The sequence below is a fragment of the Sporosarcina sp. JAI121 genome (assembly GCF_013408665.1).
GTDB lineage: Bacteria > Bacillota > Bacilli > Bacillales_A > Planococcaceae > Sporosarcina.
Map to the genome: position 1 here is coordinate 1 of NZ_JACCCL010000005.1, position 57,671 is coordinate 57,671.

Annotated in this window: 49 protein-coding genes, 1 rRNA gene and 4 riboswitches (1 of these 54 running past the window's edge); of the genes, 22 read left to right on the forward strand and 28 right to left on the reverse strand. The window is 40.8% G+C overall.

Annotated elements, in window-relative coordinates:
• The 8 genes from HDC33_RS15590 to HDC33_RS15625 form a co-directional block, all read right to left on the reverse strand.
• A 16S ribosomal RNA gene (locus tag HDC33_RS15590) occupies positions 1-62 on the reverse strand; the annotation flags it as partial.
• 445 nt (positions 63-507) lie between these two features.
• Positions 508-1,842: an NCS2 family permease gene (locus tag HDC33_RS15595; protein WP_179393498.1), complete on the reverse strand. Its 1,335-nt coding sequence runs from the start codon at positions 1,840-1,842 to the stop codon at positions 508-510.
• Positions 1,843-1,934: 92 nt separating this feature from the next.
• A riboswitch (purine riboswitch) is annotated at positions 1,935-2,036 on the reverse strand.
• Positions 2,028-3,581 (reverse strand): glutamine-hydrolyzing GMP synthase, encoded by a 1,554-nt coding sequence (gene guaA, locus HDC33_RS15600; protein WP_179393499.1) that lies wholly within the window; start codon positions 3,579-3,581, stop codon positions 2,028-2,030. Its footprint overlaps the riboswitch before it by 9 nt.
• Positions 3,582-3,699: 118 nt before the next feature.
• Positions 3,700-3,801, reverse strand: a riboswitch (purine riboswitch).
• Between the two features lie 32 nt (positions 3,802-3,833).
• Positions 3,834-6,029, reverse strand: coding sequence for a transglutaminase-like domain-containing protein (locus tag HDC33_RS15605; RefSeq protein WP_179393500.1), 2,196 nt, complete (start codon positions 6,027-6,029; stop codon positions 3,834-3,836).
• Positions 6,026-7,234 (reverse strand): DUF58 domain-containing protein, encoded by a 1,209-nt coding sequence (locus HDC33_RS15610; RefSeq protein ID WP_179393501.1) that lies wholly within the window; start codon positions 7,232-7,234, stop codon positions 6,026-6,028. Before HDC33_RS15610 ends, HDC33_RS15605 begins: the two co-directional genes overlap by 4 nt.
• Positions 7,231-8,181 carry an AAA family ATPase gene (locus HDC33_RS15615; protein ID WP_179393502.1) on the reverse strand — a complete coding sequence of 317 codons (951 nt, stop codon included), beginning with the start codon at positions 8,179-8,181 and terminating at the stop codon, positions 7,231-7,233. Before HDC33_RS15615 ends, HDC33_RS15610 begins: the two co-directional genes overlap by 4 nt.
• Positions 8,182-8,323: 142 nt before the next feature.
• Entirely contained in the window at positions 8,324-9,148 is an 825-nt protein-coding gene (gene nadE, locus HDC33_RS15620) for an ammonia-dependent NAD(+) synthetase (protein WP_179393503.1), read from the reverse strand.
• Between the two features lie 15 nt (positions 9,149-9,163).
• On the reverse strand, positions 9,164-10,633 hold the full coding sequence (locus HDC33_RS15625) for a nicotinate phosphoribosyltransferase (protein ID WP_179393504.1): 1,470 nt from the start codon (positions 10,631-10,633) through the stop codon (positions 9,164-9,166).
• A gap of 185 nt (positions 10,634-10,818) precedes the next feature.
• Here HDC33_RS15625 and HDC33_RS15630 point away from each other — a divergent pair, with 185 nt between their 5' ends.
• Positions 10,819-11,016, forward strand: a complete 198-nt coding sequence (locus tag HDC33_RS15630) for a hypothetical protein (protein WP_179393505.1) — start codon at positions 10,819-10,821, stop codon at positions 11,014-11,016.
• 233 nt (positions 11,017-11,249) lie between these two features.
• Positions 11,250-12,287 (forward strand): AI-2E family transporter, encoded by a 1,038-nt coding sequence (locus HDC33_RS15635; protein ID WP_179393506.1) that lies wholly within the window; start codon positions 11,250-11,252, stop codon positions 12,285-12,287.
• 53 nt (positions 12,288-12,340) lie between these two features.
• Here the strand turns inward: HDC33_RS15635 and HDC33_RS15640 are convergent, their stop codons facing one another.
• Together HDC33_RS15640 and HDC33_RS15645 are read right to left on the reverse strand one after the other, a co-directional pair.
• Entirely contained in the window at positions 12,341-12,865 is a 525-nt protein-coding gene (locus tag HDC33_RS15640; RefSeq protein ID WP_179393507.1) for a methylated-DNA--[protein]-cysteine S-methyltransferase, read from the reverse strand.
• A gap of 125 nt (positions 12,866-12,990) precedes the next feature.
• Positions 12,991-13,290: a TIGR04104 family putative zinc finger protein gene (locus HDC33_RS15645; protein ID WP_179393508.1), complete on the reverse strand. Its 300-nt coding sequence runs from the start codon at positions 13,288-13,290 to the stop codon at positions 12,991-12,993.
• Positions 13,291-13,495: 205 nt separating this feature from the next.
• Between HDC33_RS15645 and HDC33_RS15650 the strand changes: the two genes are divergently transcribed.
• The 6 genes from HDC33_RS15650 to HDC33_RS15675 all read left to right on the forward strand — a co-directional run bounded on the left by HDC33_RS15650 (position 13,496) and on the right by HDC33_RS15675 (position 20,250).
• Entirely contained in the window at positions 13,496-14,227 is a 732-nt protein-coding gene (locus HDC33_RS15650; protein WP_179393509.1) for an ABC transporter ATP-binding protein, read from the forward strand.
• Positions 14,224-14,979 carry an ABC transporter permease gene (locus HDC33_RS15655; RefSeq protein ID WP_179393510.1) on the forward strand — a complete coding sequence of 252 codons (756 nt, stop codon included), beginning with the start codon at positions 14,224-14,226 and terminating at the stop codon, positions 14,977-14,979. The genes HDC33_RS15650 and HDC33_RS15655 overlap by 4 nt, the downstream gene beginning before the upstream one ends.
• 77 nt (positions 14,980-15,056) lie before the next feature.
• A riboswitch (SAM riboswitch) is annotated at positions 15,057-15,164 on the forward strand.
• A 76-nt stretch (positions 15,165-15,240) separates the two neighbouring features.
• Complete coding sequence (locus HDC33_RS15660; protein WP_179393511.1) at positions 15,241-16,362, forward strand: methionine biosynthesis PLP-dependent protein; 1,122 nt, start codon at positions 15,241-15,243, stop codon at positions 16,360-16,362.
• Entirely contained in the window at positions 16,359-17,543 is a 1,185-nt protein-coding gene (gene metC, locus HDC33_RS15665) for a cystathionine beta-lyase (protein ID WP_179393512.1), read from the forward strand. Before HDC33_RS15660 ends, metC begins: the two co-directional genes overlap by 4 nt.
• A 43-nt stretch (positions 17,544-17,586) precedes the next feature.
• Positions 17,587-18,705, forward strand: coding sequence for a 5-methyltetrahydropteroyltriglutamate--homocysteine S-methyltransferase (locus tag HDC33_RS15670; protein ID WP_179393513.1), 1,119 nt, complete (start codon positions 17,587-17,589; stop codon positions 18,703-18,705).
• An 87-nt stretch (positions 18,706-18,792) separates the two neighbouring features.
• Positions 18,793-20,250 carry an MFS transporter gene (locus tag HDC33_RS15675; RefSeq protein ID WP_179393514.1) on the forward strand — a complete coding sequence of 486 codons (1,458 nt, stop codon included), beginning with the start codon at positions 18,793-18,795 and terminating at the stop codon, positions 20,248-20,250.
• 74 nt (positions 20,251-20,324) lie between these two features.
• Here HDC33_RS15675 and HDC33_RS15680 read toward each other — a convergent pair whose 3' ends face one another.
• Both HDC33_RS15680 and HDC33_RS15685 read right to left on the reverse strand, forming a co-directional pair.
• The gene (locus tag HDC33_RS15680; protein WP_255457467.1) at positions 20,325-20,822 is read right to left on the reverse strand and encodes a flavin reductase family protein; all 498 of its coding nucleotides are present in this window, start codon (positions 20,820-20,822) and stop codon (positions 20,325-20,327) included.
• 83 nt (positions 20,823-20,905) lie between these two features.
• Positions 20,906-21,748: a pirin family protein gene (locus HDC33_RS15685; protein ID WP_179393515.1), complete on the reverse strand. Its 843-nt coding sequence runs from the start codon at positions 21,746-21,748 to the stop codon at positions 20,906-20,908.
• Between the two features lie 240 nt (positions 21,749-21,988).
• On the opposite strand from HDC33_RS15685, the gene HDC33_RS15690 reads away from it, so the two are divergent.
• A complete protein-coding gene (locus HDC33_RS15690; RefSeq protein WP_179393516.1) occupies positions 21,989-22,348 on the forward strand; it encodes a winged helix-turn-helix transcriptional regulator in 360 nt (119 codons plus the stop codon).
• Positions 22,349-22,402: 54 nt separating this feature from the next.
• Here the strand turns inward: HDC33_RS15690 and HDC33_RS15695 are convergent, their stop codons facing one another.
• From HDC33_RS15695 to HDC33_RS15705, 3 genes are all read right to left on the reverse strand, one after another.
• Positions 22,403-22,969 carry an NADPH-dependent FMN reductase gene (locus tag HDC33_RS15695; protein ID WP_179393517.1) on the reverse strand — a complete coding sequence of 189 codons (567 nt, stop codon included), beginning with the start codon at positions 22,967-22,969 and terminating at the stop codon, positions 22,403-22,405.
• Between the two features lie 928 nt (positions 22,970-23,897).
• Positions 23,898-26,192: a 5-methyltetrahydropteroyltriglutamate--homocysteine S-methyltransferase gene (gene metE / locus HDC33_RS15700; RefSeq protein WP_218843308.1), complete on the reverse strand. Its 2,295-nt coding sequence runs from the start codon at positions 26,190-26,192 to the stop codon at positions 23,898-23,900.
• 33 nt (positions 26,193-26,225) lie between these two features.
• A complete protein-coding gene (locus tag HDC33_RS15705) occupies positions 26,226-28,079 on the reverse strand; it encodes a bifunctional homocysteine S-methyltransferase/methylenetetrahydrofolate reductase (RefSeq protein ID WP_179393551.1) in 1,854 nt (617 codons plus the stop codon).
• 192 nt (positions 28,080-28,271) lie between these two features.
• A riboswitch (SAM riboswitch) is annotated at positions 28,272-28,379 on the reverse strand.
• Between the two features lie 290 nt (positions 28,380-28,669).
• Between HDC33_RS15705 and HDC33_RS15710 the strand changes: the two genes are divergently transcribed.
• Positions 28,670-28,867: a C4-dicarboxylate ABC transporter gene (locus HDC33_RS15710; RefSeq protein WP_179393518.1), complete on the forward strand. Its 198-nt coding sequence runs from the start codon at positions 28,670-28,672 to the stop codon at positions 28,865-28,867.
• A 164-nt stretch (positions 28,868-29,031) separates the two neighbouring features.
• Here the strand turns inward: HDC33_RS15710 and HDC33_RS15715 are convergent, their stop codons facing one another.
• Complete coding sequence (locus HDC33_RS15715) at positions 29,032-29,979, reverse strand: ABC transporter substrate-binding protein (RefSeq protein ID WP_179393519.1); 948 nt, start codon at positions 29,977-29,979, stop codon at positions 29,032-29,034.
• 114 nt (positions 29,980-30,093) lie between these two features.
• On the opposite strand from HDC33_RS15715, the gene HDC33_RS15720 reads away from it, so the two are divergent.
• The 4 genes from HDC33_RS15720 (at position 30,094) to HDC33_RS15735 (ending at position 34,008) form a co-directional block, all read left to right on the forward strand.
• Entirely contained in the window at positions 30,094-31,095 is a 1,002-nt protein-coding gene (locus HDC33_RS15720; protein ID WP_179393552.1) for a FecCD family ABC transporter permease, read from the forward strand.
• Positions 31,092-32,144, forward strand: a complete 1,053-nt coding sequence (locus HDC33_RS15725; protein ID WP_179393520.1) for a FecCD family ABC transporter permease — start codon at positions 31,092-31,094, stop codon at positions 32,142-32,144. The genes HDC33_RS15720 and HDC33_RS15725 overlap by 4 nt, the downstream gene beginning before the upstream one ends.
• A 17-nt stretch (positions 32,145-32,161) precedes the next feature.
• Positions 32,162-32,845: a (2Fe-2S)-binding protein gene (locus tag HDC33_RS15730; RefSeq protein ID WP_179393521.1), complete on the forward strand. Its 684-nt coding sequence runs from the start codon at positions 32,162-32,164 to the stop codon at positions 32,843-32,845.
• 596 nt (positions 32,846-33,441) lie between these two features.
• Positions 33,442-34,008 carry a hypothetical protein gene (locus HDC33_RS15735; RefSeq protein ID WP_179393522.1) on the forward strand — a complete coding sequence of 189 codons (567 nt, stop codon included), beginning with the start codon at positions 33,442-33,444 and terminating at the stop codon, positions 34,006-34,008.
• A 98-nt stretch (positions 34,009-34,106) separates the two neighbouring features.
• Here the strand turns inward: HDC33_RS15735 and HDC33_RS15740 are convergent, their stop codons facing one another.
• The 4 genes from HDC33_RS15740 to HDC33_RS15755 form a co-directional block, all read right to left on the reverse strand.
• Positions 34,107-35,585, reverse strand: a complete 1,479-nt coding sequence (locus tag HDC33_RS15740; RefSeq protein WP_179393523.1) for a coiled-coil domain-containing protein — start codon at positions 35,583-35,585, stop codon at positions 34,107-34,109.
• Between the two features lie 52 nt (positions 35,586-35,637).
• Positions 35,638-35,940, reverse strand: a complete 303-nt coding sequence (locus tag HDC33_RS15745; protein ID WP_179393524.1) for a hypothetical protein — start codon at positions 35,938-35,940, stop codon at positions 35,638-35,640.
• Positions 35,933-36,511 (reverse strand): hypothetical protein, encoded by a 579-nt coding sequence (locus tag HDC33_RS15750; RefSeq protein WP_179393525.1) that lies wholly within the window; start codon positions 36,509-36,511, stop codon positions 35,933-35,935. Before HDC33_RS15750 ends, HDC33_RS15745 begins: the two co-directional genes overlap by 8 nt.
• Positions 36,512-36,601: 90 nt before the next feature.
• The gene (locus tag HDC33_RS15755) at positions 36,602-37,318 is read right to left on the reverse strand and encodes a BMQ_0737 family morphogenetic spore coat protein (RefSeq protein WP_370457494.1); all 717 of its coding nucleotides are present in this window, start codon (positions 37,316-37,318) and stop codon (positions 36,602-36,604) included.
• Positions 37,319-37,507: 189 nt separating this feature from the next.
• Between HDC33_RS15755 and HDC33_RS15760 the strand changes: the two genes are divergently transcribed.
• Together HDC33_RS15760 and HDC33_RS15765 are read left to right on the forward strand one after the other, a co-directional pair.
• Positions 37,508-38,551 (forward strand): hypothetical protein, encoded by a 1,044-nt coding sequence (locus HDC33_RS15760; RefSeq protein WP_179393526.1) that lies wholly within the window; start codon positions 37,508-37,510, stop codon positions 38,549-38,551.
• Positions 38,552-38,816: 265 nt separating this feature from the next.
• Positions 38,817-39,476 carry an exosporium glycoprotein BclB-related protein gene (locus HDC33_RS15765; protein ID WP_179393527.1) on the forward strand — a complete coding sequence of 220 codons (660 nt, stop codon included), beginning with the start codon at positions 38,817-38,819 and terminating at the stop codon, positions 39,474-39,476.
• 586 nt (positions 39,477-40,062) lie between these two features.
• On the opposite strand, the gene HDC33_RS15770 is transcribed toward HDC33_RS15765, so the two are convergent.
• Entirely contained in the window at positions 40,063-42,294 is a 2,232-nt protein-coding gene (locus HDC33_RS15770) for a YcdB/YcdC domain-containing protein (protein ID WP_179393528.1), read from the reverse strand.
• Between the two features lie 284 nt (positions 42,295-42,578).
• Positions 42,579-43,202, reverse strand: coding sequence for a superoxide dismutase family protein (locus HDC33_RS15775; protein ID WP_179393529.1), 624 nt, complete (start codon positions 43,200-43,202; stop codon positions 42,579-42,581).
• Positions 43,203-43,515: 313 nt separating this feature from the next.
• Between HDC33_RS15775 and HDC33_RS15780 the strand changes: the two genes are divergently transcribed.
• On the forward strand, positions 43,516-43,986 hold the full coding sequence (locus HDC33_RS15780) for a hypothetical protein (RefSeq protein ID WP_179393530.1): 471 nt from the start codon (positions 43,516-43,518) through the stop codon (positions 43,984-43,986).
• 454 nt (positions 43,987-44,440) lie between these two features.
• Here the strand turns inward: HDC33_RS15780 and ahpF are convergent, their stop codons facing one another.
• Both ahpF and ahpC read right to left on the reverse strand, forming a co-directional pair.
• Entirely contained in the window at positions 44,441-45,970 is a 1,530-nt protein-coding gene (gene ahpF, locus HDC33_RS15785; RefSeq protein WP_179393531.1) for an alkyl hydroperoxide reductase subunit F, read from the reverse strand.
• A gap of 12 nt (positions 45,971-45,982) precedes the next feature.
• Complete coding sequence (gene ahpC, locus HDC33_RS15790) at positions 45,983-46,552, reverse strand: alkyl hydroperoxide reductase subunit C (protein ID WP_179393532.1); 570 nt, start codon at positions 46,550-46,552, stop codon at positions 45,983-45,985.
• Between the two features lie 1,046 nt (positions 46,553-47,598).
• Here ahpC and HDC33_RS15795 point away from each other — a divergent pair.
• Complete coding sequence (locus tag HDC33_RS15795) at positions 47,599-49,203, forward strand: midas domain-containing protein (RefSeq protein WP_179393533.1); 1,605 nt, start codon at positions 47,599-47,601, stop codon at positions 49,201-49,203.
• A gap of 628 nt (positions 49,204-49,831) precedes the next feature.
• Here the strand turns inward: HDC33_RS15795 and HDC33_RS15800 are convergent.
• The 3 genes from HDC33_RS15800 to HDC33_RS15810 form a co-directional block, all read right to left on the reverse strand.
• Positions 49,832-50,413, reverse strand: coding sequence for a hypothetical protein (locus HDC33_RS15800; protein WP_218843310.1), 582 nt, complete (start codon positions 50,411-50,413; stop codon positions 49,832-49,834).
• 77 nt (positions 50,414-50,490) lie between these two features.
• Positions 50,491-50,712 (reverse strand): helix-turn-helix domain-containing protein, encoded by a 222-nt coding sequence (locus tag HDC33_RS15805; RefSeq protein ID WP_179393534.1) that lies wholly within the window; start codon positions 50,710-50,712, stop codon positions 50,491-50,493.
• A 15-nt stretch (positions 50,713-50,727) separates the two neighbouring features.
• The gene (locus tag HDC33_RS15810; RefSeq protein ID WP_179393535.1) at positions 50,728-51,219 is read right to left on the reverse strand and encodes a DUF2975 domain-containing protein; all 492 of its coding nucleotides are present in this window, start codon (positions 51,217-51,219) and stop codon (positions 50,728-50,730) included.
• Positions 51,220-51,652: 433 nt separating this feature from the next.
• Between HDC33_RS15810 and HDC33_RS15815 the strand changes: the two genes are divergently transcribed.
• The 4 genes from HDC33_RS15815 (at position 51,653) to uvsE (HDC33_RS15830) (ending at position 56,131) form a co-directional block, all read left to right on the forward strand.
• Positions 51,653-53,068: a PQQ-dependent sugar dehydrogenase gene (locus HDC33_RS15815; protein ID WP_179393536.1), complete on the forward strand. Its 1,416-nt coding sequence runs from the start codon at positions 51,653-51,655 to the stop codon at positions 53,066-53,068.
• A gap of 464 nt (positions 53,069-53,532) precedes the next feature.
• On the forward strand, positions 53,533-53,913 hold the full coding sequence (locus HDC33_RS15820) for a YmaF family protein (protein WP_179393537.1): 381 nt from the start codon (positions 53,533-53,535) through the stop codon (positions 53,911-53,913).
• 257 nt (positions 53,914-54,170) lie between these two features.
• Complete coding sequence (uvsE, locus tag HDC33_RS15825; protein ID WP_179393538.1) at positions 54,171-55,124, forward strand: UV DNA damage repair endonuclease UvsE; 954 nt, start codon at positions 54,171-54,173, stop codon at positions 55,122-55,124.
• A gap of 41 nt (positions 55,125-55,165) precedes the next feature.
• On the forward strand, positions 55,166-56,131 hold the full coding sequence (gene uvsE, locus HDC33_RS15830) for a UV DNA damage repair endonuclease UvsE (RefSeq protein ID WP_179393539.1): 966 nt from the start codon (positions 55,166-55,168) through the stop codon (positions 56,129-56,131).
• Positions 56,132-56,267: 136 nt separating this feature from the next.
• Here the strand turns inward: uvsE (HDC33_RS15830) and groL are convergent, their stop codons facing one another.
• Positions 56,268-57,671, reverse strand: the 3' portion of a protein-coding gene (gene groL, locus HDC33_RS15835; RefSeq protein WP_179393540.1) for a chaperonin GroEL. It continues 231 nt past the right edge of the window; only the last 1,404 of its 1,635 coding nucleotides appear in the window; the start codon falls outside the window, past its right edge; the stop codon is at positions 56,268-56,270.

Genomic DNA, 57,671 nt, shown 5'->3' on the forward strand with positions numbered 1-57,671 from the left:
ACTTGCATGTATTAGGCATGCCGCCAGCGTTCGTCCTGAGCCAGGATCAAACTCTCCATAATAGAAGAAAATGAATAGCTCATTTCTTGCTGACTTGAGAGGAATTGAATTCCTCTCCCGAATCCGAAAACTCGGTTGCGTTTCTTTTCGTCCGACAAAGGCCAGCTTACTAAGAAACATTTTGCTTAAGTGCGTTAGCACCCTCGCTGTATTTCATTGATGTTTTGCTGTTCAGTTTTCAAGGTTCATTTGTCGTAACTTGCTGTCGGTATTTGTCGTTCGCTCCCGACTGCTTACTTAATATAACACCCGATAAAATAGAAGTCAACAGTTTTATAAACTTTTTGTAAAGTTTGTTGAGTTTTTATTAACATCCATCATTTCAATCAACCAAAACATACGCTACTATACCAATCAGGGCGGGTTCTACTTGCCCATTCACACCATTCTTCCACCATTAGAAAAACGGTCCCCCAGTCATTCCGGGAACCGTTTCACTTTCTTACATTACTCTATGAATACGAAGTACAAGATAAAGATAATCCATAAACCATACATGATTGGATGAACTTCTTTTCTGCGTCCACTTATAACCATTGTTATTGGATAGAAGATGAAACCAATCGCGATTCCGGTTGCGATACTATACGATAGCGGCATCGCAATAATCGTAAAGAATGCCGGCACAGCGATTTCGAAACGTTTCCATTCAATATTTCCCAATGAAGACGCCATCAGTACACCTACGATAATCAAGGCTGGTGCAGTTACTTCAGATGTAATGACAAACAGCAGCGGCGAGAAGAATAATGCGAGTAGAAATAGGACACCAGTTACGACAGACGCAAAACCTGTTCTCGCTCCCGCAGCTACACCAGCAGTAGATTCAATGTAGGAAGTTGTAGTCGACGTTCCAAAAACCGACCCGGTGACGGTCGCCATCGAGTCGGCTAGAAGTGCCTTACCCGCCCTCGGCAACTTATCATCTTTCATCAGCCCCGCCTGATTCGCAACTGCGACCAGTGTTCCCGCTGTGTCAAAAAAATCCACGAATAGGAATGTAATAACGATCACCAGGAATTGAGCTGTAAAAAGCGAACCCGGATCATGGAAAATCGCTTCGAATGCAGCACCGAATGTCGGAGCTACAGAAGGTACGCTGGAAACAATTTTATCAGGCATACTAATCAGCCCGAAAATCATTCCTACTATAGTAGTAGTTATCATGCCGTAAAATATAGCACCCTTAATGTTACGAACCATCATGATCACAGTAATGACTAGGCCGAAAATGGCCAGCAGGGTCGGACCTTGTGTAAGGTCACCCAAAGTGACAAGCGTATTTGGATCTGCAACGATAATATTGGCATTTTGAAACCCAAGGAATGTAATGAAAAGACCGATACCCGCACCTACCGCAAATTTAAGTTGTGCGGGAATTGCATTAATAATTGTTTCGCGAAGACCCGAAAGTGATAAAACAATAAAAATGAGACCCGAAAAGAGTACGCCTGTTAATGCAGTTTGCCAAGGAATCCCCATCCCTAATACAACACTGAATGCAAAAAATGCATTCAGTCCCATACCGGGAGCAAGTCCAATTGGATATCTCGCGATTATTCCCATAAACAAAGAACCTACTGCTGCAGCAAGTGCCGTTGCAACAAATACAGCCCCCTTGTCCATACGCATTGCGTCAGGTATATCAGTAATGCCGTCAAGTGACAACATTAAAGGGTTAACGATAAGAATATATGCCATCGCTAGAAATGTTGTCAGCCCACCGATAACTTCCCGGCGGTAGGTCGTACCAAGCTTGTCGAACTCAAAATATTTTTTCATGTATACCTTCCTCTGTATATAAAATTTCGAAAAAAAGAAGCATGCGATTGTACCTCGCATGCTTCTTAAAACAAATCCAAATAGAAGGGGGCCCCCCCGTCTAATGAAATCGTAGTCGGAACATTTAAGGTGTCCCGGTAGAAACTTCCGGGCCATATCCCCGGTTTTATACGATACTCTTTATTTTATTCCCACTCGATAGTTGCCGGTGGCTTGCTTGTTACATCATAAAGGACACGGTTAATCTGTGGCACTTCTTTCGTAATGCGTGCACTGATTGTTTGCAGGATGTCCCAAGGAATCTTGGCCCAATCGGATGTCATTCCATCGACCGAGGTCACCGCACGGATACCGATAGCATAATCGTATGTGCGTTTTTCATCTCTTACGCCGACGCTGCGAATGTCAGGCAAGACCGTGAAGTATTGCCAAATATCCCGTTCAAGGCCTGCTTTCCTGATTTCATCACGCAGGATCCAGTCAGATTCCCGGACGATTTCCAACTTATCCTCGGTAATTTCGCCAAGTACACGAATACCTAGACCCGGACCCGGGAATGGTTGGCGCCAAACGATTTCTTCAGGAAGGCCCAGTTCAAGCCCCACCATACGCACTTCATCCTTAAAGAGCGCGGAAAGAGGTTCGATTAGTTCGAAATCCATATCTTCAGGCAAACCACCAACGTTATGGTGTGATTTAATCGTTTCGGATGTAGCTGTTCCGCTTTCGATAATGTCCGCATAGATAGTACCTTGTGCAAGGAAATCGATACCGTCAAGTTTTGCTGCTTCATCATCGAATACATAAATGAATTCATTACCGATGATTTTACGCTTCTTCTCCGGTTCAGAAACACCTTTCAATTTATCAAGGAAACGTTTCTGTGCATCGATTTTAATGAAATTCATATTAAATTTACCGCTGAATGTCTCAACAACACCGTCGGCTTCACCTTTTCGAAGAAGTCCGTGATCAACAAATATACATGTAAGCTGATCTCCGATTGCACGGTGGAGCAAAGCAGCTACGACAGAAGAATCGACTCCGCCACTTAGCGCGCAAAGGACTTTTTTATCGCCGACGGTTGCACGGATTTTCGCCACTTCGATTTCAACGAAGCTCGCCATTGTCCAATTGTCTTTCGCTTCGCAAATATCAAATACGAAATGGCGCAACAGGTCTTTACCAAACTCGGAATGATGAACTTCCGGATGGTATTGGACGCCATAGATATTCTTTTCTTCATTACCGATTGCAGCTACTTCACAGGAATGCCCGCTAGCGTAAGTCAAAAATCCTTCCGGCAACGTAACAACGCGATCGCCATTGCTCATCCATACATCTTGCTTCTCAGCTTGTCCACTGAATAATTTAGATGAAGTTTCCACAATGATAGGCTCTTTACTGTAATCGCGCGCTGATGACTTTTCAGATTTCCCTCCGAAGTTTTTAACGACAAGTTGCATACCATAGCAAAGTCCAAGGACCGGGATACCTGAAGTAAAAATCTCCGGATCAATTCCATATGCATTTGCATCGTCAATAGAGACAGAACCACCCGACAAAATGATACCGACTGCATTCATGTCCTTAAGTTCTTGAGCAGTAATGGTATGTGCGTGAAGTTCACTATAAACGCCGAGCTCTCGAATTGTTCGGGTAATGAGCTGGTTGTATTGACTACCGTAATCAAGCACCACGATTTTTTGTTGTTCGACTAATAAAGGAGCTGTTGACAATCGATCCACCTCTTCCTTTTACTCCAAGATGCTTTTAAATATAGAAAAACGCGTCAGAAAGTCCTTCTTTCCGCGCGTCTCATCATCCATAAAAAAGCGAATCCGGTCCAAAAAGTAATTGAACTGAATTCGCCTTCATAGTCAAGTCATTTCCGGTAACTTGGTAGAAACATCCGAACCATATTATCGGACATATATGAGGGCACCTTGGGCTTATTCTTTTTTTAATCTTACTTCTAATAAAGTCAAAAATCAACCCGAAGTCCTATTGATTAAATCTTCCCACATTTCTTTTAAAGCTACCCAATTATGATTAATTATATCCCCTCCATACAAACCTTTTTCATACGCTTTTGTTAGAGTAATCATTTGTTCCCCGCCAAAGTATTTATCAACGTTCATGGCGTAATCTGAAAGGGTCATGCCATCCTTACGCTTCAGCCCGGTTCTATCGAGTTGCTTCATTAAACTCTTATATTGTTTTGTGAAGGCATACCAGTCATACTTTCCGGATTTGTGCGTGTGAATCAGTACTCTTGGGAGCCATTTCGCTCTGGCAACAAACAACCTCCAAGCAATCAGGGCCAATATAAATCCAGCCGCGACTATTTTCCAACTATTACTTCGAATCCAGTCACCGAAGGCTTCGAACAGCTCCCCAATTTCGAATTCCTTTTTCGCTGTAGCCTGTTTTTTCTCTAGCTCTTTTTTCTGTTTCTTCGGTTCTTTTGTTTCTGGCGCCTTTAGTTCGTCATTATTCTGTTCGATATCATACTCGATTTCAGTAAAGTTGCTGAATCCGATAGTCGGTTCAAACGGCATCCAGCCAATTCCCGGCATGTATGCCTCGACCCATGAATGCGCTTCGTTATTCGTAATTTGATAAACTTGCTCGCCAGCATCATTCAATACATATTCTCCGGGTGCAAAACCTTTCACCCAGCGCGCAGGAATATCAATTGCGCGCAACATGACCACCATGGACGTTGAAAAGTTATCACAATAACCCTTTTTTGTATCGAAAAGGAACTGATCTACATAATCATCGTCAGCTTTCGGAATGGCTACACCCTGCTGTGTGTAAACAAAACCGTTCCTTCCAAAATACCTTTCAATCGCTTTCGTTTTTTCATAGACACTTTCATGATCCACCGATATTGTTTCTGCAAGACCCCTTACACGCTCAGGTAATTGCTCGGGAAGCTGCAAGTACTGGTTAAAATCTTCAGTTTCACTTGAGTAATCTTCCATTGTTGTAGCCCTTAACGCTTTCAAACTATAATCAGGTTCTGTAAATTCGATTTCATAGGAATCCAGGATTCCTTCACTACCCCCGATTTCCGTAAGATATTTTCCCGACGCTTCCGAATGTTGAAAAACAACATCTTGTGATGCGTACACTTTGTTCATCCCATAAGGATAAACGATGAACGGGAAATCTTCCGACACTTGTAGGTCTGCCAAGAGTCGGGATTCCTCATTTGCATGGTCAGAGTTACCAAAGTCGCCCATTTCCACACCGGAATCATAAGTTGTCTGCGCTTTATTCGCGGAAATCTGTTCCCACCCTTTAGAGGTATACGTGTTTTTCGTTTCAATTTTCCAGTACTGTTTTTCAGCTACTTTTGCTTCGATAACAAGCGTATTGTCTTGCACGAACGAACCGCCCAGTGTCGAATCGTCCGCATCGTATCCACTTGTCGAAATCCCGGTACCTCCCCCTTCTCCGGAACCTTGTACAAAAGACTTGAAATAAGGTAGCGGATCCGGCCATATAGGTTCCTGTTTCGGCAATACATTCGCAAAAGCTACGCTGACAACGACTGTAAAAAGTAGCGGGACGGAAATTGATAAGAGTGCCCCCGTCGAAATGGATGTATGATGTTTTTCCGCCAATCTGGAAATAGTCAGCATTCCAAGCAATAATAATCCTGTCACCATGATTCTGAAAATGGCTGCGTCTGCAGAATAAGGACCGAATGTATCAATAAATGAGATAAACACAACGGTCATGATATAGAACAGCAATATGCTCTTTCTAACTTCAATCCAATGACGGATCAGATAACATGTCATCCATAATAACGAGAAAAAAAGGACAGTCCTAAATGGATTCGTGATATGTTCCCAGTCGCCGACCATAATAATCGGGATGTTCGAAAACAGATTTTCAATTAAATAAGTAACTGTTTCCCTTGATAATAGTATTCTGTCAAAAAACATATAATGAGTTGTCCACGCAACGTACAACACTTTAATCGGAACAACTATCCACCACTTGACCCTGAGTAACGCCAAGAAAAATGCCAATGCTACAAATAGAAGGAACAGTATCAAATGACCCGAATCAGTCAATTCTATGACCGGTATGAGCCATTCTCTTAAAAGGATGAATGCAAGTATATACAGAAGTAGAAGAATCCGCTTGTCAATCCGTGTTCCATTCATACTCTGCCCACCCCTTTAAAAGCATCCGAAAACTGTTCCCTTTCTAGCACATGAACGGTGATTCCTTTAGACCTGGTCAATTGAATAGTGTCCTCAACTGTTTTCAAAATCGGATTATCCCGTTTCACGACAGTAAAACAAATGATTGAACCCGCACCTTTCGCATTGAGCAAAACAGACTGCAAGAAAGGCCAATCCGGATTTCCTGTTATCACCACAATACTGCCACCCTGCCGAAATTCAGTCCCTAAATCCACCGGTATATCTGCACTTGCGGTCGACTTAATTTTCGCAAGGTGAACTAGTGCACGATGAAGTTGTTCTTCAGATTGAATATAAGGAAACAAAGAACGTTCGGGTCCAGTTGTCATCATCGCCAGATCCGCCTGATGCTCCGAAACCTCCATCAATATTGAAGCTGTAAGTTCAACCAGCTCCTCAAACACATCTGTTTCCCTGCCATCCAATAGAAGTAATAATTCTTGCGATCGTCTGTCCTCGAACTCTTTTGTCATTAATGTCTGCGTCCTAGCGAATGATTTCCAATGAATCCATGTCACCCGGTCGCCTGCCTGATAATTTCTAACCCCGGTCGCCATCGTTGTATCTTTGACAATATTCAAAGGTGAAACCATCGTGCCTTGGTCATATTGGGTATCGAAAGGCACGTAATGAATATCCGTCGTTTTCGGAAACACAAGAATCGTATCCTTCGCTTCGATAAATTTCTTTTTGCGAAGCCACCCGAAAAAATCAACTATATCAACAGTGACCCCTTGAAGTACATGCTCTCCCCTTGGCATCTGTTCAACTTCGTATTCCCACTGAACTTCTTTGCTGAATCCAAAAAGGAACAGGCGTTTCAAACTATCACCTGCTAAAACAGTAATCTCACGCTCCGCCCATTTTTCAGCTACAACAGTATATAGCAGGGGAAACCGGTCTTTTCGTTTTACAGTCAAAGAAACAATCAGCTTTTCACCATTTTGTACATGCGGTGTCCGGATCACTCGTTCTACAGTCATCCCCGATAGTGGGTAGAGGAATAACAAAATGGAATAGATGACGAAAGGCGATATGATATAAAAAATTGTCCAACTGACCATGCCGCCCTGGAACATCGCGAAAACAAATGTACCTATCAAAATGAACAATAAAAATAGGAATCGGCCAAAAATATCGACCATTTTTCGGACTGTTTTCATTTCAACCGAACCTTATCCACCGGTACACGAACTTTCACCAAAATCCGTTCAATAATTTCCGATGTGGAAATCCCTTCATATTTGGCTTCCGGACGCAGAATCATACGGTGTCCAAACACAAATGGAGATAAATACTGTACATCGTCAGGGGTGACATACGTTCTTCCTTTTATCATCGCATATGCCTGACACGCTTTCATAAGCGCCAGGGATCCACGCGGACTTACCCCTAAATAGACATATGGATTTTCGCGTGTCTGCGAAGCGCATTCCACGATGTATGATTTGATCGTTTCGTCGACTTTGACCTCCGTCACCGCGCTTTGCAAATCGATTAAATCATCCAGGGAAATGACCGTTTCCAAGTCATCCATCGGCACCGCCCTTTCGGCGCGGTTCAGCACTTCAACCTCTTCCGCCTTTGAAGGATAGCCCATTTTCAATTTGAATAGAAAACGGTCCAATTGCGCTTCCGGCAACGGGTATGTCCCTTCATATTCGATTGGATTTTGTGTCGCCATCACGAAAAACGGTTGCGGAATCCGCATCGTTTCCCCGTCTATCGTCACCGAGGACTCCTCCATCCCTTCCAATAGTGAAGATTGTGTTTTCGGCGAGGTTCTATTGATTTCATCGGCAAGAATGATATTCCCCATGATCGGACCTGGTCTAAATTCAAACTCCATCTCTTTTGGATTATAAATTGAAACGCCAAGAACGTCAGAAGGCAACAAGTCGGGAGTGAATTGAATACGCTTGAAATCCGCACCGATTGACCTGGCCAATGCCTTTACCATCATCGTTTTCCCAACGCCCGGTACGTCTTCCAGCAGAACATGTCCGCGGGCAAGAAGTGCCGTGACACTTAATTCGGCGATATCCCGTTTTCCGATCATCACTTTTTCGATATTGGATAAAACCTTTTCAACTATCTCTCTATGCGTCATTTCTGTTCCCCCAATTGTCTACAATAAACATTTATCCGAAAATTAACACAACACACTTCCATAATACAGGATATCCGTTTACCGGACAACTTACGCATTATAGATGAAAAAGAAAAAGGACCCCGTATAGGAGTCCTTCAAGTCATTTCCAAAAGTCATCAAAGATGGTGATCGGCATATGCCGTTTGTGTTGCGATCGGAGATAATGGTTCTCTATCGCAGCGCGAGGGCCTTCCGGAATCTCTTTTCCTTCAAGATAATCATCGATATCATCGTACGTGACGCCGAGCGCGACTTCATCAGGTACGGCCGGCTTGTCTTCTTCAAGATCCGCTGTCGGTATTTTCGTATAAAGATGTTCTGGACAGCCGAGTTCTTGCAACAGTTGTTTTCCTTGGCGTTTGTTTAATCTGAAGATCGGCATCAGGTCTGCGCCGCCGTCTCCGAATTTCGTGTAAAAGCCGGTGATTGCCTCCGCCGCATGATCACTTCCAAGAACAATACAATCATGCATCGCCGCGATTGAATATTGGGCTTTCATCCGTTCGCGGGCTTTTTCATTTCCCTTCGCAAAATCGGACAATGTTACACCCGCCGCTGTCAATGCCCGTACACTTGCATCAACCGCTTCTTTCACATTGACGGTGTATATCATCGATGGTTTGATGAACTCCAGCGCATCCTGACAATCTTCCTCGTCGAATTGAGTACCATATGGCAACCTGATTGCGATGAATTTGTAGCGCTCCGTCCCCTCTTCGCCATTCAATTCATCAACGGCAAGCTGTGCAAGTTTCCCGACGAGCGTCGAATCCTGGCCGCCTGAAATACCAAGGACGAAACCGTTCAGAAAAGCATTTTTCTTGGCATAATCTTTCATGAAATTGATTGATTTTCGGACTTCCTCTTTTGGATCGATAACAGGTTTTGCCTTTAGCTCGGCAATAATCCTATCTTGCAGTTTCATGACCAAAAAACCTCCTTAGTGATTACTGAACTCTTCCACCATCTCCTGGATTTCCTGGATGTTACGCATTTTGTTGTCCCAACATTTCTGGCTTAAATCAACAGGATATTCTTCGGGATTCAGAGAGCGTTTATATTCATCCCATAATAATCCCAAGTTTTCTTTCGCATAATCACGCATTTGTTGAAGAGTCGGATTTTCGTAGATGATTTCTCCATCTTCAACGACTCTCACATGCAAATCCCTTGCTTCGAAATTTGTGACAAACTTCGAGATGAATGTATGGACGGGATGGAACATTTTAATGCGTTTTTCAGATGCCGGATCCTCGTCATACATCGTAATGTAGTCCCCTTCGGCTTTGCCGTTTTCCCGGTCGATGATGCGGTATAATTTCTTCCGACCGGGTGTTGTCACTTTTTCTGTTGTCGACGAAATTTTGATTGTATCTTCCATTTCGCCTGTATCATTTTCAATGGAGACAATTTTATATACTGCACCAAGTGCTGGCTGGTCGTAAGCTGTGATCAGTTTCGTTCCGATTCCCCACACGTCCACCTTCGCGCCTTGCGCCTTCAAGTTAAGAATTGTATATTCGTCCAAATCATTCGAAACGAAGACTTTCGTTTCTTGGAATCCGGCTTCATCCAACATGCGGCGCGCTTCTTTCGATAGGAATGAAATATCTCCGCTATCCAGACGAACACCGATGAAATTGATTTTATCGCCAAGTTCTTTTGCGACTTGAATGGCCGTCGGTATACCGATTTTCACTGTATTGTAAGTATCGACAAGAAAAACGCAATCCTTATGGCGCTTCGCATACGAATGAAATGCTTCGTATTCGCTTTTATATGCCTGAATCATTGAATGGGCATGAGTCCCTGCAACTGGGATATCAAATCTTTTCCCCGCCCGGACATTGCTCGTCGCTTCGACCCCGCCGATGAAAGTTGCCCGCGCGCCCCATATCGCTGCGTCCATCTCATGCGCACGGCGACTGCCGAATTCCATCACGACTTCATCTTTGACAACTTGTTTAATGCGGCTTGCTTTCGTCGCGATAAGTGTCTGGTAGTTGATGATATTAAGCAGGGCTGTCTCAATCAGCTGCGCTTCGATAAGTGTCGCTTCCACCCGTATGATCGGTTCATTTGCAAAAACTAGTTCACCCTCGACCATCGAATAGACAGTACCCGTGAAACGGAGCCCTTTTAAATACGAAATGAAATCATCTTTATAGCCTAAGTCGTCCTTCAAATAGGCAAGATCGCTCTCACTGAAATGAAAATCCCTTAAATAATCGAGAACCCGTTCAAGCCCTGCGAATACCGCGTAACCATTACCGAACGGCAGCCTTCGAAAGAAAAGTTCGAAAACGGCTTTTCGTTCATGTATACCGTCCGCCCAGTAGGATTCCGCCATATTGATTTGATATAAATCTGTATGTAAAGCCAAGCTGTCATCTGTATACTTTGAACTCATGTCAATCTCCTTCTTCCACATTCTAATGCTTCAAGTATACACTATTTACCCTAATTCCGACGTAACTTAACATGATATAACACATCATTTTAATCATTCGCACAGTTTATGACCCTTTTGCTACATGAAATAACCTTTCCAGAGCCATAGTAAACAGATGGAACCGTAGGAAAGGAGGAACTTTCATGGTAAATGACGATATGCAAGGATCAAGGAAAGACGTTAGTTTGTCTGAAAAAATTAGAACAGGCATGATTAATCAAAATGATATCCATGAAGAACTATCCAGTGAGTTTGCAACCCTTGGCGAGCGTAAAAAAGCGATGATTGATTTATATCGTTCGACTAAGAAGGAAGGCAATGATGAAAAGCTGCAGCCATAAAGAAAGTGACTAGATCCTTGTAAATCGGATCTAGTCACTTTCTTCAATTTACAGTAATAATTAGAATCTATCTTAAAACAAAGTACTAAGTATATACATATAGGGGTAGAATGAGGAAAGGCAAGACATTGCAGGGGTTTCTCCTTGTAATCTTTTTCGTATAAGTGGATACTTGAAAGATAGATTTTATTATATTTTTTACATAAAAATAGGAAATAAGGAGCATTCTTTATATGAATGGGTTATTAGATATTTTCGAGAAAAAGGGACCGCGGCGTATTCTAATTTTCGCATTAATAATAGTAATACTTTTCAGCGTCAGAAGCATGATGAATATTATCTTGTTAACATTTATTTTCGCGTTTTTATTAAATCGTCTTGTTGAGTTTACAGTTAAGCATATCCCTCTAAACCGTAAGTTACTGGTCATTCTACTATATACATTGATAGTTGGTTTGCTGACGGTAGGTGTAGTAAAGTATTTGCCTATAATAACAATGGAAATTAGCCAAATTATTAAGCGTATTACGAATTTTTATGCCGAGCCTCATGATAGCGTTTTGCTGACCTATATAGAATCCGTCATCTCTAGCGATCAAATTGCCGCCTATTTGGAAAACGGTTTTTCATTTCTGTTAAAATATTTCTCTGATATTAGTAAAACGAGTATCCAAGTGCTACTTGCCTTAGTTTTAAGCTTATTTTTCCTGTTAGAAAAACCGCGTTTAATTGAGTTTACAAACAAATTCAAAGATAGCAAGATTGCCCCTTTTTATTACGAAATTGAGTTTTTCGGAAAAAAATTCACAAGTACGTTTGGAAAAGTAATTGAAGCTCAATTCATCATCGCCATTGTTAATACATTCTTGTCGGTGATTGTATTGATCGTACTTGGATTCCCGCAAGTAATCGGCTTGGCCATTATGATTTTCTTTTTAGGACTCATCCCGGTCGCAGGTGTCATCATTTCACTTGTCCCTTTAACGTTAATCGCTTTTACAATCGGCGGATTCCTAAAAGTCGTCTACCTTATCGTAGCAGTCATGATTATTCACGGAATCGAAGCATATATCCTGAACCCTAAACTGATGTCTTCAAAAACAGATTTACCCGTATTTTACACGTTTATCGTGCTGATTTTCTCGCAAAACTACTTTGGTGTCTGGGGGCTGATCATCGGTATTCCAGTGTTTGTTTTCCTTCTAGATGTACTCGATGTGACGAATAAAGAACCCTTAAATTCTGTGACGAATCCAAAGTTCAAGAGATAAGAAAAGACAAGGTGGAAAATTTTAAAATTTCCCCCCTTGTCTTTTTTATGTCGTTATAGGGAAACTTTCTTTTCCAATTCAAGCAGTTGCTCTTTCATGTCTAAGCCAGCCCGAAAACCACCCAACTTACCGCTTTTCGCAACGACGCGGTGGCAAGGTACAATAATCAAGACTGGATTGGCACCGATGGCGGTTCCGACGGCCCGTACCGATTTCGGTTTTTCAATTCGTTCGGCAATGTCCGAATATGATACCGTCTGTCCGAACGGAATTTCTTGCAATGCCTGCCAGACGGTTTGTTGAAATGCGGTGCCATGAAGATCAATCGGCAGTGAGAACTCCTTGCGTTGCTCTGTCAAATAATCGATCAACTCGACTGCGTGTGGCTGCAAAATACTGGCCTCTTCCATCAGGGTATGACTCGGAAGACGATTTTTCACCCATGCGGAAAGTTCTTCGAACCGTGCATTCGGGGAACCGATATAGCAAAGTCCTTCTGTTGTCGCTGCGATATACATATTCCATTGCGAGTGCTTCAGTAGCGTCCAATACACTTCGTTTTTAGAGCTGATCTCCATCTTTCCGCACCTCCATAATTGTTTTCCGATATTGTTTCGGCGTTTGTCCGGTTTACTAATTAACCTTAGTAAATGAAATAGAATAGATTTGAGAGTCCCAAGCTTCGCGCTATTGCTTGTCTATTTTACCAGAGCGGTTCATCTTCATTGGATAATTCAATCATATATAGGGCTAGGACCATCGCTAAAATAGCGGTTACGCACAAGATTGAAATGATAATCGGCAAGTTAAGTTTTAATAAGACTGCAGGGATAAGCGTCAATGAAGGCGAAATGGATATCAAGCCTACCCGCTTTCTAGATTCGGGAGCAACAAATTGTTTTTCACCACAGTATAGGCATTCAATCCCGCTTCCGAACCGTAGGAACTTGATAAATGTATTTTTCCAATTCCATTTACGACCACAACTTTCACAGTTCGGCATTTCCTCACCCCCAATTACTACATATACGTTCTTAATCACAAATAAGTTTCAACGAGCACCATTGATTACCGATATATTTACGTTGAATTTATAAATACCTGTATAACAACAAACACCCCACAAAAAATTCTAGACGACTTTTCTTGCATCATAAAACTCTCTAGATTAGAATCATTATAAATAAGAGAATTTAGGAGCGAATTAAATGTCAACTTTATATGAGCCGGCTCTACATATCAATGACGTCAACTATTCTATGGGTGACGTACATATTTTAAAAAACATTACAGGCTCCTTTCCGAAAGGGAAAATCACGACACTTGTCGGCCCTTCAGGAGCAGGTAAAACAACGTTGCTCAAATTGTGCAATGGCTTGATTTCCCCTACATCAGGAGATATTTTCATTCATGATAAACCCATTTCCTCATATGAACCCACTGAACTGCGCCGCCACGTCGGAATTGCACTTCAAAGCGCACCAATGATCAAAGGAACCGTCTATCATAACTTGGCTCTCCCTATGGAACTGCAAGGTAGAAAGCTCGCCGAGCAGGATGCGATTGCCATTTTGGAAGATGTGGGGCTGGATAAGCTCTTTTTACATCGGAAAACGAACGACTTATCCGGCGGTCAGCTTCAAAAGGTATCAATTGCACGCACCCTGAATAATCGTTCTGAAATCCTACTTCTGGATGAAATCACATCCGCCCTTGACCGATCATCGCTACATGAAATCGAAGAATTGATCGTTAAAATCAATCGGAAATACGGTACTACAATCATCTGGATTACACATAACTTGGAGCAAGCCATGTCAATCGGTGATTATACATGGGTTCTTATGGATGGCCAAGTCATTGAAACCGGTGAAAGTGACTTATTGAAATCACCGATGAATGAAGTAGTCAGGCAGTTTGTACAAGGAGGCGCAGAATGAGTTATCTGACGTTATCCATTACACTTATTTTTGTTATTATCCCCCTACTATTATCCAAGACCCTTCGTTTAGGCTTGGAAAAAGACACGATCGTCGCAACAGTTCGGTCCATTATCCAGCTGCTTGCCGTTGGATACATTCTAAAATTTGTCTTTGAGTCCGAAAATATTTTGTATATTCTTTTGATGGTCACATTGATGATTGCAGCAGCTACGCATAACGCACGGAAAAAAGGAAAGGCGATTGAAGGCATTACGTGGAAAATCGCGGTCACATTAGTTTTTGTCGAAGTGCTGACGCAAAGTATTTTACTTGGCTTCCAAATCGTGCCCCCAACGGCGCAATATATCATTTCAATCAGCGGCATGGTCATCGGCAACTCGATGGTACTATCCATCCTCTTTCTTAACAGATTTACAGCTGAAGTCGAAACGCATCGTGACGAAACGGAACTCATCCTCTCACTTGGAGGAACGCCAAAACAAGCAATTCACAGGCAGCTCATCAATGCCATCAAGGCAAGTATGATCCCGACTATTGAAAGTCAAAAGACAATGGGCTTAGTCCAACTTCCCGGTATGATGAGTGGTCAAATCATCGCGGGTGCGGACCCAATCCAAGCGGTCCAATTCCAATTGCTCATTATTTTCTTATTATTGACGACAGCCGCGGTATCAAGTGTATTACTTGGTTTTTTATCGTATCCAAGCTTGTTCAATCAACGGATGCAACTATTGAAAGGAAAGTTTTAACTATCCACCCCTTGTTTTATTTTCCATGTCGTGATAGAGTTATGGAAATTGTTTTTTCACATAATTTAATATTTTTATTCTTATCAAGAGAGACCGAGGGAGTGGCCCGATGACGTCTCAGCAACCAGCCTATTCAGGCATGGTGCTAATTCCTTTAGGTATTCAAACTGCCTAGAAGATAAGAAGATAGTCTACGATATTTCGGGGACCCTCTTCTTATAGAGGGTCCCCTTTCTATTTCAAAGGAAAAGAGTGATTTCATTGACGAAAAGAAGTTTGGCAACAAAGTTGGTACAACTGGGAAATAACAGTGATCCGCGGACTGGCGCCGTTAACCCGCCAATCCATTTATCAACAGCATACAAACATAAGGGTCTCGGTCAATCCACCGGCTATGACTACACGCGGACGAAAAACCCGACCCGAACCATTTTGGAAGAAGGTATTGCAAACTTGGAGGGCGGAGATGCAGGTTATGCATGCAGTTCAGGCATGGCAGCAATTCAGCTTATCCTGACCCTCTTCCGGCCGGGTGATGAATTGATTGTTCCTGAAGACATTTACGGAGGTACATACCGCCTGCTTGATCAGTATTCGGATCTCTATTCAATCCACACCACGTATACGGATTTTTCTGATGTGAATGAAACTGAGAAGTTGATCACGCCGAAGACGAAGGCGCTCTTCATCGAAACGCCGACGAATCCGCTGATGCAGGAATTTGATATTCTGCAGTACGCCGAACTCGCTCGAAAGCATAATTTATTGTTGATTGTCGACAACACGTTTTTATCGCCCTATTTCCAGAGACCGATTGAACTTGGTGCCGACATCGTCATGCACAGTGCGACGAAATATATCGGCGGACATAACGATGTCCTCTCTGGACTCGTTGTCGCAAAAGGTGAGAAACTTTGTGAAAAACTGGCCGTTAATCATAATGCTATCGGTGCGGTCCTCTCCCCTTTCGATTCGTGGTTACTAATCAGAGGATTGAAGACACTGCATTTGAGAATGAAACAGCATGATGAAAACGCGAAAATAATCGTGAATTATTTAAAGGATGAACCGCTTGTGACTGATGTACTCTATCCAGGAAAAGGCGGAATGCTATCGTTTCGTCTGAACGATAGTGAATCGGTTGGCCCATTCCTTGAAAATCTGCGTCTCATTACCTTTGCGGAAAGTTTAGGCGGAGTGGAAAGTTTCATCACGTACCCAGCAACACAAACGCATGCGGACATTCCGCGCGAAGAAAGGATACGCCGGGGCGTCTGCGACCGACTTCTGCGTTTCTCTGTCGGGGTCGAAGAAGCGGATGATCTTATAGCGGACTTAAAGCAAGTGTTTGCCACTTTGAAAAGCGAGGTGGTTCTGCGATGAGTTTGAATAAAGAGCGATTGGAAACAACTATCATCCACGCATCCGTACGCGGGGAATACGAACGGAAAACGGGCGCTGTCAATGTACCTGTTTACTTATCATCTACGTATCATCAGGACAGCTTCGATGGATTCGGACCGTATGATTACAGCCGTTCAGGCAATCCGACGCGAGACGCTTTAGAAAAAACAATCGCTGAATTAGAAGGCGGTGCGCGGGGTTTGGCATTCGCTTCTGGAATGGCTGCCATTTCTTCCGCATTCATGCTCCTATCTTCCGGTGACCATATCGTCGTCACAGAAGATGTGTATGGCGGGACGTATCGCTTTGTAACCGAAGTTTTGCCAAGATTCGGGATTGAACATACCTTTGCAGATTTGACGAATGTCGAGGAAACGGCCCGTGCGGTAAAACCGAATACGAAAGTAATCTATATCGAAACACCGTCCAATCCACGTTTGGGCATTACGGATATTGAACGTATCGTTGAAATCGCAAAAACAAATAACTGTCTAACTTTCCTGGATAACACGTTCATGTCACCGCTTTATCAACGTCCTCTCGACCTCGGCGTTGATATCGTCCTTCATAGCGCTACCAAATTTTTATCAGGACATAGCGATATCATCGCCGGTCTAGCCGTGACAAAAGACGAGGAGCTTGGCAATCGATTGGCATTCATCCAGAATTCTTTCGGATCTATCCTAGGTGCACAAGATTCCTATGCATTAATTCAAGGAATCAAAACGTTGGGTGCCCGTTTAACGCAGTCATCCGAATCAGCACAGAAAATCGCTACTTATTTACATGATCATTCGTTAGTGGAAGTAGTATTTTATCCCGGGTTAGCAAGCCATCCTGGGCATGCCACACACGCAAGACAGTCGAAAAGTCCCGGGGCAGTCCTGTCCTTCCGATTACCGAACAGGGATACAGCGAAAACATTTGTCGACAATGTCCAGATACCTGTTTTCGCCGTAAGTCTTGGCGGGGTCGAGTCCATTCTTTCCTATCCTGCCACGATGTCTCACGCCGCCATGCCGAAGGAAGAACGGGAAAAACGTGGCATCACCGATGGCCTGCTGCGATTTTCCGTCGGTCTCGAACATGTAGATGACTTGATTGCAGACTTCGATCAAGCTTTGACTAAAGCAACTAGCAAAGTTGCAATACGTAATTAAGTATCTGTAATAAAAATATCTAGTTGGAAAGAAGGAATTTAACATGGCAAAGCAAGTAGCAGAACAAACGGTAACGTTAGCACCCTTCAAAGCAGATCACGTCGGAAGCTTCTTACGGCCGGAGCGTCTAAAAAAAGCCCGTCTCCAAAAAGAAAACGGTGAAATCACTGCTGAAGAATTACGGACAATCGAAGACGAGGAAATTACAAAGCTCGTCGAAAAGCAAAAAGAGGCCGGACTGAAGGCTGTGACAGACGGAGAATTCCGTCGTAAGTGGTGGCACTTCGATTTTCTCGCCGGCTTCGACGGCGTTGAGTTTTACGAAACTGATAAAGGTCTTCAATTCAACGGAGTTCAAACGAAAGCACACGGCATCAAAGTAATAGATAAAATAGGATTCAGCGATCATTATATGATTGAACACTTCAAGTTCCTGAACAGTGTTGCAGGCGATGCAGTCGCCAAATTCACGATTCCAAGCCCGAATATGTTGCTCCATAGGGCGACATTCGAAGAAGGCATCTATGCAAGTGACGAAGAACTATTTCATGACTTGGTTACTGCCTATCAAGACATAATTCAAGCGCTTTATGATGAAGGGTGCCGTTATCTTCAAATCGATGATACGTCATGGGCTTCCTTCTTATCGGAAGAAGGAAGGGAAACATTGAAAGCGAAAGGTCAGGATCCTGACAAACTTGTACAGCTTTCCGCTAAAGTGATTAATGAATCCATCGCAAATAGGCCGGCCGACTTGCTCGTAACAATGCATATTTGCCGCGGCAACTTCCAATCAACCTATTTTTCCAGTGGTGGCTATGAAGAGGTATCTAAAACAATCTTCGGCGGATTGGACGTTGATGGTCTTTTCCTTGAATTTGATGATGAACGCTCAGGCGGGTTTGAGCCGTTGCGACATGTCAATCGGGCCGATATTTCCATCGTATTAGGTTTAATCACTTCTAAATTCGGTGAACTGGAAAACCCTGAGCAGATTAAAGCGAGAGTAGCGGATGCTGCCAAGTATGTTCCGTTAGATCAACTTTGTTTGAGCCCGCAATGCGGTTTCGCCTCAACGGAAGAAGGTAATCTGTTGACCGAAGAACAACAGTGGGAAAAAGTGCGCCACGTAGTGTCAATCGCGCAGAACGTTTGGAACTGATGAAAAGGGGATAATCTATCGAATGCCTCTCTATTAAAAGATAGAGAGGCACTTTGTTTATAAACAATAGAATTGGAAGTGGGAGAAATGAAGAAAGAAGGCTTGCAAAGGTACCATACGATTTGGGGCTTATTATTTTTAGGTTGGTTTGTTTCTTATGTTGACCGAGTAGCGACTGGCCCCATCATTACATACATGATTGAGAACGAAGTTTCCTTTTTTGCAGATGTGGCAAATCCGCATGGTATTGGCGGATTGATCGGCAGTTTGTTTTTTGCTGGCTTCATGCTTATGCAATTTCCCGGCGGTTACTTCGGAGATCGGTTCGGCTATCGCGCCATTATTATTTTAAGCATTGTCTGGGCGGGGATCGCCACTTTATTGACGGGATTGGTCGGAGGTCTAATCGCCTTTATCCTGTTTAGAGTACTCTTAGGGCTTGGTGAAGGCGTATTTTATTCGAATGACCGCTCTTATATCGCCTATCATACCCCCCCTAAAAAAGTCGGGTTAGGTATGGGTGTAGCGCTTACCGGGTTATCTTTCGGTCTGACAGCCGGTACACTCGGGGTTCCTTATCTTATAACAATCGCAGAACCATTTATGGGTGCAGAGGCTTGGCGTTTCCCTTTTTTCGTGACGGGAATCATAACGCTTATCGTGGCATTCCTACTATTTAAATATATGAAGCCAAAAGACGTTTCAAGTGCGTCTGTGGATCTATCTTCACCTGGCATTAAAGCACAATTCGGTAAAGGGCTGCTGTATATGTCCATGTACTCTGCAGTCTTTCTTGTCATCGTAATGGGCATCTACTATTTTTCCGTCAAACAAGGTCTATCTTCCATTGCGATCGCGATTATACTTGTAGCACTTTGTCCGCTCTTAATACTATTTCTATACACAACGAAGAAATCTGAGATAAAGCCCTTGTTGGCGAACAAAAATCTTTTCTTATTATATTTGTTTTTTATCCCTATCATGTGGCATCTATGGTTTTACGGATTTTGGTCCGTCTCTATCGTCAAAGACTTTGGCGGCGGAGCATTAATGGCTGCCGCTTTGATTGCTTCGTTTAATGGCTTGGCTGGTATCATCGGTTTCCCTCTTGGCGGTAAAATTTCCGACATGGTGGCGGATCGTCCAAATGGGCGGCGTAATGTCCTTGCTGTTCTAACCGCCGTACTGACCGTAACCATTTTTATATTCGCAGCCTATGTAATGATGGGCAATAATAGTCCCGTCGTTATGTCTATCATCTTATTCGTTTCCGGATTATTCTTTTTCGCATTGCAGCCGGTTGCACATGCTCTGGCTTCCGATTTGACGCCCGAGAAAAGCAGAGGATCCATGTTTGGGATGCTCAATTTGATTGCAGAAATCGGGGCGGTCCTCTCCCCGGTTGTCTCCGGCGTTCTCCGGGACAGCACAGGTGACTGGGGCATGCCGCTTCTGCTTGACGGTGTACTGATGGCGGTAGGTTTAGTGCTCGTGCTGGCCATCTCACGTAAAGCGGTCCATAAGACTTCTGTTTCTTTGGCGTAAAAGAATATACGTAAAACAGGCCTATCATCAAAAGTGATGACAGGCCTGTTTATACCGTAATGATACGGATATTATTAGCTATAGAACTCTTGAGGAATTGCACCGATAGTTCTTCGGTGATACAGAAGAGGTTCTTTGCTTTCATTCCGGATATCCAAAACTTCGCCTATCAATATCGTATGATCCCCAGCTTCAATTTGTTGAACCGTTTTGCACTGCAGAACCGCCAACGCATCTGAAAGGACTGGGAGATTCAAGTCAGACTCTTTCCAATCGCATTCGCTAAATCGATCAGCTACCCTACTGGAAAACAACGTACATAAGTCACCTTGATCTGCTCCTAAAATATTCACCGAAAACTTTTCGGTATTCAGAAAATCGTTATAAGTGGATACTCTTTTATCGATTGACCATAAAATGAGCAAAGGCTCTAAAGATACGGATGCAAATGAATTGACCGTTAGCCCCATCGGTTTTTTATCCGCATCAAATGCTGTAACAACAGTGACTCCCGTCGGGTAATTCCCCATCGCTTCTTTAAAACGTGCTACTTGTTCCGTCTTTCTATCCATATCAGCAACTCCCATTTTCTTATTTCTTCTAAAAGCATAGCAAATCTATTGGAATATTTCATACTTTATGATTCCCTTTTATATCACTCAAATTTTCCTTCTCTGTAATCCTTGTATGCCTGCACGATTTCCTCTTCTGAATTCATCACAAATGGGCCACGGGCTACTACTTTTTCTCCGACAGGCTGACCTGCATATAACATAATATGCAGTTTTTCTTCCGCGTGAATCTTCACCTCGGACTGTTCGCCATCTGCTCTTTGTTCCAGCCAGAGGACCTGTCCCTTCTTCCCTCCCGTACTGTCACTGCCGAACGTACCATTTCCTTCTATTATATAGATGAAGCCATTATAACTTCCGGGAAGGTCCTGTGTGACGGTAGCATGCGGTTCAAGAATCATCTCGGTCATCGTAACAGGCACATGATTTTTCGTTTCGGCCGTGATACCTTTTGAAGAACCGGAAAAGACACGGATTGTTGCGCCATCTTCATGGCGGACCGGCATATCTCGTGAACGCATGTTTTGGTAGCGCGGTTCCGTCATTTTTTTATCGCTCGGGAGATTCACCCACAGTTGCAAGGAATGAACAATTTCACCGACTGCCGGATCTTCTGTATGAATGATCCCTTTACCAGCCGTCATCCATTGGACATCTCCAGGGGTTAGTTCCCCTCCTCCTGTTTTATTGTCCAAGTGTTCCAACCTTCCGTCAATGACGTACGTAACGGTTTCAATACCCCGGTGCGGGTGCATCCCGAATGTCCCGCGCTCGAAAAAGTCTTCAGCCATCAATAGGAACGGGTCACACTCTTCCCAGTTCCCCGGTTCAATGACTAATCCCACTTTATGAGTCGGTGAATTTTCTTGATAAACGACGTCCCTTACACTTTTAATCCCTCTTGAAAAGACTTGTTTATTGTTCATGTTAAAATCCTCCTTCTATAAGTATATATTGAACATTTACAAACACGTGAAAGGTGAGAAAATGTACCTTACAGGGGTAGCCGAAGCGGTTATGAAGATAATCTTTATAAAAAATACAGCTATACTTATCACGAATAGTAATAGATCCCTCTATATGTTATTATGGAATAAATTCACCAGAATGTGAAGTACACACTTCAAAGTGCTATAGTATATAAAAGGATACTAATGGAGGTTATTATGGGGATAAAGCCTGAACTATGTAAAGTTGACGAAGCTTTAGGCATCTTGGTAGGTAAATGGAAACCGATAATTTTACTGCATTTATTCACCGAAGGTACACTTAGATTCAGTGAATTAAAAAGATTGATGCCGGCTATTACACAAAAAATGCTTACCAAGCAATTGAGGGAATTGGAAGACGAAGATATTATCACCAGAGTCGTCTATCCGCAAGTCCCTCCGAAAGTTGAGTATTCTATTTCAGAGTATGGAAAAAGCTTACAGCCTGTCTTGGCAATAATGCACGAATGGGGTACCAGTCATGCTTCACATATTCAAGAGATAAGAAATACCCCGAATATCAATGATGCATTATAATGGATACATTAAAAACAGACACTCCAAAAAGAGTGTCTGTTTTTGATAAGTTAATTAAACGTTAGCTGCTACGGTCGTTTTTTTATAGAACTCAATAAAGTTATACACGACAGAATCCAAGAAATCGATTGTCGCTTTATCAGTGAGTTCGCCATCTTCGTTCATTTTTTCATGAACTGAACCGACATATACTTCATTACCTGGTAGTAATACAGGTGCTAATGCCGGGTTTGACAGGATTTCTCTTAAGTGTATTTGAGCACGGATGCTACCGAAAGCTCCCATAGATGACCCGACGATGAATCCAGGTTTGTTTTGAAGTGTATAATCTCCTCCTCGTGATAACCAGTCGATTGCATTTTTCAACGCGCCTGGAATCGAGAAGTTATATTCAGGAACCGCAAATAACACAGCGTCTGAATCTTTAACATTATTTTTAAAATCCACTACGTTTGCGGACGGATTGCTTTCTGTATCAATTGAAAACATTTCGAGGTCATTGATGAACACTGGCGTGATGTCCAATTTACCGGCATAACGACTTCTCATATGTTCAACTATTTTCAAGTTGAATGATGTTGAACTGGTACTTCCTATAATTGCTTTCACTTTAATTGTCATGCTGTAAAACTCCTCTACTGTATGATTTATAACTCTGCTTCATCATTAATTATACACCTATAACACCAAACAGGAAGTACGCACTTCATAGTGCCATAGTATACTAAAGGATACCGTTAAAATATTTCAATGGAATAACTACATTTTTAAAGAGACTAGCGCTTCAACCGATCATAACCAACGTATGACCAACCATATACCATCGCCAACCGATCATATACAACACACGACCAACCATATATCATCGCCAACCGACCACAATCAACGCACGACCGACCATATACCATCACCAACCGACCACAATCAATGCACGACCGATCATATACCTTCGCCAACCGACCACAATCAACGCACGACCGACCATATACCATCACCAACCGACCACAATCAACGCACGACCGATCATATATCATCGCCAACCGACCACAATCAACGCACGACCGACCATATACCATCACCAACCGACCACAATCAACGCACGACCGACCATATACCATCGCCAACCGACCACAATCAACGCACGACCGACCATATACCATCACCAACCGACCACAATCAACGCACGACCGACCATATACCTTCACCAACCGATCACAATCAACACACGACCAACCATATATCATCTTCAACCGACCACAATCAACACACGACCGACCATATACCTTCACCAACCGACCACAATCAACGCACGACCGACCATATACCATCGCCAACCGACCACAATCAACGCACAACCGACCATATACCTTCACCAACCGATCACAATCAACACACGACCGACCATATACCATCACCAACCGACCACAATCAACGCACGACCGACCATATACCTTCTTTGCAGGCTATCCAAAGTTCGATAACGTCCCAAACAAAAAAGGCATCTTCTCGTCCACACTACACGAAAAGATGCCTTTCTTAATTAAAACTATTAATTCTTAAGTGCGACCAATTGACTTTCCCTAACTTCTTTCGCCGCTTCCACCATTATCTTCAGTGCGTCAATCGTCTCTTCTTCTTTTCTTGTTTTCAAGCCGCAATCCGGATTAATCCAAAATTGGCTAGGATTAATTGTTTTAAGTGCACGATTGATATTTTGTTTCATTTCTTCCTTGCTTGGAACTCGCGGACTGTGGATATCATAAACGCCTAGACCAATTTCTTTGTCATACGTATCGTTTTCAAAAGCAGAGATGATTTCACCATGACTTCTAGATGTTTCAATCGAAATAACATCCGCATCCAGCGCACTGATGGAATTGATAATGCCGCTGAATTCTGAATAACACATATGTGTATGAATTTGCGTGCCATTCTCAACAGACGAAGTTGCCAGTTTGAAAGCATAGACTGCAGCATCTAAATAGCTTTCCCTTTTTTCTCGATCCAGCGGTAAACCTTCCCGAAGTGCAGGCTCATCAACTTGAATCATGTGAATACCATTCTTTTCAAGCTCCTCTATTTCCTTACGAAGTGCAAATGCGATTTGGTTCAATACATCAAAACGTGGAATGTCGTCTCGCACGAATGACCAATTCAAAATCGTTACGGGTCCTGTCAGCATGCCTTTTACAGGTTTTGTCGTTAATGATTGCGCATAGACACTTTCTTTCACAGTAATGGGCTCACTAAATGCAACATCCCCTAAAATGAGTGGCGGCTTGACGCAACGCGAACCATAAGACTGAACCCAGCCGAATTGTGAAACTGCAAAACCATCGAACTTTTCACCGAAGTATTCTACCATATCCGTTCTTTCAAATTCACCATGAACCAATACATCTATGCCAATGTCTTCTTGTATTTCAATCCATTTGTCAATCTGGTCTTTGATGAATTGCTCATAGGCTTGATCCGTGATTTCACCCTTGCGCCATTTGGATCTTGTCTGCCTTACCTCCGGTGTCTGTGGTAAACTGCCAATTGTCGTTGTAGGCAGAAGAGGTAAATTAAAACGTAGTTGCTGTTCTTTAATCCGGTCCGCAAATGGCAATGAGCGATTCACATCTCGTTCAGTTAGGTTTTCGATCGTTTCTTTTACTTCAACGTTTTGGCGATACTTTGAGTTGTTTAGGAGACTAAGTGCATTTCTACTTTTTTCAAGTTCTTTCGCAATTGTCTCTGGTCCGCAATGGACCCCTTTGCTAAGGAGAACAATTTCGGCAAGTTTCTCATCTGCGAATGAAAGACCGCCTTTGATCAGTGGATCCAATTGTTCTTCAGATTCCGTAGTGACTGGAACATGCAGAAGTGAAGAGGCGGGTTGAATGATTAGACGATCTTTTTCAACATGTGATTGAATTTCCTCTAACAGCGTCAATTTACTATCCAAATCCGCCCGCCACACATTTCGCCCGTCAATGACACCCGCCGCAAGTACCTTGTCTTTAGGGAAACCATACTTCCTTAGCAATCCAAGTGAATTGCCATGAACAAAGTCCAGCCCCAATCCGTACACCGGCAACGCAGCGACCGCTTCATAATTAGCAACTTTTTCAAAATAGGTTTGTAGGATAATTTTCAATTGTGGCACTGCTTCATGGATTTCTGCGTACGCCTGTTGTACATGTTGGAGATCCTCTTTCGACAATTGACTTGTAAAAATCGGCTCATCAATCTGAACCCACTCTGCACCAGCTTCCGCAAGCTCTTTCAATACTTCTACATACAACGGCGTAAACTGTTGCAATAATGCAGGGAAATTCTCTTCTCCAAAAGACTTTGCCAGTTTAATGTATGTAACTGGACCTAGGAGTACAGGCTTGCCGTCAATGCCCAACTTCTCTTTTGCTTCTTTGTAAAAGGCAAGTGGCCGGTTCTCTACTAGTTTCGGCGTTATACCTTCCAGTTCTGGAACGATATAGTGGTAATTTGTATTGAACCATTTTGTCATTTCCGAGGCAACGGCATCTTTAGTCCCACGAGCAATTGCAAAATACGTTTCCAAAGGCACTTTACCACCTGCATACTCAAAGCGTTTTGGAACGATTCCAAACATAATCGACGTGTCCAGCACATGGTCATACAATGAAAAATCACCAACCGGAATAAGATCAACACCGAATCCTTTTTGCTTCTGAAGACTATCTAAACGCAATGCTTCCGTTGTTTTCAGTAGTTCTTCTTCTGAAATCGACCCATTCCAAAAACTTTCCAACGCCCTTTTCCATTCGCGCTTTTCACCAATTCTTGGGTACCCACTATTTGAACTTTGTACTTTCACCATTATATGCCATCCCCTTTTGTTTTTTTATTGTGTTCAATACACACTATTCTCGGTTTGAATCACCCCCTTTACTGCAGTGGCACTCATTTTACTGTTTATATACTCTGTCAAATTCACTGTCATGTCGTAACGCATAAAGGGAGTTACTAAATAGATGCCATGGAAATGCTCAAGCGCAGCATCTATCAATTCCTTCGAAATCTCTAACCCCTCTCTCGTAGCCTGATCACGATTTCCATTGGATAAGGCCATTCTTGCTCGGACTTGGTCTGTCAATTTAATGCCCGGTACCTCATTGTGAAGAAATTCAGCGTTTTGAGACGAGGTTAGTGGCATGATTCCTATGTAAATCGGTGCCTCGATATGTTTTGTCGCCTCGTAGACTTCCACAATCTTTTCCGGGCTGAAGATTGGCTGGGTAATAAAATAGTCGGCCCCGGATTCTTTCTTTTTCTCTAATCTCACCACCGCTCTATCTAAATGACGGACATTCGGATTAAAAGCCGCTGCCACAGTAAAGGATGTTTTTTGTTGCAATGACTTTCCGGACATTGAAATACCTTCATTAAATTGTTTAATGAGCTGGATCAATTCGAAAGATGTCACATCGAAAACGGATGTCGCTCCGGGGAAGTCCCCAATTTTCGTAGGATCCCCCGTAATTGCCAATAATTCAGTGATACCCAGTGTGTGTAATCCCATTAGATGGGACTGCAAACCAATCAAATTACGATCCCGGCATGCGATATGGACAAGTGGTGTTAGTCCGATTTGCTGTTTTACGAGTGATGCCATGGACGCATTACAAATTCTCGGATTAGCCAAGGAATTATCAGCCAATGTAATCGCATCTATGCCCGCATCTTTTAATGCTTGTGCCCCCTCAAAGAACGTAGCTGTATTTAAATGTTTTGGTGTACCAAGCTCGACAATGACCGATTGTCTTTTTTTCACGGTTTCAAGCAAGGATGGTTTTTGCGCCCCCTTCGAATCAGGCATAGTTACTTCTGTTTCCGTCTCGATCTGTCTAACATGCTTTTCTTGAATCGGCTCCCGATTTATAAGCCCTTTCACCAAAGCACGGATATGTTCGGGCGTCGTTCCACAACATCCGCCTATTAAACTGACTCCTTCCTTTCTGAAATTCAGCGCATACTTCTCGAAATATTCTGGTTCATTCTCGTAAAACAATTTACCATCCTTATACCCCGGGTAACTGGCATTCGGATACACCGCCAATAGTGCACGCTTCAACAGTGGTACGGTTTCCAACGACTCCAGCATATGGTGGGGACCCAGACGGCAATTGACACCGACTATATCCGCACCTAGATTTTCCAACCGCTGTAAAGCGTCCGCAAGTCCCAACCCATTTTGGAGCACGCCGGCTTCATGCATCGAAACGTTCGTAACAATTGGGATATCTGTCTCTTCGCGTGCTATTTTGAGTACAGTAGTCAATTCATCAAAATCGTAATAGGTTTCTAATAGTAAACCGTCCACCCCTTCAAGAAGTAAGCAATACAGTTGTTCCCTGAAGCTGCGCTTGATTTCCTCCTTGGTTCCGTTGGTTGTTCGAGAGCCGTGAATCCCTCCGATTGTGCCTAGGATGAACGTATCTTTACCGGCGGCTTTTTTGGCAATTTGGACTGCCGCTGTATTTATTTTTTTCACACTATCTTCTAAACCATATCGTGCTAATTTTATATAATTGGCGCCATACGTATTAGTTTGGATAATATCGGCGCCTGCTTCTATATAAGCTTGATGTATGTGGAGCACTTGACTCGGATGCGTCAGGTTCAGCTCTTCGAAACAAAGATCCACCCCATGTGAATAAAGAAGGGTTCCCATCGCCCCGTCTGCAACCAAGATACGTTCTCTCATGGTATTAAGTAAATTTGACAACTCAATTTTCTCCTCTCTATTTTTCAATTGCTATAAGCCCTATTATAAAATATCCCAATAAACCCCCTTTCCTGATAATGAGTTAATATTTCACAGTCACTCTGAAAACAAAAAAGAGTCTCTTCCTCATGTGAATAAAAGGAAGTAGACTCTTCATCTGAATAAGTCATTTCCTCATCTACCAAGTCGTATTTCCGACTTGCTGGAATTAGCACCGTGCTAGAATAGCTGGTTGCTGAGGTGTCATCGGGCCAGTCCCTATACCTCTCTAGATAAGAAAAACTATTAAATTGTTATTTCATATTTCTGTTATTACCAATACTACGACACTTCCAAAATATTAGCAACCCTATTTTCTCAAATAGTAAAACAATTCTATTTTCAATTTCCTTTCTTGCACAAAATCGCTTCATTAGTTCAATTACAACCAGCGACTTTACGTACTAAAGAAAGCGTGTTCATTGACCACTCCACTTGCTGCAACCCTGCATATAATAAACCACAAGGACAATAACGAGCGGCTTGTTTACCTAGTTGTTGTTCCAGTAATATGAAGGGAGGTCGTTGACTTGAAAGCTTCCTTAGGTATTTGGATTGGTTGGCTGGCAATTATTTTAGCTATAGCAGGGTTCTTTTATGCCCCTTTCTGGTTAGGTGGCGGCGCACTCGTTTTGGGCTTGGTCTGTTTAGCATTTCCACAAAAATTATTAGCATGGATTTCAATCATGCTTGGAATAATTGTGATAGTCATTCAGCTGTTCCAGTAGCTGGTTGAATACCGATAGTTCTAGGCATGTCCGGGTTTCCTACCGCACATGCCTTTTTCATTTGATGTAGATATGCATAACAAAACAGCTCAGTGATGCGATTGTTACTCGCTTCACTGAGCTGTTTTTTGTTGTGATGACTTAATTATTCCATTCCGATTAAATTACTTATTCAAGAAATACTCTTCGATATCATCCAGCATTAAGTTTGCTGCTAACACACCACCGGCAGTGTTCCAAATAATATCATTTACTTGTGAGACGTTTCCACTTTTTGATACATGTAGATTTTTAAATAATGGATCTTCAATCCAATCGTTTGTAAGCTTCGTTGCTTCGTTATCCCCTGTTTCATAAGTGAAGTAAAAGAGCACATCCCCGTCCATTGCCGGAATTCGTTCTTTCGTGACACCTCTTTCTGCAAAGTCGTCCACGTCTTGTCCATCAGCACGCGCAAAACCAAGTTGATCTAAAATCACACCTGAGAAAGAGTCTTTATGGTAAATACGGACATCTCCAGCCATAAAGCGGACCATGGATATTTTTTTCTTCGTTTGGTCTCCTAGTTCCGTCCTAATTGTTTCAATACGGTCATTGTAAGCTCCTAGTACTTCATTGCCTTTTTCTTCTTGATTCACTGCTTTCGCATACAACTTAAAGTTTTCTTGCCAATCTCCGCGAAGTGTTTCTGCAAAAACAGTTGGTGCAATTTTGCCTAACTGTTCGTATATCGCTTCGTGACGCATTTTATTACCGATGATTAGATCCGGTTTTAAAGATGCGATTTTTTCTAAGCTTGGTTCTGATTCAACACCTACTGATTCAGTCCCTGTCATATCCATATGATCATACCAAACTTTCTTGTCGGGTGATTGAACTGCACCGACAGGCTGAATCCCCATCGCAAGAAGAGCTTCAGCGCCTTCATTTGTTAAGATTACAATACGTTTTGGAGTTCCTTTGATATCCGTAGAACCCATTGTGTGTTGAACAGTATATGTCTGCTCATCACCTTTTTGTGGCTGTGCACTATCACCTGAATCTTTAGTAGCTCCACAAGCCGATAATACTAGAACACTCATAATGAGAATGAGGGATGCTATTTTTCGCATGTTCATTTTTCCTCCTGTTAATTGAGAATGAAAATCATTTACACTTAGTATCCTATATGCTACTATATTTCATGTCAACAACTAATTGAAATTAATTCTCAATGAAGTGAGGAAATCATGATACATACATCCAAAGGCAAGTGGATTGCTCTAATTTTTAGTAGTTTAGCTTTTGTCTTTTGCTTATTTTCTAGTATTGTATACGGCTACACGGATACAAGCTGGTCCACCGCCTTTTCCGCATTTAAAGAAAATGATGGATCAACTGCACATCTTGTCATTCAAAATGTACGTTTACCGCGTGCATTAATTGCCGCTACTGTTGGAGCTTGCTTAGCCACTTCAGGAGCAATTATGCAATCCATAACGAAAAACCCATTAGCTTCTCCAAGTATATTAGGTATTAATGCTGGAGCTGTTTTTTTTGTCGTAATTGGGGTCGTCTTCTTTCAAGTACAAAGCCTTCAATCCTATATGATTTTCGGATTAATCGGAGCGGCAGTTTCATTCGGTATCGTTTTTGTTTTGAGTAGCGTCGGCAGAGAAGGGTTAACGCCAATGAAACTCGTATTAGCAGGAGCTGCAGTTTCAGCTTTATTCTCTTCTATGACTCAAGGATTTTTAACGATTAATGAAACAGCACTTGATCAAGTATTGTTTTGGCTAGCAGGTTCTGTAGCCAATCGTCCTATCGGTTTATTAATTACAGGGTTTCCTTATATGGTGATTGGATTGCTTATCGCTTTTATAATGGCTAAACAAATGAACCTTTTAGCAATGGGAGACGATGTTGCGTCTGGATTAGGACAGAATGTCATGCTAGTGAAATTTATATTCTCCCTTATCGTTGTTGTCCTAGCGGGTATTTCGGTGGCAATTGCCGGTCCTATCGGCTTCATCGGAATCATTATTCCACATATCGTTCGGTCGTTCGTCGGGATTCAACACCAGTGGGTATTTCCCTTTTGTGCATTATATGGTGGGATACTATTGCTCGTATCTGACATTGCAGCACGATATATTATTATGCCCAAGGAAGTGCCGGTCGGAGTCATGACCGCATTAATTGGCGTTCCATTCTTTATTTATGTGGCAAGAAGGAGATTTGGGGCATGAAAAATAAAGTGACAGTTCGAATAGGAAATGTTGCTTCGTTTATTTTAGATAAAAAATCTTTGTTTATAACGATGATTGCAACATTACTTTTAGGGGTAGTAGCTATTTTATCGATGGGTTCCGGTGATTTTTTCATCTCACCAATACATGTCTTAAAAGTTATTTTAGGTATTGGTGACTCGTTTGACCAAACAATTATCTTCGAATTTCGGCTGCCTCGCATTATGATGGCCATTTTAGTTGGAATTGGATTAGCGACAGCGGGCGCCATTTTACAAAGTGTATCAAGAAATCCTCTTGGTTCCCCAGATATTATCGGGATAACAGCAGGTGCTTCATTTGCCGTTGTATTATTTTTAGCGTTGTTTTCAAATGAAAGTAATGCACTGACAGTAAGCCAAGACTGGATGCCCTTATTTGCTTTTGGCGGAGCGATGATTACAGCCGCAATCGTATTCGCGTTATCTTGGAAAAACGGCATCGCCCCTTTTCGTATGTTACTAATAGGAATCGGGATTTCAGCATTCATGCACGCAGGAACGACAGTACTAATGCTTGTTGGACCAATTCATCAAGCGAGCCAAGCAAACATTTGGATCACAGGAAGTATTTACGGTTCAAATTGGACGGAAGTTCGAATGATCGCGATATGGATTACAATTCTATTCATCATCACGCTTGCCATGACAAGGGAAATGAATGTCTTAGAACTGGGCGATGATTTAGCGAAAAGTGCCGGATCCTCAGTTCAAAGGAGCCGAATTATCTTCCTGTTACTTTGTACCGGCTTGACAGGTGCATCCGTTGCTTTTGCTGGTGGCATTGGGTTTGTTGGGTTAATTGCACCGCATATCGCAAAAAGAATTGTCGGCCCCACCTTTGGTTCAATGGTTGGACTATCGGCGGTCATTGGAGCAATTATAGTGGTTGTTGCGGATTGGATTGCCCGCGTTGCCTTTGCACCGATTGAAGTGCCTGCAGGCGTATGGACGGCCGTAATTGGAGCGCCTTATTTTATTTATTTGCTTATTAAACAACGAAACAGATAAGGGGGAGTAGAAACGAAATGCGGAAAACCTTACTTGTAGCATGCGATGATTTAGAAACAAACTTCCGTGTCAAGCATGTCCTACAAACGAATCAAGTAGCTTTCCATGTAAAAGATTTGATCATGCCAGGGACTAGAGAACGTACGTTACTGGCGCTGAAAGATGTTTTAGGTGCACCAAATCTAGCTGTCACCGCCTCTATAATCGGAAAACGTATTGGATTTTTAGGGGCAATTTTCACCTACGCCTATTTACACTATGGAATGAAATATACAATAAATAGTAACGAAATCGCATGCACGAATAGTAATAATAGTGAGATTTGGCTACCCCATTATTATTTGGGCAGTGTGTATGTATGTGAAGATACAGAAAAAATAAATGCGGAATGGATTGCTACTAATGTCTACGGGAAACTGTTCGCTCCCATAATAGATTCTCTAATTTCAGTGAAAGGCTTATCTAGAAAAACCTTATTGGAAAATTGTTATATTTATATGGTGTGGATTTTCGAGAAGAAACAAGTAGATATAGCTATTTTTCATGAGTTATTAAAACTTTCCGCAGAACAGTTTAATGCTGGCGTCTGTCATCCAATGCGATTATTTAATGAACAGCAAACGACTAGAACCACTTGCTGTTTAAATTATCAACTTCGGAATGAAGTGAAACATTGTAAAAGTTGTCCGTTGATGAAATAGAAGTGAATACTACTGTTTCAGGATCATGATGTTCTTGTCAGCCTCCAAATACACCCGTCCCAGGAACGGCTGATACACCGGAATCAGTCCAAAATCGGCAATATAAAGGATACCCCTAGCATGCATGCGAACCGTAAGTATTGCCTTGATGCTAAGTAAGTCTCGTCAATGGTGGATTTTACCTATTAGCAATAACGCTGAAACCTAGTTTCTTCAGTTTTAACACCAAACCATTCCCCTCCGTTTTTTAGAATCAGTAACCAACATCTCCCCTTTACCCGTGAAAGTTATATTTATAGGTTTGTTAAATCGTTTGCAAACACATCCATTGTATAACCCAGCGTTAACAGAATGTCTTTGGAATCCAGCTTTCGCTTCGGAGTTTTATTTTGACTCACCTGATTTTCTCTATTATTTCCCGTTCAAACATCGACCACGATCCCCTCCTATCAGTTTCTATACCAATCTATTCACCAGTTGGGCTTTCCATCACTTATTCCAGTCACAGGTTTCATTTTCTTCTTATACTATAGAGGGACCTTATGAATCAGGAGGTTGTGTACGGTTGATTTAGCTAATCAAAAAGGAGAGGAAATGTGTATTTTTATAAATCCTTACTACAACATCCAAAGGGCATTCATCAGTTTTTAAGACAGTGGCCTCCCGCAAAAAAGTTGATTTTTATAGCACTGATGGCGACACTCGCAGTTGTTTTGCAATCGGCAGGAGGTTTGCTGCCGGGAATAGGTTATTTCTTCAGTCCTTTTGCCACTGCACCGATTTTGTTGGGTGCGCTGATTTCATTTCGGTCAGGTGTTATGACTTATTTAGTAACAATCTGTTTATTATTTATAATCCAACCAAGTGAGCTGGTGATTTTCCCCTTCACTACAGGATTACTCGGTTTGGGACTCGCATGGACATTCCGCGTTTTAAAAGGGCGTTTCCGGATTTTAATTTCGAATGCTTTACTATTATTTCTAGGCATTTGCATACCCTTGTACGGTTTCGGCTTTCCTGTTTTTGGCCCCATTATTTCTTCCAACATCAACGTGACAGCTTTACTGATTATTATTGGTTTTTCCCTTGTCTACTGCTTGTTATGGATAGTATTCGGACTATTTCTGCTTCGTAAGATCAAAGTGATGTTAGGTCTGCAATAGGAGTTAATATAAGAGGCTGAATCCACATTATATTCAGTCTCTTTTGTTGATATTATAAGTATGTCAGAAAAAACTAACCGGTCTCTAACACGTTGTAGTCAAATTTCTTTAGAAACCCGCCCTTCTGTACCAAAAACGTCAATACCATCAATTTCTACGGTAAGCTGATCTAACTTATGTTCCAGGCTATTAATAATAAGTAATTTTTCATCCAATTTTTCTTCGTAATCCACTGACTTGGCCAATAGCTCTTTTATTTGATGGTCTAGTTGTATTAGTGCTTCAGAGTCTATACTAGGCGTACTTATTGAAGTGAGTGTATCGGGACCGGATTGACTATCGCTCTTTTGGTTCCGATCTTTTCCTACTAACGCAATAGCGTCACTATGCTTTTTATTTTGTTCTTTTAAATCTGATATTTCACGTTGGAGTTTCCCTATAATATTGTTTTTTTCTTCTATCTCTATTATTGAATGCTTTCTCATTTTCTCATACTGGGCACGCTCTTTTTTAGTACTATCTAACTTTTTTATTTGGATATATAATTGTTTATTTGCTTCTTGAATGAAATCAACCAGCTTATATTCGAGCTGTTCTATAGTCGCTTTATTATTTAGATTTTTTTCTTCTATTGCAATAACGTCGGTATGCTTTTTATTTTGTTCTTTTAAATTCGATATTTCATGTTGAAGTTTTCCTATAGTATTATTTTTTTCTTCTAGTTCTATTAGTAAATGTTGTTTCTCTTTCTCGGACCGGGTACGCTCTTTGTTGTCTATGTCTAACTTCTCCAAGTGCGAGTGTACTTGTTTATTTTCTTTTAGAATGAGATCAACAAGCTTATATTCGAGCTGTTCTATAGTTGTTTTGTAATTTAGACTTTTTTCTCCTATTGCAATAGCCTCAGTTTGCTTTTCATTTTGTTCTTTTAAATTCGATATTTCATGTTGAAGTTTCCCTATAGTATTATTTTTTTCTTCTAGTTCTATTAGTAAACGCTGTTTCACTTTCTCAGATTGGGTACGCTCTTTGTTCGCTATATCTAATTTTTCCAGTTGGGAATGTACTTGTTTATTTGTTTCTTGAATGAGATCAACAAGCGTATATTCGAGCTGTTCTATAGTCGTTTTATTATTCGCAAGTTTTTTATGAAGAGAAGTAACTTGCCTGTCATGTTTTTTGTATCTTTGTTGATCCGTATTGGCTCCGTCTTTCAATTTATTAATAACTTCGGTTAACTGTTTGCTAATTGGTAGTAGATCTGTTTTTGTTTTCTGAAAGGTATCAATAGAAGTGATGTATCTTTTCCCTTGTATCCCTTGCAACTGGAAAGGCCCTTTATAATCACTAGCCCGCTTTTCAAATTCTTGATTTAACTTAACTAACTCTTCAGCTAAATCCTTTTTTTCTTTTGTCAATTGTATATTTTCTAGCTCAAGGTTTTCTACTACTGAATAGTGATAGCTATCTTGATATTTTTTCACTTCCGATTTATATTTAGCTAATTCCGCCTTTAAAAAAATGATCATTTGCTGAAGTTGTAGGGGATCGTTATTTTTTATTTTTTCACTATTCATGTCAGTACCTCCTATCGCAAATGTTTCCGAGACAAGGTTGCAACAGATGACATTAGAACTTTTCTTTTAGTAACGCGATGACCTTCTCAAATTCTTTTTTGTTATCCTCTATGATCTGATCCAGTTCCTCTAAAATCTTCTCATGTGAATCGTCATTCACTTCTCCATGAGTTCGCTGCACTCCGTTCATAAATAAATAGCTAAGCACCATATTCAATGTGCTTTTCTCCAAAAAGACAAAGCTATTGTTGTCCTCCTGCTTTTCTTCTTTCCGTTCTTTAAGCTGATCTTTCATAAATTGGTGAATTACATTTTTTACGAATATGTCCGGCTCTTTTCCGGCTGCATTATCCATTTTCATCCCCCTGTATACGAACGGTTCCATTGAGATTGATCGGGTTGATTACAGCGATTCCATCTTTTAATTGATCACTATACATTAATGCCGTGATACTGCCTGCATAAGATTCCTTAGGAGACCATGTAATTTGGAAGTTTGAAAATGATATGGTCTCATTAGGTTCAATGGATGTTCTCCCTAAAGGTTTAAGCCAAAATTCCTCTTTATTCGTTTTTTCATTCATACGTTGCCATCCATCTGCAACCTTCAACGACTGCTTAAAGTTTTCATAAACGTACCTCCCTGAAAAGGAGAAGGGAGATTCCTTTGAAACCTTTATACACACAGTAGGATTTGTGATTGCCTGATTCCCCGTATTATGTATATGGTAAGATCCAAGACATAGGCTCTCCTGTTCAGGATTGTGAGAGATGTCCAGTGAATAGGTAAAATAGCTTATTATTGTCAATCTTGCAGGATCACTCAGCCCTTCTGCCAACTCTTTAATTTCATGTAAGTATGATTTTGTTTGATGCTGAAGCTTCATAATCCTCATTTCCACTTCATTCTTTTCGCGCGTCACCATTCCCCACCCCTTTTCTCAAAAAAATAAAGAGAGGAATTCCCTCTCTTTAAGATATGTTTGGGGCTTAACCATTATCACTTTTAGCCAATATTAGTGGCAGCAATTGCCGTGGCCGTCATCAGGGAAAATGGCATGGCATTGTTTCGGGCGAAGTGGCGCTGGGCAAGCAGTCGGTAACTCTTCCCTTGGTTCACAGAAATCAGCCAAAAACTCGACAGTTACCGGGAATGTCGATTGGATGCTTTGGCAAGTAGTTACTGCAATGGTGAGACCAGTGAATGTGATTGTACCACTAGTAGGTGTACCACCAGTAGGAGGAGTTGAGAGAGTTCCAGGAGAACACACGAAACAGTCTATATCCGTGAACGTTATTGAAACATCCGTTCCTTCCGGCGCGCACAATGTGATTTGTTCACAGCGGGAAATCAACAGAGTTGGATTTACAGCTGCTGTTGGAAGTACGCTAGTGAACACCAAACCGTTTGGTAAAGTCACGATAAGTCTAACCACAAAGTTCTTACGGATATTGAGCTGCTGGAGAACAACATTCTCTCCATCAATGCAAAATACGCGATTCTCCCGTCCTAAGATCACGACCGGAGTAGTTGGATCAGGCGTCACCTCACATGTAACGATTGCACCTGCAAACGATGTACCTGCTGGTACCGTAGGAGTAAATGCAATTGCTCCTATTGGAGTAACGTCAAACGACATTTCTTTTACAATCCAGTCGTACACCTTGTCGACATTTATACAAATTAATTCTTGACCTTCGCACAGCTTCTTTTCTTGCATCTTTGCAGACACCTCCAAGTTTTTTTATCTTTCGTTCGTATCATATGATGTAAAAAAACTAGTGTATGGGCAAATTTTGGCTAATCAAAGTATTTTAGAAATTTTACAACCAAGGGAAATAGAATGCTATAAGCGGCATATTGTCACCTAATGAAAACACCATTAATAGTATAGTAATGTATTGCAAAGGGGTGAAAAGAGATGGGAGATTCTAAGTTATACTCCTCTCATGACATTGAAAAGCTCAAACAGAAAGTCGCTACCTATAAGGACACCTTAACTGCATTGAAAACGGGAAATTCAATTGACGACTATCTTTTTATGAAAAGCGAATTTAATGGTTTGAAAACGCAAATCTCAAATTTAGAAGGAATAATGAATGAAAAACAAAGTACACAGATAGAGGAGTATGAACAACAAGTTAAAAGTTTTTCGGGTCAGATTGACTCCCTTAACCAAATCGTCAAGGAGTTGGATCAAGATATTTCATTAATCATGAATAAATTAAAGAAAGGTGATTGTGATAATCTTTTAGAAGAAATAATTACTCCGGGAGATATACAAGATTCCTTAAACTCCGTAAAAGAAAACGAGGAGAATGAAGTGAAGCATATAAAAGTAGAAGCTACTAAAACCACAGACCAAACTTCCAATCCTTCTATTCGAAATTCGAACCTTCCACCATCCTATAAACAGCTCCGAAAGTTTGTAAATGAAGCGCAAACTATTGAAGATCCACCAGCCAGTCTGACACCTTCAGAAAGCATTGCTATTCAGAAAAATCATCAAGAAGAGCGGCAGCATTTCAAAAAACAAAGTTTCCCTTCAAACGGTATCCATCCTAATCAGACATATTATGGTCACTACAGAAACAGTGCTACTCAATCAAGCATTACTATAAACAAGACTTCATTGGGAAAACCATTCCCAGTAATAGTGAATAGAAACAAATCCTTCATTTTAACTGATGGCGATCCTGAACAAAATTACGAAGACATTAATGATTTTCATAAAGTAGCGCCAAATGAGATTTCTGATCAAGTGGATAATGTAGCTTCAATCGAGGTGGAAAAGGCACCAAATGAGATTCCAGAGGAATTGAATAATGTAGCCTCAATTGAACAGAAAAAAGCACCAATCGAGGCGGAAAAAGAGCCCTATGAGATTTCTAATGAACTGAAACGACAACAACATAAAAACAAAGAGACGTCACGTCTTTTCAACCTCTTTCGCAAGAAGCAATAATTTCCTTTCATATGGAACTTCTGAAACCAACGAATCGCGTACCCTATTTACAAAAGCCGCCTTGACTTAGTGTCAAGGCAGCTGTTGTTTAAACTTAAAAATCTAGTGAAATTCAACTATACAAACAGCGTCGTTTCGGAACTTGCACATATGTTTCAAGAAAGCCGTATTACGCTGCAATAAATTAAAAACTGTAATAAACAAGTTGAATGCCCGTCCGCCCTGCTTTCTCATGAATAGAATAGCAGAGAAAGGAGGTGTTAACATGTCTTATAATAATTCTCGAAAGCATGGATGTGGTGGATGTGGTGGATTTAATCACGGTGGTTCTGCTTGCAACCGGATTGATACTGGAGAGGTCAGGTGCAATTTTGGACCATTCACAGCTATTGATGCGGCTTGTATCAATCCGCGGGCTAACACCGGTTCAATTATCCCGTTTGCTTCTGGTTTAGTCCCTGTCGCTTTGACTTCTCTCGCTGGCGGATTGGTTGGGATTCCCTTTTTCATTGGATTTGGCACTGCCATTCCAAGTCCAGTCGTTCTTGGTGCAACGATAAACTTGACAGGTCTAATAAACGAAGCTTTTTCAGTACCCCGTACAGGTAGCGTAACCGCTATTTCCGCATCATACACTTTAACAGCTGCATTGAGTGTTCCTGCTGAAACTGCAACGGTCACTGCTCAAATTTATCGCGCACCGGCAGGAAGTAACGTCTTCACTCCTACAGCTGCTCGTGTAGATCTAGCCCCACCACTAACGGGCCTATTAACTATAGGTACGACACTTTTTGGAGCGTCTTCGAGCTTCGCACCAGTATCGGTATCAGTAGGTGATCGTTTGCTGATGGTCTATTCAATATCTGGAACGACTTTAGCCACTACGGCTATAGGTACCGCAAGTGCAGGTATAACTATCGAGTAATAGCACACTACTATAGAAACAAAGACCAAGAAAAAATGTACAGAAAAGATTTTTATGCCCCTTTCCTCTCAACAATGAAAAGGGGCTTTTTTTATTTCTACTTTTACGAGCGCTATTTCAGTCTAAAGACAGTTAGATATTGGAATCAATTATTTGATTTCGACAGTTTCGATAATAAATTAAAGTAAAAAAGCAAACCGCCCTTCACACAATAATGGTCGAATTGCTTTTAAATTTCATAGGTGGTTTCATTGTTTTCTAAATTTGAAGATAAACTATGAAAGTATTCATCCTCTTTTTGTTTGTTATCGATTAAATGAATCCTACTACTTTTAATAATCTGATGAATGAAATCCTTTTCATCATGTACTGATTTATTCAAAACGGAAAATATTTACTTCGCAAATCCTCCGCAACTATCTAAAATGGTTATCACTGTTTTGTTCACCAAAATGAAAAACGGCATTTTTTTCAACCTTTCAAAAATGATAATCATCCTATAAGAAAAGGCCTCTCACCCGTTCAAGCAAACGGATGAGAGGCCTTACTACAATAAAGAAATTTAAATGTTTGGTGAGGATATATATTAATAACTCAAGCTCCTGCCTCTTTCAGACATTTCATGGGCTAGGCGGATGATTGAAACTGCCAACTCTGCATACGTCGCTTCCCGATCGGGGTTAAAGTGATTTTGCTCAGTTTTTAATAATCCCAGTGAGGTTGCTAAGGCAACGTAGCCCGTGTATTCAGTTCGAACCTTATTTGCATCGGCAATTTCAAGTTTATAGATATTGCTTTGTTTAGCTGCTTGTTCAAGCCCTAGAGCACGTATATACCAGGCTGCCAATTCTTCTCTTTTGACAGGGGTATCAATATCAAAGCTCTGATTGTCCGGTTTAATAATGCCCATTTCAACCGCTCGTTCAATCGCTTGATACAACGGGTGTTTGGCATCTATATTATCAAAAGTTTGATTCGTGTTTTCGTTTTCATAATAATATCTGCCGGCATAAATATAAGTGAGTGAACTCATAATCATTTTTATTGCTTCCCCTTTCGATATAGGGGCGTCTCCATTGAATTTTTTAGCGTCTTTTACGTCTAACACATTAGCATTTATAAGATAATTAAGTTCCTCTTCTGCCCAAGGATGTGAAATGACAGTTGTATTTCCCCTTTCATACAGGCTATTCCATTCTCCTGTGTTGGCATCTAAAAAACTAAATGGTTCTTCGTTAAATACAGGTAGATAAACGAGATCATAGTGATGATTTTTCTCGTTGTTCCCTTGTTTCATATAAGTCAGTTTAACACTTAGGTTCTTCTTCAAAATAGCTTTTGCATCTTCCTCGGAAATAACTTTATCGCTAGATGGCCAGTTTTCCACTTCTTGATAATTAACGTTAAAGCTGCTTAAAGAGCCATCAGCGGATACACCTATACTAATTTGATCGCCCATCACCACAATGCCATCTACAATTCTTGGGAAAGAAAAATGATAAGCACCTGTTCTTTCTTCAAAATATGGTTCTTCTACAGGCATAGCATAGTTGTGTAAATAGGACGGAGCATATTCCTTCGCATATTTAACCGCTTTAGCCAGAGCTTCCTTTTGAGTGAAAGTGTTCCCTTTATCAGGTTTTTCTCCAATATCCTCTAGAATTTGGCTTGTAATATCATAGTATTGAATAATCTCACCGGTGTCTTTATTAATCTCCAAATGTGTTCCTGATCCGCCATTCGCATATTCATACATGTATTGAATACTGATGACTGCCTGTCCATTATAATTTTCCCTCTCATCGATCGATTGAACGCTTAGTTTGACTTTGTCGGATTTAATGGACAGAAATTGTGCGGCAATTTCCTTCGCTTCTTTCAATGTGATTCCGTCCTGTTTTGGCGGCAGTGGATTGGCTACGATCTTTTCAATCTTTGTTTTTTCGGGAAAGCTTGCCGAGTAACCGTTGGCAGTTAGCCACTTACCTGAAGACGCGTGAATCCCTTGCAATTTTGTTGAGGGTTGGTAAACAAGCTCGACACGGCGATCTCCTGTTTGGTAATCGGTATTGACTTGATATTGCAACTCAACAGAAAGATTTTCCTTAACTTTCTTTACAATCTCATTTTCGTCTTTTATGCCTTTTACATCGTCATAAGTGTTTGCGTCCGCCTTTACCGGGTTCCTGTAAAAACTAACGATTTCACCATTTCCAAGAACAGATACTTCTATTCTTTGGTCAGCAATGGATACTTGATTTTTCGTACGGGCAAAAGAGAATGAGTAACGAATTGGTTCTGTTATTATTTGTTGTGGAAAGTAGTTGAAAGGATTTGCTTCTTGTTGATATCCCTCTCCATTTAGAAACTTCTTAACAAAGCTATCCGCTATTTTTCCAGCTTCCTCTTTTGAGACCTTTGCGGGGAATAAAGCATCTGCTCCAGAGGGAGGCTGATAGTAAAACTGTTCAATTTCCAAATCTTCTCCGACAAACCCGATATTACCGTGGAACTGCTTGCCTTTGATCGTCTTTGAGAAGGATAGATCATAACGCACCCGTTCATCATCAGGATAAATGTGACTGCCGCTCATATGGAAATCATTGCTCGTTAAAAAGTCAAACTGCTTTGGAAACACGGAATGGAACTTCTTAATTAAATCATTTTTTGTAAACATCGTTTCTGAAGAGGCGACTTGAATTTGTACTCTTTCAGGTTGCTCACTCACTGTAGGTGAAGCATTTGCAATAGACGAAAACATTCCTAAAGATAATACGGAAGATGATAATACAATACCAACTTTCTTTAAATTAGCCAAAATATCCCTCCTAATTTAGTAACCTCTAAATTGTACAATAAATTCCATGAATTGTGAATGAGAGATTTTATATTGATAGATTCTTTATGAAAACCCCTTTCCAGCATTGAATACTACTCTTCGCCTTTTCTATTGGTAATTGTAGACAATTCTATTGATAGTATGATTGCTGGAGGTCGAACATGCCTATTTTTTTATTTGATTTGCTCGTGAATATACTTAAAAAAACACCTTTTTCACGGATTCATCCCCGTAAAAAGGTGTTCGGCGTACTATTATTTTTTTTATTTCACAATTCCACACGCAATACGATCGCCGGAATTACCGGACGGTTGGGTTTTTCCATCATCCGCTGTCGCGTGGATGACAAGGGCTGTCCCGCCTTCTTGTAACAAGGAATTATCTTTTCCGCTTTCCAATGTGACATGCTCAGCCAAAAACTCATCCTCTACTGTTCCATCCTCACCGACTTCTAGATTAGGTAGATCGCCCGCATGCGGTCCTTCTTTCTCTTCCAGTCCATGGCTGGCGCCAGTCGGGTTGAAATGTCCGCCCGCTGATTCAAAATCTGGGGCTTCACATTTCCCTGCCTCATGAAAGTGAAATCCGTGGAGGCCTTCAGGCAAATCCGTCGCATTCACCTTCACCCGAACACCGCTATCTTCCTCAGTCAATTCCGCTGTTCCAACCGACTTTCCGTTGCTTTTCACCAAGTCCACAGTTGCAAAAGTTAATTCTTCATCACTCATCTCATCCGCTTTAGACGGGTCAGCGCTATCCGCATCCTTTCCATCAATAGCTTCCCCGTCCGTTTCGGTAGCCGGAGCCGGGTCATCTTTACCGTCACCGCAAGCCGCAAGGACCATAGCGAGAACAAATACCGAAAGTAATAGTAACCATTTTTTCATTTTCACACTCTCCCTCAAGTTAAGTAGCAACACCTTTACAATTCACTCTATTTAGCAAGTTAAACGTGAATTGAAGAATTTGTTTTAATAAGTTATGAAAGTCTAGTTTAAATCAACATAAATATGGCAATAAGGTTATTTTGATATAATGCATGACACCCAAATATACATGAAAATGCTTGCCTATGTAAATGTCTAATATTCTGATTCCTTAACTATTTCTAAAGTTATTCCGAGAAAATAAGTACAAGTTGTAACACTTTCAAATACTATTAATATAATAACAATAGACAATATGAAAGGAGGTGAGAATATGTGTGATAATAAATATGAAGGCAAGTGTAGACACTACAATGAAGACAAATGTGGAGAAAAACGTAAAAATCATTATTGCAAATGTGAAGACAAATGTAAGGATAAAGAAAAATTCAAACCTATGGTATTAACAACGGGTGTATTGAATACCGTTGTTGGTCAAACAGCAGCTCATATTGAAATAGCGAACCTTGATCCAGTTGAAACATTTCAAGCAAGGGTACAGGTTATAAATTGGAACAGTGGTAGTCCAGTAATTCTGCTCAATCAATTAGTAACTCTTTTACCGAATCGACACATTGTCTTAACTCAAAACGTTGCTCCATTCCACTATGAAGTTAGAATTTTCCATCCCGGAAGTCCGAATGTTATTGCCAATACTTTTGCAATAAATGCAGCAACTTTCACCCTTCCTGGTTTAACTTTCAACCAAAAAGACCTCATGAAGTTGGACATACCATCTGTTTAATTTCAAATTGACCAATAAATAGTCCGGAAATAGTAAGTTGTTCTGTGCTATTTATTCCCCGCTTCGTTCTTGTGGAGTAGTATGTTGAAGTAGAAGGCCGTTTATTGAAGACAATTTAAAGACTTATGTATTCAAAACATGTAAGTAATTCTGAATTTAATAAGGCGGCATTTTGTTTGATTTTGAACGAAATGTCGCCTTTCCTTCATGAATTGTTGGCTCACTTCCCGACGAAACACTTCGCCTGCAAAATTCGTATCGATGTTTGAGGTGTCTTCAATATAGCTAGGAAAAACCAGCGCAGGCGCCTTTCATGTGGTCGTAGAGGCAAGGAGTGTGAAATCTATAGTTCGGTCTATTCAGTTCAAAAAGCATAAAAAAAAGGAACAGGCACGTTTGTCGACCTGTTCCTGTTCCTATCATATTGATTAAACCGTTATCTCACATTCATTCATTAATTTCGGACTAGATAATCGAATGCACCTAAAGCGGCACTCGCACCTGATCCCATTGAAATAATGATCTGTTTATGCGGACTATCTGAGCAGTCTCCTGCAGCAAATACGCCAGGTACGTTTGTCGCTCCACGCTTATCGACAACAATCTCGCCAAATTTATTGCGTTCAACTGCGTCACCTAGCCAATCCGTATTCGGCACAAGACCAATTTGAACAAATACGCCAGCTAGTTCGATATGTTGTTCCTGGCCTGTGTCACGCTCAATGTAAGTAATACCATTTACGCTATCAGTACCGGTAATCTCCTTCGATTGAACATTCTTCAGAACAGTAACATTCGGCAAACTGTAAAGACGCTCTTGTAGAACAGAATCGGCCTTCAACTCAGGCATAAATTCAAGAACGGTTACATGGTTTACAATTCCTGCAAGGTCAATTGCTGCCTCGATACCGGAATTACCGCCCCCAATAACAGCGACATCTTTCCCTTCAAACAACGGACCGTCACAATGCGGGCAGTATGCGACCCCTTTATTTCTAAATTCAGCCTCGCCAGGTACACCGACATTGCGCCAACGCGCCCCTGTTGATAGGATGACAGATTTACTTTTAAGAATAGCGCCGTTTTCCAATTCAATCTCGATAAGATCTTTCTTTTCCAATCGTTTCGCACGCTGTAAGTTCATCACATCGACGTTATACTCTTTCACATGTTCCTCAAGACTAGCAGCAAGTTTAGGACCTTGAGTACGATTCACACTAATAAAGTTTTCAATCGTAGCTGTATCTAAAATCTGACCACCGAAACGATCAGCAACTATCCCTGTACGAATACCTTTACGTGCCGCATAAATTGCTGCACTCGCACCCGCAGGTCCACCGCCGACAACGAGTACATCATACGGATCTTTATCCGAGAATTCTGACGCGTCTGGTTCGCTATCCATTTTGCCGAGGATTTCTTCAAGTGACATACGCCCGCTGGAGAACGGTTCTCCATTTAGGTGTACTGTCGGAACAGCCATGATTTTTTTGCTTTCCACTTCATCTTTAAACGCTGCACCATCAATCATCGAATGCGTAATACCAGGGTTTAACACACTCATTAGGTTAAGTGCTTGTACGACTTCCGGGCAGTTTTGACAGCTTAAACTAATATACGATTCAAAGTAGTATTCTCCCTCAATGTTTTTCACTTGCTCGATAACTTTCTCGTCCACTTTAGGTGCTCTGCCACTCACTTGCAATAAAGCAAGAACAAACGAAGTGAATTCGTGGCCAAGTGGGATACCAGCAAAAATAACGCCTGTATCTTCACCGATACGATTGACACTAAAGCTTGGTGTTCTTTCTAATTCTGCTCTTTCTACTTTAATGCGGGATGACATCGTGGCCAATTCATCCACCAGCGCCACCATGTCACGCGAAATCTTATCAGATCCCGCGCTAACTTTAAGAAGCACATCGCCTTCCATCATTTCAAGATATTGGGCTAATTGTCCTTTTATATCTGCGTCTAGCATCATTACATCTACTCCTTATATTTTCCCTACAAGGTCAAGGCTTGGTTTAAGTGTTTCTTCGCCTTCTTGCCATTTTGCCGGACAAACTTCACCCGGGTTGTTACGAACATATTGTGCCGCTTTAATCTTGCCAACAAGAATGCTTGCATCCCGACCGATGCCGTCTGCATTGATTTCAGCTGCTTGAACGATGCCGTCCGGATCGATAATGAACGTACCGCGTTGTGCAAGGCCTGCTCCTTCGTCTAGCACATCAAAGTTGCGTGAAATTGTTTGTGCAGGGTCACCGATCATAATATATTCGAGTTTACTAATCGCCTCTGAGTGATCATGCCAAGCCTTATGTGTGAAATGTGTATCCGTTGAAACGGAATACACTTCAACACCTAGTTCTTTTAATGTTGCGTATTGGTCTTGAAGATCCCCAAGTTCAGTAGGGCAAACAAATGTAAAATCTGCCGGATAGAAACAAACGACACTCCACTGTCCTTTTAGGTTTCCTTCTGAAACCTCGATGAACTCACCAGTACCGCTATTGTAAGCTGACGCTGTGAATGGTAGTATTTCTTTTCCAATTAAAGACATAAAAAATTCCTCCTAATGTGTTATTTGCTTAGTTAGTTTAGGTCATATCGTCAAAACCTAAACCGAAGTAATAATTATAATTTTACTATCACTACTAAACAATAATAATTCTAATACCATAATCATTATTATATAAAGATTATTTTTTGTCAACAATAATACTCGAATTATCGTAATAGCTGTCTTATCGCTGTAATAACGGTAGAAACAATAGTGAATAATTGCTTATATATACTCTGCTTTTATCCTTTCGAAATGAAAAAAGGGGAATTTTGGTGCATCCTTCACATTCTCATTTAGACCATTTTATTATCGATTAATCATTATATAAAATGTAAAGAGGTGCTTAGTTGAATTCAGTCCGCGGTCATTAACAAAAGGATTTGAAAAAGGACTCTCAACAATTCAATAAATTGTTGAAAGCCCTACATATACGAATTTGTGTTAGTGCTCATGACCAATAAAATGTCCACGGGTTTGCTATGTTTTGTAAAGCTGATGGTGTCTTTGAGCCGTTCATTCATAGTTTTTTATAGGTAGACCACTTCTCGATATTTCTGAACGTAATATTTAATATTGAATAACGTTAGATCGTTTAGACCATTCAATTTAGATGTCCAATAAGTAATGCGACACGTTTGCATAGCACTTTGATGATGCCTTTCGCAAAAGGAATAAACTGGTTTATTGGACCAAATCTATTAGTATAGGCCCTCTTTTTAGTCTTTTGTCAATTATTAGTTAGGACTCCTGGAGTGTTTTTTATTTGTGACAAAGGTTAATATTTCCATAAAAACTTGTTACTTGACCGTTACACTCTTGTTATTTTCTTTTGTTATTGTTGTTAATAAGCAGAAGGGGCACTGCTAAATTATTCGATTGAAAAGCTTCATATAGGATAGTTAAAAAATGCCCCTGGTTATAGGCTCTTGCCTGAAAAGGAGGTAGAGGTACATAACGACTTAACAGAATGAGTGTTATTTCAATTCTTTATGTAGTAGTCGAAATTAAAAAAATCCAGAAAAAAAGAGGGAGTTTGATGATTCTTGGTTAAAGAAACTAATCAAAAAGAAAAGAACACGAACAAGAAGATTTTACCGTTTGTAATGTCAACCTCAATGCTAACAGCTGCTATTTTTGGTGCAGGCGGCTCAGCTTTTGCAGCTGAAAAGGGTGAGGATACAGAGTTTAAAAATCACGGTGCAGAGGTTTCATCTTTTGCAACAAGCATTCCAGGTTCACCTGAAAAAGGAAAAATAATGCGTACAATTGCAAATAAAAATTTACAGGAAAAAGCACCGAATGAAGACGAATCGGATGTTCCTGTTGATGAAGATGAAGCAACTGATTTACCTGTTGATGAAGACGATGCAACTGACGCACCTGTCGATGAAGATGAAGCGACAGATGGTCCTGTTGAGGAAGACGATGCTACGGATGCACCTGTAGTTGAAGACGAAACAACGGATCTTCCTGTTGATGAAGACGATGCTATATATGCACCGGTAGTTGAAGACGAAACAACGGATCTTCCTGCTGATGAAGACGATGCTACGGATGCACCGGTAATTGAAGACGAAACAACAGATGTTCCGGTTGATGAAGACGATGCTACGGATGCACCGGTAGTTGAAGACGAAACAACGGATCTTCCTGTTAATGAAGACGACGCTACGGATGCACCGGTAGTTGAAGACGAAACAACGGATCTTCCTGTCGATGAAGACGATGCTACGGATGCACCGGTAGTTGAAGACAAAACAACGGATCTTCCTGTCGATGAAGACGATGCTACGGATGCACCGGTAATTGAAGACGAAACAACGGATCTTCCTGTTGATGAAGACGAAGCTGCGGACGAAAATGTGGTTGAAGAAGAACCTACAGAGGAGCCTGCTGACGAAGACGAGTCAACAAATGAAACTGATGAAACAGAAAAGCCAGCTGACGATAATATCAATGAAGATACTACGTCAACTGACCAATCTATCGATAGCACTATTATAACAGACGAGCAAGTAAATGAATATAGATCAGTCATACAAAATTATGGAAGTTTAATTGATTACTACGATTTCCTAATTCAAGAACATCTTGGTATGATCTTACCAGATGAAGATGGCAATGTAGATGAAGTCCCTGTTGATGGCGATGATACTGCAGAAGTGCCTGCCGAAGATCTAGCTGATGAAAATGTTGATGGCGACGATGATGCGGAAGTGCCCGCTGAGGATCTAGCTGATGAAAATGTTGATAGCGATGATGTTGCAAAAGTGCCTGCTGAGGATCTAGCTGATGAAAATGTTGATAGCGATGATGATGCAGAAGTGCCTGCTGAAGATCTAGCTGATGAAAATGTTGATGGCGACGATGATGCAGAAGTGCCTGCTGAGGATCTAGCTGATGAAAATGTTGATAGCGATGATGTTGCAAAAGTGCCTGCTGAGGATCTAGCTGATGAAAATGTTGATAGCGATGATGCTACGGAAGTGCCCGCTGAGGATGTAGCAGAAGAAAATGTTGGTGGCAACGATGCTGTTGAAGAACCTGCTAAAGAAACTGTTCAAACAACGGTTTGGGACAAATTAGTCGGTTATTACCAACAAGTTGCTACAGCTTACAACTCTTTATTTAGTTCACTAAAAAAGTAAAATAACAACTAAATTACAATTTAATAAATTACTTAGCGGGAAGTAATATCATTCCCTGCCTGAACCGTATGATTTACGTTTGATTAAATTAAGAACTTAATGTTGATAAACATTTGAGCCCTTGGGAACTCTGTTATGAGTTTCAAGGGCTCTATTAAATTATATCAACTTCTACTTATTTCATAAATTTCTGCATAAAATATAACCTCATGGCATCAGAAACAGATAGCTGGAAGTTTTTTTAGACATTCAATTTCACCTATCCTCTTAACCACCTCCTTTTTTACTTTATTTTTCCACCCTTGCAATCATTCATTGGTCTATAGTTTTTTCACTGATCGGTTGAGTACATACTGAATACCTAGACCTGGTTCATCAAAATATGGAGAAATTCCCCGGGCCTGCTCTCTATAAGATTACGCCCATGCTGGGCACACAAAAAGCGTCCCCCATCTGATTGGAGTGACGCTTTTTCTTCTAGATATGACGAGGTTACATCATGCCGCCCATAAGCTCGCCAAGTAGTTTATAATAATTTAATTTCATCGGAAATTGTCAGAAAGTCCTCTATAATGACTAGCACAGAAAAGTTAGCGTAATTGGTATGGCTAATTCTAATGACACAGAATCACATTTCAATCGGAACTATTGGATATGGAACATGGACTCTTTCGTTCATGACTCTATTTTGATAACCTTTTATTTTACCTTCAAAGATCAATTGAAAATCCGCTGAATCAGGCAAGTCACTTGGTTCAATCAGAGAAAGATCTTTTTCAAATTCAATGGCCTTACTTTCCTTTAGGACAGATGCAACAAACTGTGAACAGAAGAAAGCATTCTTTCTTTTTATCGGTGTTTTAAACAACACACCAAATAATCCTATGAAATTATATCGATAATGTTCTTTTTTGGCAGCTATTTCAAGGATATATTGAGACATCCTTTGAAATTCATCATTTGTTATTGTTAAAGAATAGATTGCACAATGTGCTTGTTTAAATAAGACGGAATGAATATCTTCTTTAACGAATCCTCCAATAAAAGGGTTTTTCGCTGTTTTTCTACCAAAACTATATACCTCAATTAATTCTGTATCAAAGGCGATTGAGGCATGATTATAGTTTTTTTTAGTATAAGACTTAATCAGCCTTGTTAAAATCGTTCCTGTATCAGTTAAAAGGATATAAACCTTTTTTTCGCTGATCATGATCCTCACCTTTTATCTTTGTAAATACAATTTAGTAATGTGTAAAGCAGGTGGTATCACACCTACTTAGTTAATTATCATCCTTGAGCATCTTCGTTACTTTTGTATTCTAAAAGATCACCGGGCTGACATTCTAAAGCCTTACAAATTGCCTCTAAAGTGGATAATCGAATCGCTTTTGCCTTCCCATTTTTCAAGATAGAGAGGTTCGCCATCGTGATTCCAACCCTCTCCGAAAGTTCCGTCACACTCATTTTTCGTTTAGCAAGCATCACATCAACATTGATTATAATTGCCATATTATTCACCTCAGCTTAGACTATTAAATCATTTTCCTCTTTTATATCTATGGCTTCTTTTAAAAGCCTTTGGAGAACAGCAGCAAATACGGCAATCACCACGGAAGCAAAAATAGGGACCATTCCGACTATGATGAGACCCGGGGCGTCGTCTACCTCCGCCATGATATAGACGAATGGTAGGGCTACCAAGTATAAGCCACTGATTAAGATGGCACAGTTTTTGATTTTCTTTAAAGCTCTTACAGATAATTTCGAGAAAGCTTGGTTCTTGTCAATATAGCTTAGAAGGTTAAAAGATTGATACAAAGCGAAGTAAAATGGGATTGCCGAAACATACATAACCATTAAAATGCCATATACCACAAAAGCCAAATCTGAACCTCTTTCTGCTGCTTCATTTGCTTCACTCACTATCTGGGGCAACAAAAATAGACATAAAGCAAGAACAGGAATTCCCATAAGAATAACAGCTATCTTTAAAAAGAGTGTTGATCCTCGTTTCATAAAAAGCACCTCACATATTTATTGTTAATTTGATTTTAACACTCGGTTTATCGTTTTGCAATAAATATTTATCCAATTTCATTCCTTTATTATTGTTATATCTTTTTAAATTTGGACAAAAATAAAAAACATTCCCCATAACAAAGAAATGCTTATAACTTTAAACTATTCAATTGTAAGCATACTCCCCACCTTCTCTTAATTTCTGGCACAGGTGAAATTGCAGCAAGACTAGCCGCTAGCGTATGTTGTGCGCAATAAAAAAAACGAATGGGTCATTCCCTAGCCTAGTCCATCACCCTTGATTCCTCCGACGCTGGTGCGGAAAATGATTCAATGCCTTTTCAGGTTCCCCGACCCTAATTTAGTGCTAATAGAACTTTTCTAATCATATTTTAAAAAAAGAAAACAATATAAAGGAGTGTAAAGTTAGTTGAGAAAAATTAAGGTTGGTTTACGGCCCATAGTAAATAACATAAATTTACCCACTGTTTTGAAAACAACTATACTTCCGGGTGACTCAATTGAAAGATTATTCATTGCAACCCAGGTAGGTGAGATTTTGTACATAGGAAACGGAGTTATAAGAACTTTTTTAGATATTCGCCTGCGAATTATAAAACTAGGTGTTTCTGGTGGTGGATATGATGAACGGGGATTGCTAGGTCTAGCGTTTCATCCCGATTTTTATAATAATGGTCTATTTTATCTTCATTATTCAGTAGCGGGAACACAAGGTCCAGGTGCTCATCCTGAACCTTTTGAGCCTAACCCGTGTGATCCCATAACTTTAACACTAAGGTGGATTAACAGAGAAACTCAATATGATCATATTGATACAGTTGAAGAATGGATTTTACAATCGAGCGGTCAACCTCAAAAACGACGGACATTACTTAACTTAAGAAGACCATTTTCAAATCATAATGGGGTCAATAGCTTAAACTTCTCACCTGAAACTGGAAAACTTGTTTTAACAACCGGAGATGGTGGATCAGGCTATGATCCATTTAATTTAAGTCAAAACGATATGGAGATAGCTGGGAAAATAATTGAAATAGATGTGGGTAAGAATACATTTATCTATAATCCACCCGTAGTCACACGTTTTAATGAACTTCCCGTACCTACTCAGGAAACGCTAACGGTAATTGCCAAAGGCGTTCGAAATATACCAGGTATTTCATTTCAAAGAATTTATAATCAGTATATCAAATATATAGGGAATGTTGGACAGGACTTGGTAGAGTCGATTTTTTCATTCATTCATTATAAACCAATACCGGTTACTCAGCTTGTTCAAACTTCTTTAATGAAAGCTGAACCTGACCAAGAAGGTTTTATTAACTTGGGCTGGCGAGGGTGGGAAGGTGCTTTTCCTGCTTCTATTATAAGGGGCTGCTCTGCAAATCCAACTCTGGATGAGAAAACAATAGCTTATTACAATGAAGCAATAAAAACTTCATTGAGGCGTCTTCAGCCCCTAACTAGTTATTTTCATAAAGATCCCCAACCCGATAAGTTTGGAGGAACGGCACTTACAGGAGTGCAAGCCTATATGGGGAATAGAATCCCCGATTTAACGGGAAGCGTTATGTTTACCGATCTTGCCAGGCATGAGGAATCTCAATCTCCAGGTAGAGGGGTTTTAGCTTATACTAAGGTAAGAACAGATGGTAAACCAAATGATTTTAGTGTGATTCAAACCGATTATAATTTTGGGTCTCGATCAGCTTATTACGTTAATTTAGGATCGAATATGGATCAAACCAGACTTTATTTAGGGGTTTATGGCTCTATGAATGTGACTGATGTTAACGAAGGTACTGTTTTTGAAATTGTTCCATGACTCCTTACTATAAAATCCGAATTAATACCGGATAAATCTCTTCTTGGATTTAATTGAATTGAAATCTAAAACAAACAAGAGAGCAATGCGGCTCCCTTGTTTTTTTATTTTTCAGGGTATTTCAAAGATGACTCTACATTTGGCCCTATTCGTGAAGTACTTATTGCGGAAGTTTTGCAGTGAGGCTCTCGATATGGCCGGCGGTAAACCAAAACCATGAGTCTTTCACCGAATATCCGGAATTATTACAGAAAACATAACTTGCCGCGTTACCCCTTTAGTTCAATAACTTCAACAAAGATGTGCCTCAATCCTTCTTGAATTAACGCACCCGTTACTTTAAGTACATTTCTTCACACAAGAGGTGTGGCGAAATGTACTAACAAACCTCTTTATCGACATAAGTTTGAAACCTTTTTTCCCACATGCATATAGTATTGAAAAAGCAAAAAGGAGTTATACTCTTGGAAATACCAGTTTCCGGATTCATGTATCATTCGGACGATTCTAATCTTATTCATTCCCATCAGCTTTTTATTACTCAATGGGATGGAAGACCCGTGCCTGCTCATGTCCATGAATTTAGGGGTGTCACTTCTTTTGATGTAGGACATAATCACAGATATGCTGGAACTACTGAACCAGCCCCTAGTGGTGTACCAGACACTCATAGGTACTTTACTTTTACATCTGTCGATGATCGACATCGACACGAGAGACGTGGAGTTACTGGTTTAGCTATACCCCTTCCCAACGGTGATCATTATCATGAGTTTAGCGGTTTCACTACTGTAAATGGTACTAATCCCCACAGACACGGATATAGCGGTAGAACAAGTTTATAATAATGTTTTATAAATCACAATTTATATTAATAAATTAATTATACCCCCTTGGAACTCTAAGGGGGGTTACTTAGCGAACAATTGAAATCACTACATACATTTTGTATTTCCATTCTCATTTTATGTTTACATAAAAGGATTTTTGCCGATAATATACTATTAGATACAAATTTCTGCTTACTGTTTAAAATGAACTTAGAAGTTATCTGTCAGATTTAGATTTCAACCTCAAAGTATTGAATAAAGGGGGAAAGTAGATGAAAATCCGGTTCGGTTATGTAGCAAATGCACTAGGCTTATGGGATGCAAGTCCATCAAAAACCTTAACTTTCACACGGTATTCAGCGCTTCCTAAAAACGAAAGAATGGAAAAGTTGAAATCGGTAACAGCACAAAATTTACAGCACACAAAAAGAATTTTATATTATAATATCGCGCATGAAATAGAATTATACCGGTTTTCAAGCTCACTTGTCCCTTTAGCAACCCATCCGGAAGTGATGTGGGATTTCTTAACCCCATTCAAAAACGAATGGGAAGAAATCGGGAATTTAATCCAAAATTTTAAGCTTAGAGTAAGCTTTCATCCAAATCAATTTACGCTTTTCACTAGCGAAAGAGAAGAAGTAACAACGAATGCAGTAAAAGATATGGAATATCATTTTACGATGCTCAAAGCAATGAATGCTCTTGATTCGGGATTAATCAATATTCATATTGGCGGAGCCTATGGGGATAAAAATAGTTCTTTAAACCGTTTCCATCAAAATCTAAAAAAATTGCCAGTGGAAATTAAGAAGCATATGACGCTTGAAAATGATGATAAAACGTATGACATTCGGGAAACACTCATTACTTGTGAAAAGGAAAGCATTCCAATGGTACTTGATTATCATCACTATGTGGCAAATAATGGGGAGTGCGACCTCCCTCTTTACTTACCCCGTATATTTGAGACTTGGAATAACTTTAATGTTGTACCGAAAGTCCACATTTCTTCACCGAAATCTGACCAAGCCTATCGTTCCCATGCTGATTTTGTCTCTTTAGACTTTGTCCTCCCCTTCTTAAAGATGGCAAAGGAGCTTAATCAAGACTTTGACATAATGATAGAAGCAAAACAAAAGAACCTTGCTATGCACAGGCTTATAGATGAAATAGCTGCAATTCGGGGAGTCAAACGTATTTCAGGTTCATCTGTGGAATGGTAACCGTGGAGATTAGAATATATAAAAATGATGAGGTGGAATAGATGACGATTGTCCGTCTTGGTTATGTTGCAATGAGTATGGAACTTGAAAATGCATCCCCTTCGCAAACCATGACTTTTGCTCAATTCAAAAAAATTGATGATCGGGAAGCAGCCATCCGTAAATTGGAACGTATTGCACTTTCGAATTTGCACAACACACTTAGACTGTTAAAACATAATGCAGCGTCTGATATTCATTTTTATCGGCTAACCTCTCGCCTTATTCCTTTAGCAAACCACGAGGAGCTTCTTGATTGGAATTATATAAAGCCATTAAAAGAACCGCTTCGTGAGATTGGAGATTTCGCAAAAAAACATAAGATTAGAGTTGATTTTCATCCAGATCACTTTGTTCTAATAAATTCTAAAGAGAAGCATATCTTGAAAAATTCAATAAGCACCTTAAAACTACATTACTTATTATTAAAGGCGATGGGGATTGACCCAACTCATCGCTGTGTCATGCATGTTGGCGGTAATTATAAAGAAACCGAAAATTCACTTGAACGTTTTGTTGATAACTGGATGGACATTCCGAATAGGATTCAAAATATCATCATGCTTGAAAATGATGATACTTCTTTTACGTTGGAAGATACACTTTACTTATGTGAAAAACTAAATATACCTCTAGTTTTCGATTATCATCATCATCTGGCCAATCACCAAGATGCAACTTGGGAAACCAACTGGAATAGAGTTGTCCAGACATGGGGGCATTCACCGCTCTCAATGAAAATGCATATATCAAGTCCAAAGAATGATAAAGCATTTCGCCATCATTCAGATTATGTAGACGTCGATATGTTTTTTAGATTCCTTACAGTAATAAAGGGTAGTATTCCACAAATTGACTGTATGATTGAGGCTAAGAGGAAAGATGAAGCGCTTTTTAAATTAATGGATGAAGTAAAATCAAGGAAAGACGTTGAAATTATTGATGGCTCTTCTTTCTCCTTAAAGTAAATAATTAAAGAAGCCTCCCAGAAGTTTGCACAACTAATGAGAGGCCTCAGGATTAATCCACTATGTTAGCAAAGTGTTAGCATTTCACTACTCTTTGCCCCGCAAACCCTTAACTATCAAGGGTTTCAGGTTCTTCTTACATCATGCCGCCCATACCGCCCATGTCAGGCATTCCGCCCATTCCAGCGCCTGCTGGCTCAGGTAGGTCTGCAACTACAGCTTCAGTAGTCAAGAACATTGCTGCAACAGATGCTGCGTTTTGGAGTGCATAACGAGTAACCTTAGTCGGGTCAACGATTCCAGCTTCCATCATGTTCACCCATTCGCCTTCTGCTGCGTTGAAGCCGATTCCTACTTCTTCGCGTTTCAGACGATCTACAACGATAGATCCTTCAAGGCCTGCGTTGTTAGCGATTTGGCGTACAGGCTCTTCAAGCGCACGAAGTACGATTTTGATGCCTGTAGCTACATCGCCTTCAGTAGACTCTAGTAATCCCGCTACTTTATTGTAGACGTTTACAAGAGCAGTCCCACCACCAGAAACGATACCTTCTTCAACAGCTGCACGCGTTGAGTTCAAAGCGTCTTCGATGCGAAGTTTACGTTCTTTCAGTTCAGTTTCAGTAGCCGCTCCGACTTTGATAACTGCTACGCCGCCTGCAAGTTTCGCAAGACGCTCCTGCAATTTCTCTTTATCGAATTCAGAAGTGGATTCTTCAAGTTGCGTGCGGATTTGGTTGACACGTGCCGCGATCAAATCGGAATTTCCGCTTCCTTCAACAATTGTCGTGTTGTCTTTTGTCACGACAACTTTCACTGCATGGCCAAGTTGAGAAATGTCTGCTGATTTAAGATCAAGACCAAGGTCTTCAGTGATAACTTCCCCGCCAGTCAATGTTGCAATGTCCTCAAGCATCGCTTTACGGCGATCGCCGAATCCTGGTGCCTTAACAGCAACAGCGTTGAATGTCCCGCGCAGTTTGTTCACAACAAGTGTTGCAAGCGCTTCGCCTTCTACGTCTTCTGCAATCATAAGAAGTGGTTTGCCTTGTTGAACGACTTGCTCAAGAACAGGAAGGATTTCTTGGATGTTCGTAATCTTTTTATCTGTAATCAAGATATACGGATTGTCCAGAACTGCTTCCATTTTGTCTGTATCTGTTGCCATGTATGCAGACGCATAGCCGCGGTCGAATTGCATCCCTTCAACAACGTCCAATTCAGTCGTGAAGCCTTTTGACTCTTCGATTGTAATGACGCCATCGTTGCCGACACGTTCCATTGCTTCAGCGATGAGTTGCCCTACTTCTTCGTCTCCGGAAGAGATGGATGCAACTTGTGCAATTTCTTCTTTTCCTTCGATTTCATTGGAGATTTCTTTTAGGCCTTCAACAGCAGTCGCAACCGCTTTTTCGATTCCTTTACGGATTCCAACCGGGTTTGCACCTGCTGTAACATTTTTAAGGCCTTCACGGATCATTGCTTGTGCTAGCACAGTTGCCGTCGTTGTACCGTCACCAGCAATTTCGTTCGTCTTAGA

Bases quoted from the DNA above. Each gene is read 5' to 3' on its own strand.
- HDC33_RS15595 (WP_179393498.1), bottom strand. From the start codon at position 1,842: ATGAAAAAATATTTTGAGTTCGACAAGCTTGGTACGACCTACCGCCGG.
- HDC33_RS15605 (WP_179393500.1), bottom strand. From the start codon at position 6,029: ATGAATGGAACACGGATTGACAAGCGGATTCTTCTACTTCTGTATATA.
- HDC33_RS15610 (WP_179393501.1), bottom strand. From the start codon at position 7,234: ATGAAAACAGTCCGAAAAATGGTCGATATTTTTGGCCGATTCCTATTT.
- HDC33_RS15615 (WP_179393502.1), bottom strand. From the start codon at position 8,181: ATGACGCATAGAGAGATAGTTGAAAAGGTTTTATCCAATATCGAAAAA.
- nadE (WP_179393503.1), bottom strand. From the start codon at position 9,148: ATGAAACTGCAAGATAGGATTATTGCCGAGCTAAAGGCAAAACCTGTT.
- HDC33_RS15625 (WP_179393504.1), bottom strand. From the start codon at position 10,633: ATGAGTTCAAAGTATACAGATGACAGCTTGGCTTTACATACAGATTTA.
- HDC33_RS15630 (WP_179393505.1), top strand. From the start codon at position 10,819: ATGGTAAATGACGATATGCAAGGATCAAGGAAAGACGTTAGTTTGTCT.
- HDC33_RS15635 (WP_179393506.1), top strand. From the start codon at position 11,250: ATGAATGGGTTATTAGATATTTTCGAGAAAAAGGGACCGCGGCGTATT.
- HDC33_RS15640 (WP_179393507.1), bottom strand. From the start codon at position 12,865: ATGGAGATCAGCTCTAAAAACGAAGTGTATTGGACGCTACTGAAGCAC.
- HDC33_RS15645 (WP_179393508.1), bottom strand. From the start codon at position 13,290: ATGCCGAACTGTGAAAGTTGTGGTCGTAAATGGAATTGGAAAAATACA.
- HDC33_RS15650 (WP_179393509.1), top strand. From the start codon at position 13,496: ATGTCAACTTTATATGAGCCGGCTCTACATATCAATGACGTCAACTAT.
- HDC33_RS15655 (WP_179393510.1), top strand. From the start codon at position 14,224: ATGAGTTATCTGACGTTATCCATTACACTTATTTTTGTTATTATCCCC.
- metC (WP_179393512.1), top strand. From the start codon at position 16,359: ATGAGTTTGAATAAAGAGCGATTGGAAACAACTATCATCCACGCATCC.
- HDC33_RS15670 (WP_179393513.1), top strand. From the start codon at position 17,587: ATGGCAAAGCAAGTAGCAGAACAAACGGTAACGTTAGCACCCTTCAAA.
- HDC33_RS15675 (WP_179393514.1), top strand. From the start codon at position 18,793: ATGAAGAAAGAAGGCTTGCAAAGGTACCATACGATTTGGGGCTTATTA.
- HDC33_RS15680 (WP_255457467.1), bottom strand. From the start codon at position 20,822: ATGGATAGAAAGACGGAACAAGTAGCACGTTTTAAAGAAGCGATGGGG.
- HDC33_RS15685 (WP_179393515.1), bottom strand. From the start codon at position 21,748: ATGAACAATAAACAAGTCTTTTCAAGAGGGATTAAAAGTGTAAGGGAC.
- HDC33_RS15690 (WP_179393516.1), top strand. From the start codon at position 21,989: ATGGGGATAAAGCCTGAACTATGTAAAGTTGACGAAGCTTTAGGCATC.
- HDC33_RS15695 (WP_179393517.1), bottom strand. From the start codon at position 22,969: ATGACAATTAAAGTGAAAGCAATTATAGGAAGTACCAGTTCAACATCA.
- metE (WP_218843308.1), bottom strand. From the start codon at position 26,192: ATGGTGAAAGTACAAAGTTCAAATAGTGGGTACCCAAGAATTGGTGAA.
- HDC33_RS15705 (WP_179393551.1), bottom strand. From the start codon at position 28,079: ATGAGAGAACGTATCTTGGTTGCAGACGGGGCGATGGGAACCCTTCTT.
- HDC33_RS15715 (WP_179393519.1), bottom strand. From the start codon at position 29,979: ATGCGAAAAATAGCATCCCTCATTCTCATTATGAGTGTTCTAGTATTA.
- HDC33_RS15725 (WP_179393520.1), top strand. From the start codon at position 31,092: ATGAAAAATAAAGTGACAGTTCGAATAGGAAATGTTGCTTCGTTTATT.
- HDC33_RS15730 (WP_179393521.1), top strand. From the start codon at position 32,162: ATGCGGAAAACCTTACTTGTAGCATGCGATGATTTAGAAACAAACTTC.
- HDC33_RS15740 (WP_179393523.1), bottom strand. From the start codon at position 35,585: ATGAATAGTGAAAAAATAAAAAATAACGATCCCCTACAACTTCAGCAA.
- HDC33_RS15745 (WP_179393524.1), bottom strand. From the start codon at position 35,940: ATGGATAATGCAGCCGGAAAAGAGCCGGACATATTCGTAAAAAATGTA.
- HDC33_RS15750 (WP_179393525.1), bottom strand. From the start codon at position 36,511: ATGGTGACGCGCGAAAAGAATGAAGTGGAAATGAGGATTATGAAGCTT.
- HDC33_RS15760 (WP_179393526.1), top strand. From the start codon at position 37,508: ATGGGAGATTCTAAGTTATACTCCTCTCATGACATTGAAAAGCTCAAA.
- HDC33_RS15765 (WP_179393527.1), top strand. From the start codon at position 38,817: ATGTCTTATAATAATTCTCGAAAGCATGGATGTGGTGGATGTGGTGGA.
- HDC33_RS15775 (WP_179393529.1), bottom strand. From the start codon at position 43,202: ATGAAAAAATGGTTACTATTACTTTCGGTATTTGTTCTCGCTATGGTC.
- HDC33_RS15780 (WP_179393530.1), top strand. From the start codon at position 43,516: ATGTGTGATAATAAATATGAAGGCAAGTGTAGACACTACAATGAAGAC.
- ahpF (WP_179393531.1), bottom strand. From the start codon at position 45,970: ATGATGCTAGACGCAGATATAAAAGGACAATTAGCCCAATATCTTGAA.
- ahpC (WP_179393532.1), bottom strand. From the start codon at position 46,552: ATGTCTTTAATTGGAAAAGAAATACTACCATTCACAGCGTCAGCTTAC.
- HDC33_RS15800 (WP_218843310.1), bottom strand. From the start codon at position 50,413: ATGATCAGCGAAAAAAAGGTTTATATCCTTTTAACTGATACAGGAACG.
- HDC33_RS15805 (WP_179393534.1), bottom strand. From the start codon at position 50,712: ATGGCAATTATAATCAATGTTGATGTGATGCTTGCTAAACGAAAAATG.
- HDC33_RS15810 (WP_179393535.1), bottom strand. From the start codon at position 51,219: ATGAAACGAGGATCAACACTCTTTTTAAAGATAGCTGTTATTCTTATG.
- uvsE (WP_179393538.1), top strand. From the start codon at position 54,171: ATGAAAATCCGGTTCGGTTATGTAGCAAATGCACTAGGCTTATGGGAT.
- uvsE (WP_179393539.1), top strand. From the start codon at position 55,166: ATGACGATTGTCCGTCTTGGTTATGTTGCAATGAGTATGGAACTTGAA.